This is a genomic window from Paraburkholderia sp. PAMB 6770 (assembly GCF_057748135.1).
This window is the reverse complement of sequence record NZ_CM173239.1, coordinates 171,707-228,508: the sequence shown is the minus strand read 5'-3', so window position 1 is coordinate 228,508 and position 56,802 is coordinate 171,707. Positions and strand designations below refer to the sequence as shown.

Below are 56,802 nucleotides of genomic sequence, written 5' to 3'. Positions count from 1 at the left end.
CTTCCGTCACTCGGCCGCTTCATGACAGGCTGTACGGCTCGCGCCGCCCTCACCGTCGCCGCCTGTGCGGCGGAAGTAGTCGAGGATTTCTTCCCGGCAGACGTTTCAGCGGTTCCGGCTGACCCTCTTTTGACGGAAGAAGCGGACTTCACCTCGGTGACCTTGCCGGTCGGCTCCACGGAGCCCATGCCAGTCGCTTTCTTTCCGCCTGTAGTCTTTGCCATTGCAATCGCCTTTCGCCCTTGCCTGGAAAACAAACCGCTGAAAACCTTACATTATAGCACTTTGGCTCCCTCCCTCCCGGTCAGAGGCCGAGCTGACGCTTCATCTCGGCCCGCTGCTGGTTAAGCTGCGCCAGCTCCGCAAAATCTTCCGCGGAGTGCCTCGACTGCCTGGAAAGCTGCTCGAGCCGCTCGCAGCACGAGTCGTACTGCATCTTCAGGAGCGCTGCCTTCAACTCCTCGGCGACGATGCGTTCCTGCTCGCGCCGCTGCTCGATGACGGCCGGATCCGACGGATCCTTCAGCAACAAATCCCGAACGTTTTCATCATAGTCCAGAATTTTGCGAAAGATTTCCTCGAACGTCGGGGCGTTCTCACCATTTCGTAAGAGGTCCGACAGCAACTGGAATTCTGCCGCATCGCCGAGCGCCCGTGCATGCACCGTGACTTCCTCGAACAGCTCGCCGTGGCGGGCGATGGTCAGCAGCGCCTGCTCGGACGCCTCGTCGAGCGTGGCCGCGATGCGCGGATACATCACCAGGTTGCGCAGCGTCTTCTCCTCGATCCCGGTCACGCTGCGGCGATCCTTGCGGGCCGGCGCGGCCCGTGCCGCCGCGGCGATCCGCGCATCGACCTCGCACAGCGCGGCGACTTCGTCGAACGGCACGTCGAGCCGGTCCGCGAACATGTGCATGATCTGCGCGCGCAGCGCGTTGGCCGGCAGCGCCTGCAGCAGCGGCTTCGCGTCGAACAGCGCGCGCGCGCGGCCTTCGGGCTGATCCAGCTCCTTGCCGGCCAGCACCTCGTTCAGCATGAACTGCGACAGCGGCAGCGCACGCGCCACCTGTTCCCCAAATGCCTCGGCGCCGAATTCGCGCACGTAGCTGTCGGGATCGTGCTCCGGCGGCAGGAACAGGAAACGGATCGTCCGGTTGTCCGCCGCGTGCGGCAGGCACGCGTCCAGCGCGCGCCGGGCCGCGCGGCGACCGGCGCCGTCGCCGTCGAAGCTGAAAATGACCGTGTCGGTCTGGCGCAGCAGCTTCTGCACATGCACCGGCGTGCAGGCCGTGCCTAGCGTGGCCACCGCGTTGCGAAAGCCCAGTTGCGCGAGCGCGACCACATCCATGTAGCCTTCGACCACCAGCACGTAGCCCTGTTCGCGGATCGCGAGCCGCGCCTCGAACAGCCCGTACAGCTCGCTGCCCTTGTTAAATAGGGGTGTTTCGGGCGAATTCAAATACTTGGGCTCGCCGCCGTCCAGCACGCGGCCGCCGAAGCCGATCACCTGCCCCTTCACGTTGCGGATCGGGAACATGATCCGCTCGCGGAAGCGGTCGTAGCGGCGATTCTGACCTTGCGTATCAGCCTTTTCGCTGACGATCACCAGCCCCGCCTCGACCAGCGCGTCGTCCCGATAATTGGGGAACGCCGCTTCGAGGTTCTGCCAGCCGTCCGGCGCATAGCCCATCCCGAAGTGGGCGGCGACCGGTCCGGTCAGGCCGCGCTTCTTCAGGTAGGCAATTGCGTCGGGCGCGCCGCGCAGCGCCTTGCGGTAAAAGTCGCAGGCGGTCTGCATCACGTCGGACAACGCGGTGGTCACCGCCCGGGACGCCGCCTGCGGATAACCGCCGCCCGCGCCGCCCGGCAGATGCGACGGCTCGTGCGGCACCGTCAGGCCCACCGATTGCGCGAGTTCGTTGACGGCCTCCGGAAACGTGAGGCCGGCATGCTCCATCAGAAAACCGATGGCGGTGCCATGCGCGCCGCAGCCGAAGCAGTGATAGAACTGCTTAGTCGGACTAACCGTGAACGAAGGGCTCTTTTCGTTGTGAAACGGACAGAGCCCCATGAAATTCGCGCCGCCCTTTTTCAGCTGCACGTATCGCCCCACCACGTCGACGATATCGACGCGGTTCAGCAGATCCTGCAGGAACGCATGCGGAATCACGATCGGCGGCGCAACGATGGAAGCGGGGAATCCGCGCGGCCCGCCCGCAGGCGGCCCGCGCGCCGGAAAGCGCTGCGCCTAGCGGGCAAGGGCGGCCTTCACGAGCGCCGACACCGCCGTCATGTCCGCGCGGCCGGCCAGCTTCGGCTTGAGCACGGCCATCACCTTGCCCATGTCCTGCGGGCCGGCGGCGCCGGTCTGCGCGACCGCGGCAGCCACCTCGGCCGCCAGTTCGGCTTGCGTGAGCGGCTCCGGCATATACGCGGCCAGCACCTTGAGTTCGGCATTCTCCTGGTCGACCAGATCGGTACGCCCGGCTGCCTCGAACTGGCTGATGGAGTCCTTGCGCTGCTTGATCATCTTGTCGATGACCGCCGTCACGGCAGCGTCGTCGAGCGTCACGCGCTCGTCGACTTCACGCTGCTTGATTGCCGCCAGCAGCAGGCGCACGGTAGCGAGCCGGCCGGTATCGCGCGCGCGCATCGCAGCCTTCATGTCGTCGTTGATCTGGTCTTTGAGACTCATTGCACACCTGATTGCATGGAAAGGTAAAAATGCCCGATCAGACGTACCACGGCAACGCAAAAACCCGCTTGGGACTGGATCCACAAGCGGGTCGGCGCGGGTTCTCGGCCTGGGTGCGGCCTGACCGGGGAGGCCTTGTGCGGCGAGAATGTCCGCGGGATGCGGCGGACAGACGCCACCGGCCACGCGCCGCCGCTTTGGCCCACACCGCCGCGGCGCCGGGATTCAGTACAGTTTTTTGGGCAGCATCTGGCTGCGCAGACGTTTGAAGTGGCGCTTGACCGCCGATGCCTTCTTGCGCTTGCGCTCCGCCGTCGGTTTCTCGTAAAACTCACGCGCGCGAAGTTCGGTCAGCAGGCCGTTCTTCTCGATCGTGCGCTTGAAGCGGCGCATCGCGACTTCAAAGGGCTCGTTTTCTTTTACGCGGATGATCGTCATTTTGCAATAACGGAGCTTTGTAAAGGTTGGGCAGTATAGCAGAGCTTTCTCACAACGACACGGCCACGTCAAGCCCCCCGGACGTACTCCGCACAAGCCTCGCCGGCCGCGACGCCCGAGGCCCACGCCCACTGGAAATTATAGCCGCCGAGCCAGCCGGTCACGTCGAGCGCCTCGCCGATGAAATAGAGCCCCGGCACGCGCGCGCTCATCATCGACGCCGACGACAGCTCGCGGGTATCGACGCCGCCGCGCGTCACTTCGGCCTTGCGGTAGCCCTCGGTGCCGGTCGGCGTGATGGTCCAGCCGGACAGCGCTTCGCCGACCTGGCGCAGCAGCCGGTCCGGCAGATCGGCGACGCGGGCGTCGGCCGGAATCCGGTGCGTGTCCAGCCAGGCGTGCGCGAGCCGCGCCGGCACCCAGTCGGCCAGCAGGTTGGCGATCTGGCGCTTCGACCCCGCTTTGGCTTCGAGCAGCCCGCCGGCCGCGTCGCGCTGCGGCAGAAGGTCGATGCGCACCGCCTCGCCGGGCTGCCAGTAGCTCGAAATCTGCAGCACGCCCGGCCCCGAGAGTCCGCGGTGCGTGAACAGCAGGTCTTCGTCGAAATGCGCGCCGCGCTTGCGCTCGCCGGTCGCGATGCCGACTTCCAGCGACACGCCCGAGAGCGCGGCAAACGGCGCCCAGTCGGCCGCGGCGAACGTGAGCGGCACGAGTGCCGGCCGCGTGTCGATCAGCCTGTGGCCGAACTGCTTCGCGAGCCGGTACGCGAAGTCCGTTGCGCCGATTTTCGGAATCGACAGGCCGCCGGTCGCGACGACCAGTGCGTTCGCACCGATCGCTCCGGCGCCGGTGTCGAGCATGAAGCCGGCCGCGCCGTGCCGCACCTGCGCGACGTCCAGCGGGCGACGCCACGCGACGCCGCCCGCGTCGCATTCGCGCTTCAGCACGTCGATGATCGCATCGCTCGACTGGTCGCAGAACAGCTGCCCCTTGTGCTTCTCGTGCCACGTCACGCGATGTGCGCGCAGCAGCGCGAGAAAGTCGCGCGGCGTGTAGCGCGCAAGCGCCGAGCGGCAGAAATGCGGGTTTGCCGACAGATAGTTGGCGGGTCCGGCGTTCAGATTCGTGAAGTTGCAACGTCCGCCGCCGGAGATGCGGATTTTTTCGGCGAGGCGGGCCGCGTGATCGATCAGCACGACGCGCCGGCCCTTGCGGGCGGCCACCGCCGCGCACATCATGCCGGCCGCGCCTGCGCCGATCACCGCGATATCGAAGGATTCCATGGCGCGCATTGTACCTGCGGCCCTGGTCCGCGCTGCTATACTTGAAAGCTTGCTTCCCCGGTCTGATCGGCCTGATGCGGCGCGCCCCGGCCGCATCAGGCACACATCCGAAGCCCCGAATCCGAAGCCCCGGATCGGGCGCCCCAACCCGGAACCGAACCCGCCCGCACCCGAACCATGCTTGTACTCGGCCTCGAAAGCTCCTGCGACGAAACCGGCCTCGCGCTCTACGACACGGAGCGCGGCCTGCTCGCGCACGCACTGCATTCGCAGATCGCGATGCACCGGGAGTACGGCGGGGTCGTGCCGGAGCTGGCGTCGCGCGACCACATCCGGCGCACGCTGCCGCTGCTCGAAGAAGTGCTCGCACAAAGCGGCGCCGCGCGCCGCGACATCGACGCGCTCGCCTACACGCAAGGCCCGGGCCTCGCCGGCGCGCTGCTGGTGGGCGCAAGCATCGCAAACGCGCTGGCGATGGCGTGGGACAAGCCCACCATCGGCATCCATCATCTCGAAGGGCATTTGCTGTCGCCGCTGCTGGTCGACGCGCCGCCGCCGTTTCCGTTCGTCGCGCTGCTCGTGTCGGGCGGCCACACGCAACTGATGCGCGTGACGGACGTCGGCGAATACGAAACGCTCGGCGAGACGCTCGACGACGCTGCCGGCGAAGCCTTCGACAAAACGGCAAAACTGCTCGGCCTCGGCTATCCGGGCGGCCCGGAGGTATCGCGGCTCGCGGAGTTCGGCATCCCTGGCGCGGTCGAACTGCCGCGGCCGATGCTGCATTCGGGCGACCTCGATTTCAGCTTCAGCGGTCTGAAAACGGCGGTGCTCACGCAGGTCAAGCGCGTGGGCACGAACCTCTGCGAGCAGGGCAAGGCGGACATTGCGCGCGGCTTCGTCGACGCAGCCGTCGACGTACTGGCCGCGAAGTCGCTCGCCGCGCTCAAACGCACGAAGCTCAGGCGCCTCGTGGTCGCGGGCGGCGTCGGCGCGAACCGTCAGTTGCGCGAAACGCTGTCGGCGGCCGCCCGCAAGCGCGGCTTCGACGTCCACTATCCCGACCTGTCGCTGTGCACGGACAATGGCGCGATGATCGCGCTCGCCGGCGCACTGCGCCTCGCGCGCTGGCCGCAGCAGGCCACGCGCGATTACGCGTTCACGGTCAAGCCGCGCTGGGATCTCGCCACGCTCGCGCGCTGAGACGCCACGCGCACATCATGCGATCACGCGCTCGTTGAGCGCGCAACAAAAAGCCGCCCCGCAGGACGGCTTTCAGCCAGCACGTGACCTGCACCGCGCCTGCACCGCACGCGCGGCCGCGATCAACCGTGCAGGCGCTTGTCGTGCTCGATCAGCGCGTAGGCGCTGTGATTGTGAATCGATTCGAAGTTCTCGGCTTCGAGCACATACGCGACGACGCGCTCATCCGCATTCAGCCGCTGCGCGACGTCGCGCACCAGGTCCTCGACGAACTTCGGGTTCTCGTACGCGCGCTCCGTGACGAACTTCTCGTCCGGCCGCTTCAGCAGTCCCCACAGCTCGCACGACGCCTCTTCCTCCGCGATGCGGATCAGCGCCTCGACGGGCACGTCTGCCGCGAGCTCCGCCCGGATCGTCACGTGCGAACGCTGGTTGTGCGCGCCGTACTGCGAGATCTTCTTCGAGCACGGACACAGGCTCGTGACCGGCACCAGCACGGTCAGGAACGTGCGCGCGACGCCGTCGCGAATCTCCCCGGCCAGCGTCACCTCGTAGTCGAGCAGGCTCTGCACGCCCGACACCGGCGCCGTCTTGTTCACGAAGTACGGAAACGACACCTCGATGCGCCCCGCGTCGGCTTCGAGCTTCTCCAGCATCGCGACGAGCATCGTGCGAAAGCTCGCCGGATCGAGCGGCGTATCGCGCTCTTCGAGCAGCGCGACGAAGCGCGACATGTGCGTGCCCTTCTGGTCGGCCGGCAGGCGCACGTCGAGATTCCACGTGCCGATCGTCGGCTGCGCGCCGCCGTCTTCCGTGCGCACCGTCAGCGGATGGCGCACGCCCTTCACGCCGACCCGCTGGATCGGAATCTGGCGCGTGTCGACGGTGCTCTGCACATCCGGCATCACGAAGGCCGGGTTCATCTGGTTCATGTTCTTGTCCTCACTGGCCGCGCGAAACAGCACGCGCAACGACAAACGCCGGCGTCGGCCGGCGTTGCATGACGGGCCATCGCCCGCCGTTTCAATCTGGAAATGGCATCGGCCGCGAGCGCACCGCCCAATCCGCGGCGCGCGCCGCTCAGGCGACGCGCTTGACGGACTTCCCGGCTGCGCCGCTCGCGTGATCGAGGAAACGTTCGCGGATCGATCGGGCAATACCCGCGCTGTCCAGGCCGCATTCGGCGAGCAACCTGGCCGGATCCCCATGATCGATGAAGCGATCGGGGAGGCCCAATTGTAGTACGGGTCGCATAACCCCACTGGCGAGCAGGGCTTCGACGCAGGCGGAGCCCGCGCCGCCCATCACGCAGCCCTCTTCGACCGTGACGAGATAGTCGTGCGTCTGCGCGAGTTCGCGCACCAGCTCGACGTCGAGCGGCTTCACGAAGCGCATGTTCGCGACCGTCGCATCCAGTTGCTCGGCGGCGGCGAGCGACGGCGCGACCATCGTGCCGAACGCGAGAATCGCGATGCGCTTGCCCGCGGGCTGCGCGCTTTCGCGACGGATTTCGCCCTTGCCGAGCGGCAGCGCGGCCATCTGCTTGACGGTCGCCACCCCGGTGCCCGCGCCGCGCGGATAACGCACCGCGGTCGGGTTCGGCTGCTGCAGCGCCGTGTAGAGCATCTGACGGCACTCGTTTTCGTCCGATGCCGCCATCACCGTCATGTTCGGAATGCAGCGCAGGAACGCGAGATCGTATGCGCCCGCGTGCGTCGCGCCGTCCGCGCCGACGAGACCCGCGCGGTCGATCGCGAACACCACCGGCAGGTTCTGCAGCGCGACGTCGTGGATCAGCTGGTCGTATGCGCGCTGCAGGAAGGTCGAATAGATCGCCACGACCGGCTTCAGTCCTTCGGTCGCGAGGCCCGCGGCGAACGTCACCGCGTGCTGCTCGGCGATGCCGACGTCGAAATAGCGGTCGGGGAAGCGCTTCTCGAACTCGACGAGCCCCGAGCCCTCGCGCATCGCCGGCGTGACGCCGATCACGCGCGCATCCAGCTCCGCCGCGTCGCACAGCCACTCGCCGAACACCTGCGTGTAGGTCTTCTTGCCCGGCGCGCTCGACGGCTTGATGCCCTCGGCCGGATTGAACTTGCCGGGACCGTGGTACAGCACGGGATCGGCCTCGGCAAGCTTGTAGCCTTGTCCCTTCTTCGTCACGACGTGCAGGAACTGCGGACCGCGCAGCTCCTTGATGTTCTGCAGCGTCGGGATCAGCGAATCGAGATCGTGGCCGTCGATCGGGCCGATGTAGTTGAAGCCGAACTCCTCGAACAGCGTGGCCGGCACGATCATGCCCTTCGCGTGCTCTTCGAGCTTGCGGGCGAGATCGAGCACCGGCGGCGCGACGCGCAGCACGCGCTCGACGCCCGCGCGCGCAGCCGCGTAAAAGCGGCCCGACATCAGGCGCGCCAGATGCCGGTTTAGCGCGCCCACCGGCGGCGAGATCGACATGTCGTTGTCGTTCAGGATCACGAGCAACGGCACGTCTTCCTCGACGCCCGCATTGTTCATCGCCTCGAACGCCATGCCGGCGGTCATCGCGCCGTCGCCGATCACCGCGATCGCCATGCGGTTGCCGCCCTGCTGCTTCGCGGCGACCGCCATGCCGAGCGCGGCGGAGATCGAGGTGCTCGAATGCGCGGTGCCGAACGTGTCGTACTCCGATTCGTCGCGGCGCGGAAAGCCCGAGATGCCGCCGAACTGGCGCAGCGTGTGCATCTGGTCGCGGCGGCCGGTCAGGATCTTGTGCGGATAGGTCTGATGGCCGACGTCCCAGACGATCCGGTCGCGCGGCGTATCGAACACGTAGTGCAGCGCGATCGTCAACTCGACCGTGCCGAGATTGGACGACAGGTGCCCGCCCGTCTGCGACACGCTGTCGAGCACGAACGCGCGCAGCTCGTCTGCGAGCGGCTGCAGTTGACGGCGATCGAGGCGGCGCAGGTCGGCCGGGTCGTCGATGGTTTTCAGCAAGTCGTACATCGTCGTTCCATTGTAGGAAAACTTACGCGCCCACACTTCTTTCACCCATCCGTATGACGGATGGGCGCTGGCGGGCTGTCGCGTTCAGCTGACCCGGTTGACTACCAGGTCGGCCAGTTCTGCCAGACGCCGGGCGCGGGCGCCAAACGGCGCAAGGGCAGCGTGCGCGTCGGCGCGCAGCTGCGCCGCGAGCGCGCGCGACGCGTCGAGACCGATTATCGACACATAGGTCGGCTTGCCGTCTTTCGCGTCCTTGCCCGCGGTTTTGCCGAGGGTGGCGGAGTCGGTCGTCACGTCGAGGATGTCGTCGACGACCTGGAACGCGAGGCCCACCGCGGCGGCGTACGCGTCGAGCGCGCCCATCGCCTGCGCGCTGGGCGCCTCGCCGGCCAGCGCGCCCATGCGCACGGCCGCGCGCAGCAGCGCGCCGGTCTTCATCCGGTGCATCGTCTCCAGCTGCGGGCGCGTCAGCGTGTGGCCGACGCTCGCCAGATCGATCGCCTGACCGCCTGCCATGCCGACCGAGCCGCTCGCCACCGCCAGTTCGCGCGTGAGCGCGGCCTGTTGCGCGGGCGCGAGCACCGCGTCCGTCAGCGTGATGAAAGCCTGCGACTGCAGCGCGTCGCCGACCAGCAGCGCGGTGGGTTCATCATACTTGACGTGCACCGTGGGCTTGCCGCGCCGCAGCGCGTCGTCGTCCATGCACGGCATGTCGTCGTGCACGAGCGAGTACACGTGGATCATTTCGAGCGCCGCCGCGGCGGCGTCGAGGCATTCGGCCCGCGCGCCCGTCAGTTCGCCCGCCGCGTGGCACAGCAGCGGCCGAACCCGCTTGCCGCCGCCGAGCACCGCATAGCGCATCGCCTCGTGCAGGGCGGCCGGCTCGACGGCCGGGCCCGGCAGATAGTGTTCCAGCGCCGTTTCGACGCGCTCGGCCACCGAGCGCGTCCATTGTTCGAAAGTCATAGATCGTCCCCGCTATCGGCAGCGGCTGAGGCCGCGCCACCCATCGACAACGGCTTGAGCGTTTCGCCGTCGAGCACCCGCACCTGCTGCTCGACCTTTTCGAGCTGCTGCTGGCAGAACGCCACGAGCGCCGCGCCGCGCCGGTAAGCCGACAGCGACGCCTCCAGATTCAGGCTGCCGGCCTCCATCCGCTCGACGAGCCCTTCGAGCTCGGCCAGCGCCGCTTCGTAGTTCTCGGGCAGCGGCGCGCCTTCGGCGTCCTGTGCCGGCGGTGCAGCGGGGTCCCTGGATGCGGTCTTCGCCATGGGTGGTCGCAAAATTAAAACAAGTCGGACATTCTACGGCAAAAGCGACAAGTTCGATTCGGTACGCGCCTTGCACACGGCCTTCTTTCCTTACCTCCGATCGAAGCCTGACAGAAAGAAAAATGCCCGATAAGGCGCCAAAACAACGGAATCCACGAATATTTTTGACACAAATCAGACACTTAAGCGCCCCAAGGGTGGGGAAAGGGGTATAATCGCCGGCTCCCTAAATCGAATCTTCGATGGTTGGGTTGTTCACTGCTTTCACGTCTTCATCGGGAGTGGGAATGTCCAATCTGAGCAATGCATTGCAGCTGCGGTCGATCCACAGCCAGCTGCCAGTCACGGCTTACTTTGACGAAGCGCTCTTGCAGCGCGAACTCGAAACCCTTTTCAAGAAAGGTCCACGCTACATCGGGCACGAACTGATGGTGCCCGAAGCGGGGAATTACTTTGCGTTGCCGAGCGAACGCGAGGGCCGCGTGCTCGTACGCAACCAGCAGTCGCAGGTCGAACTGCTGTCGAACGTCTGCCGCCACCGCCAGGCCATCATGCTGAACGGCCGCGGGCAGACGCAGAACATCGTCTGCCCGCTGCACCGCTGGACCTACGACCTGAACGGCCAGCTGCTCGGCGCGCCGCACTTCGCGGACAACCCGTGCCTGAACCTCGGCGCCACGCCGCTGCAGAACTGGCAGGGCATGCTGTTCGAGGCGGGCGGGCGCGACATCGCGCGCGACCTGGGCCAGCTCGGCGTGCGCCAGCACTTCGACTTCTCGGGCTACGTGTACGATCACGTCGAGGTCCACGAGTGCAACTACAACTGGAAGACCTTCATCGAGGTCTATCTGGAGGATTACCACGTCGTGCCGTTCCATCCGGGGCTCGGCAATTTCGTCGACTGCGAGCAGCTCGCATGGGAATTCGGCGACTGGTACAGCGTGCAGACGGTCGGCGTGCACAAGGCGCTCGCGCAGCCCGGCAGCCCGACCTACCGCCGCTGGCACGACGCGGTGCTGCGCTTTCGCGGCGGCCGGGAGCCGGAGTTCGGCGCGATCTGGATGGTGTACTACCCGAACGTCATGATCGAGTGGTATCCGCATGTGCTCATCGTGTCCTGGCTCATTCCGCGCGGGCCGCAAAAAACCACCAACGTGGTCGAGTTCTACTACCCTGAGGAAATCGCGCTGTTCGAGCGCGAATTCGTCGAGGCGGAGCGCGCCGCCTATATGGAAACGGCGCGCGAGGACGACGAAATCGCCGAACGCATGGATGCCGGCCGCCGCGTGCTGATGGAGCGCGGCGAATCGCAGGTCGGCCCCTACCAGAGCCCGATGGAAGACGGCATGCAGCACTTCCACGAGTTCCTGCGCCGCGAACTCGGCGCGGTCTGATCGGCCGGCCGCACTGGCCGGCGGCATAACAGGAAGACGGGCTTGCGCCCGTCTTTTTTGTTTAGACTAACAACATCGATTCATCGAGTCGCGTTGCACGAGGAGCTGTCATGCCGCACACCCACTACACCACGCTGATCTCCGCCGCGAACCTCGCCGGGCGGCTCGCCGCCGCGCCCGGCAGCGTGTTCGTGATCGACTGCCGGTTCGACCTCGCCGACACCGGAGCCGGCGAAAAAGCCTATGCGGCAGGGCATCTGCCCGGCGCGCATTATCTGCATCTGGACCGCGATCTGTCGGGCGCGAAAACCGGCTCGAACGGCCGCCACCCGCTTCCCGAGCGTGCCGCGCTGGTCGCGGCGCTGGCCGCGCGCGGCCTGAAACAGGGGCAGCAGGTCGTCGCGTACGACGCCCAGGGCGGCATGTACGCGGCGCGCGTCTGGTGGCTGCTGCGCTGGCTCGGCCACGACTCCGTCGCGCTGCTCGACGGCGGCCTGCAGGCCTGGGAAACCGCCGGCGAGGCGTTGACGCAGACCGTGCCGGCATCCGCGCCCGGCGACTTCAAGGCCGCGGCGCCGCTCGTCGCCACCGTCGACACGCAAGCCGTCGCGCGCAACCTCGCCACCGGCGAGCGGATCGTCGTGGACGCGCGCGCCGCCGACCGCTACCGCGGCGAGAACGAAACGCTGGACCGCGTCGGCGGGCACATCCCCGGCGCGCTGAACCGCTGGTTCAAGGACAACCTCGGCGCGGACGGCCGCTTCAAGCCGGCCCACACGCTGCGCGACGAATTTGCCGCGCTGCTCGGCCACACCGCCCCGGAGCACGTGGTGCTGCAATGCGGCTCGGGCGTCACCGCATGCGTGAACGCACTCGCGATGGAAGTCGCCGGACTGCACGGCGCGGTGCTCTATCCGGGATCGTGGAGCGAGTGGAGTGCGGACTCCGCGCGACCGGTTGCCACGGGCCCGAACCCGTGACGTATCGCTCGCGGCACCGCCCGGTCATTCGACGCCGTGCGCCCTGAACCACGCGAGCGCGCGGCGCCAGCCGTCCTGCGCGTCGGCCTTGCGGTAGCTCGGCCGATAATCGGCGAAGAACGCATGGCCCGCGTCGTCGTAGACCACGAATTGCGAGCCGCGCGCGATCTGCGGCCCGCCCGCGACCGCCTGTTTCATCGCAGCAAGCGTGTCCTGCGGAATGCTCTTGTCCTGCAGCCCGTATAGCCCGAGCACCGGCGCGTGCAGGTCGGCGACCCGGTCGATCGGGTTGGCCGGCATCAACGGCGTATGCGCGCCCTCCACCCGGCCGTACCACGCGACCACCGCCTTCAGACGCGGATTGTGCTCTGCATACAGCCATGCAATCCGCCCGCCCCAGCAGAAGCCGTTGACGCCGAGCCGGTTCAGGTCGCCGCCGTGGGCGCCCGCCCATGCCACCGTGGCGTCGAGGTCCGCCATCACCTGCTCGTCCGGCACCTTGCTCGCAATCTGATCGTTGATCTGCTGGATCGTCGGATACACGGACGGGTCGCCTTCGCGCACGAACAGGTCAGGCGCGATCGCGAGGTAGCCGAGTTTCGCGAAGCGCCGGCACACGTCGGCAATATGCTCGTGCACGCCAAAAATCTCATGCACGACGATGATCACCGGCAAATGCGTCTTGCCGAGCGGCTGCGCGCGATAGGCCGGCACCAGTGTCCCGCCGGAATGCACGGCGATCTCGCCGGCTTCGAGCCCCTCGCTGTCGGTGTGAATGGTTTGCGCGGACACCGGCAGCACCGCGGCCGCGAACCCGCTGCCGAGCGCCGCCTTGATGAACGTGCGCCGGTCGAAAGGAACGTGCGGAACAAGACTGTCCACTTCAGGCTTGAGCATGCGGGACTCCTTGACGAAAGGCAGCCGGGCGGCGACGCGCCGCACGCGTTGCGCGAAGCGACAGCATACGCCGACTGGCCGGACTCAGTGGAGCTTCACGCGCGGCAGCGTGGTGCGCCGCAGCCAGTGCGCGAAGGTGTCGAGCACCATTCTCGCGTAGCCGTGCAGCGCGGCGATATGCAGCCGGTACAGCGACATGTACATGAAGCGGGCGAAGAGTCCGTCGATCAGCATGTTGCCGCCGATCACCCCGCCCATCAGGTTGCCGACCGCGCTGAAATGGCCCAGCGACACGAGCGAGCCGAAATCGCGATAGGTGAACACCGGCAACGCCCGGTTTTCGAGTCGCGCGCCCAGGGCCTTGAGCAGAAAGCTCGCCTGCTGATGAGCGGCTTGCGCGCGCGGCGGCACATTGCGTTCGGTGCCCGGCCACGCGCAGGCCGCGCAGTCGCCCAGCGCAAAGACGTTGTCGTCGATTTCGGTCTGTAGCGTCGGGCGCACGACCAGTTGCCCCAGCCGGTTCACCGGCAAGCCATCGAGCCCGGCCAGCACCGCCGGCGCCTTGATGCCCGCCGCCCACACCGTCAGATCCGCCCGCAGCGTCTTGCCGCTCGCGGTCCGCACGATGCCGGGTTCGACCTGCGCGACGGTTTCGCCCGTCATCACGTTCACGCCGAGCTTGACGAGCAGCTCAGCGGTCGCGGTCGACACGCGCTCCTGCAGCGCAGGCAGGATGCGCGGCCCGGCCTCGATCAGCACGATGCCGACGTCGTGGCGCGGATCGAGCTTGTGCAGCCCGTAAGCGGACAACACCTGCGCGGTGTTGCGCAGTTCCGCCGACAGCTCGACCCCCGTCGCGCCGCCGCCGACGATGGCCACCTGGACGCGCGGCCCGGTCGCACCGGCCGCGCTCGCCGCGCCGTCCGCCGGCACCGGCGCGTGATACTCCGCGCGCATGCAGGCGGCGATCAGACGCTTGCGAAAGCGCTCGGCCTGCGCAACCGTGTCGAGCGCAATCGAATGTTCCTGCGCACCCGGTACGCCAAAAAAATGTGTCGTACTGCCAATCGCTATGACGAGCGTGTCGTATTCGAGCGTGCGCGCCGGAATCAGCTCCGCGCCGTCGTCGTCGATCACCGGGCCTAGCGTGACGCGCCGCGCCGCCCGGTCGAGCGCGATGAGCTCGCCCTGCTGAAACTCGAAGCCGTGCCAGCGCGCCTGGGCCGCGTACGGCAACTCCTGCGTGAACGGGTCCATGCTGCCCGCGGCGACTTCATGAAGCAGCGGCTTCCAGATATGCGTCGGATTACGGTCGACGAGCGTGACCTGTGCCCGCACGCCGCCGCGACGTCTCTTCGGACCATAGCGGTCGCCCAGACGCGACGCCAGCTCCAGTCCTCCCGCACCTCCCCCCACGACGATAAAACGATGCATCGCTGTTCTCCGTATGTGCCGATCGGTTGCGCGTCGCGACAGCAGGCGCAGCGCGTGCGCGTGCTGTCCGATGAAGATTGTCCGCGAGGTATGCCGGTTCACACAAGCCGGCGCCGCGCATACGCGGCATACGCGGCATCCGCGCGGCGCGAGGGCCGGCGCCGGGGTGTCGTCGTCAGTGGGCCTCCTCCCAGTTCGCGCCGGCGCCGACCTCGGCGACGAGCGGCACCTTCAGCGCCGCGACGCCGCACATCAGCTCCGGCAGGCGCTTGCGCACGTCGGACAACTCGCTGTCCGGCACTTCGAGAATCAGTTCGTCGTGCACCTGCATGATCATCCGGGTGCCGGTTTGCGACGTATCGAGCCAGTTCTGCACCGCGATCATCGACAGCTTGATCAGGTCGGCCGCGGTGCCCTGCATCGGCGCGTTGATCGCCGCGCGCTCGGCGGCCTGGCGGCGCGGACCGTTGCCGCCGTTGATCTCCGGCAGCCACAGGCGGCGGCCGAACACCGTCTCGACGTAGCCCTTTTCCTTGGCGCGCGCACGGGTCGACTCCATGTAGTCGGCCACGCCCGGATAGCGCGCGAAGTACCGGTCGATATACAGCTTTGCGGCATCGCGCGTGATGCCGAGGTTCGACGCGAGGCCGAACGCGCTCATTCCGTAGATCAGCCCGAAGTTGATGACCTTCGCGACGCGCCGCTGGTCGCTCGTCACTTCGAGCGGCGTCACGCCGAAGATCTCCGCCGCGGTCGCGCGGTGAATGTCCTCGCCCTGCGCGAACGCGCGCAGCAGCGACGCATCGCCCGAGATGTGCGCCATGATGCGCAGTTCGATCTGCGAGTAATCCGCCGACACCAGCTTGTGCCCCGGCGGCGCGATGAACGCCTCGCGGATGCGGCGGCCTTCCGGCGTGCGCACCGGAATGTTCTGCAGGTTCGGATCGTTCGACGCGAGCCGGCCCGTCACCGCGACGGCCTGCGCATAGTTCGTGTGCACGCGGCCGGTCTGCGGATTGACCATGCGCGGCAGCTTGTCGGTGTACGTGGACTTCAGCTTCGACAGGCCGCGGTGTTCGAGCAGCAGCTTCGGCAGCGGGTAGTCTTCGGCGAGCTTCTGCAGCACCTCTTCGTCGGTCGACGGCGCACCGCTCGGCGTCTTCTTGACGACCGGCAGTTGCAGCTTCTCGAAGAAGATCTGTCCAATCTGCTTCGGCGAGCCGAGATTGAATTCGCCGCCGGCCAGTTCGTATGCGCCGCGCTCCAGCTCGACGAGCCGCGTGGCGATCTCGCTGCTTTGACGGCGCAGCCTCTCGGCGTCGATCAGCACGCCCACGCGCTCCATCTTGCGCAGCACGCGCGAGGTCGGCATCTCGATCTCGCCGTAGACGTACTTCAGGCCCGCTTCGGCCTCGATCTGCGGATAGAGCGCATGATGCAGCCGCAGCGTGATGTCCGCGTCTTCGGCCGAGTATTCGGCAGCCTGTTCGAGCGCCACCTCGTCGAATCCGATCTGCGCGGCGCCCTTGCCGGCCACCTCCTCGTACTTGATCGTCTTCACGCCGAGATGACGCAGCGCGAGGCTGTCCATGTCGTGCGTACGGTGCGATTCGAGCACGTACGACTGCAGCATCGTGTCGTGCGCAATCCCGTCCATCTCGATGCCGTAGTTCGCCAGCACCTGCGCGTCGTACTTCATGTGCTGCCCGACTTTCCTGTGATCGCGGCTTTCGAGCCAGGGCTTCAGCTTCGCGAGCACTTCGTCGAGCGGCAGTTGCTGCGGATGGTCCGGTCCGCGGTGGCCGACCGGAATGTAGGCCGCCGCGTTCGGCTCCACTGCGAGCGAAATGCCGACCAGTTGCGCGCTCATCGGATCGAGCGACGTGGTTTCCGTATCGAACGCGGTCAGCGGCGCCGCGTGGATACGCTCGAGCCACGCGTCGAACGCCTCCCAGCTCTGCACCGTGTCGTAATGGCGCTCGCCGTCGATCACCGGCGCGACGCGCTCGCCGCCCTGGGCGGGCTCGGCGGCGTCGGCCGTCTCGATCTCGCGCAGCCAGGTCTTGAAGCCGTGGCGCGCGAAGATGTCGCGCAGCTCGTCGCGCGCCTCGGGACGCGTGGCGAGCGTATCGGCCACCGACGCGACGTGCGGCGCGAGGTCGAGTCCGGTTTCGACGGTGACGAGCTTGCGCGCCATCGGCAGAAAGTCGAGTGCGCGGCGCAGGTTGTCGCCCACCGCGCCCTTGATCTGCGCCGCATGCTCGACGACGCCGTCGAGCGAGCCGTATTGCGCGAGCCACTTGAGCGCCGTTTTCGGGCCGCATTTCTCGACGCCCGGCACGTTGTCGACGGTATCGCCGATCAGCGACAGATAGTCGACGATGCGCTCCGGCGGCACGCCGAACTTCGCCAGCACGCCGTCGCGATCGAGCGTTTCGTTGGTCATCGTGTTGATGAGGGTCACGCGGTCGGTGACCAGTTGCGCGAGATCCTTGTCGCCGGTCGACACGATGACGTTCATGCCCTGCTGCGCGGCGCTGCGGCACAGCGTGCCGATCACGTCGTCGGCCTCGACGCCTTCGATCATCAGCAGCGGCCAGCCGAGCGCGCGCACCGCGACGTGGATCGGCTCGATCTGCCGCGCGAGATCCTCCGGCATCGACGGACGATGGGCCTTATAGTCGGGATACCAGTCGTCGCGAAACGTTTTGCCCCTGGCGTCGAATACGCACGCGCTATACTCTGCGGTGACTTCCTTGCGCATGCGCCGCAGCATGTTGATGATCCCATACAGCGCACCCGTCGGGCCGCCGTCGGGGCCGCGCAGATCGGGCATCGCATGGTAGGCCCGGTACAGGTAACTCGAACCGTCGACCAGCAGCAGGGTCTTACCTTCCGGCCCAGTCCCCAGGATTCGTTCTTCAGGCATTATGAACAAGAGAAAAGTGATTCCGAGTCTGCGTTCGCTCGCAGATCAAGAGCGCGCGACGGCCAAGAAAGCCCGCGCATCGTGGCAGATGTTCACGATTATGGCAGAGTTTATTGAGGCGACCGAGTACCTGTCGGAGATCCGGCCGGCGGTCAGCATCTACGGCTCGGCACGCCTGAAACCGAGCTCGCCGTACTACAAGCTCGCCACGCAGATCGCCCGCAAACTGTCCGATGCCGGCTTCGCCGTGATCTCCGGCGGCGGCCCGGGCATCATGGAAGCGGCGAACAAGGGCGCGCACGCGGGCAAGGCGCCGTCGGTCGGGCTGAACATCGAGCTGCCGCACGAGCAGTCGGGCAACCAGTGGCAGGACATCTCGCTGCGCTTTCGCCACTTCTTCACGCGCAAGGTCACGTTCGTGAAGAACTCGGACGCGGTGATCGTGATGCCCGGCGGCTTCGGCACGCTCGACGAACTCGCCGAAGTGCTCACGCTGATCCAGACGAAGAAGTCGCGCCATGTGCCGATCATTCTCGTCGGCGGCGAATTCTGGAAGGGGCTGCTCGGCTGGTTCCAGGACCAGCTGGTGCCGATGGGCCTGATCAACCCGGAAGACATGAACCTGATGCAGGTGATCGACGAGCCCGACCTCGTGCTCGAAGCGGTGCTGAAGTTCTACGAAGACCGCGGCGAGGCCGAACCGCACCCGGTCAAGTCGGAAGAAGACCGGATGTTCTATCTGTAATCTGCCGCCGCCGCGCCGCCCGTCGCGGCGGCGCGGCCGCCTGTCCGCGGTGCTTTTCGCGGCGCCGCCGGCCCATTTGCGCTAACCTCCGCAAAATAGCGAACAATACGGAGAATCAGATGCCTCCCGAACCCGACACCGAGGCCGACCTCGCGCCGACACCGACGGTCGGCGAGATTTTCACGGGCTTTCTGAGGCTGGGACTGAGTTCGTTCGGCGGCGCGCTGCCGCTCGCACGCCGCGCGCTCGTCGAGCAGCGCCGCTGGCTGTCGGCCGCGGAGTTCACCGATCTGCTTGGGCTGTGCCAGTTCCTGCCCGGCGGCAACGTGATCAATCTGTCGGTCGCGCTCGGCATGCGCTTTCGCGGCGTGCCCGGCGCGCTCGCGGGACTGCTCGGGCTGATCGCGGGGCCGTCGCTGGTCGTGATCGGACTCGGCGTGCTGTACGAGCACACGCAGGACGACCCGCGCGTGCGCCATCTGTTCGCGGGGCTCGCGGCGGCCGCCGCTGGCCTGCTGATCTCGATGGCCGCGAAGATCGTCATGCCGCTGCGGCACAGGCCGGCAGGCGCGGCGATCGCGCTGCTCTGCTTCGTGGCGATCGCGTTGCTGCGCGCGCCGCTGCTGCCGACCATGCTGGTGCTCACGCCCATCAGCATTTACCTCGCTGCGAGGGCTGCGCGATGAACGCGACGCTCACGGCACTCGCGCTGATCTTCAGCCAGCTTTCGCTGCTCGCGTTCGGCGGGGGCAACACGATCCTGCCGGAAATGCAGCGCCAGGTGGTCGATGTGCATCACTGGATGACGGCACGCGAGTTCAGCTCGCTGTTCGCGCTCGCGCAGGCCGCGCCGGGGCCGAACCTGATGGTAGTCACGCTGGTCGGCTGGCACGTGGCGGGCTGGGCGGGCATGCTGGTGACGTCGGTGGCCAAGTTCGGGCCGTCGTCGGTTGTGACGGTGGTCGCGCTGCACGCATGGGACCGCTTCAAGGACCGTCCGTGGCGCCGCTATGCGCAGGCCGGGCTGGTGCCGGTGACCGCCGGCCTCGTCGCGGCGAGTGCCGCACTGATCGCGCACGCGTCCGATACGGCGCCGGTTGCCTACGCGATCACCGCGGCCTGTGCGGTCATTGCGATCCGTACGCGCGTGCATCCGTTATGGCTGCTGGCCGCGGGCAGCCTGATCGGCCTGACGGGCATCGGGCAGTTCTAGCGCGCGAGACCGATCGCGCACGACGCCGGTCGCTGCGCAGCCCGAGACGCCGACCAGAGGATCTGCGATGAGTACCCGCCCCCCCGCGACGGCCATCGGCCGGTTCGACGAACCGCTTCCGGAACACTATCTGATCACGCCGGAACCCGGCGCCGACGTCGCGGCATTTCTCGCCCGCCTGAACGCCGCGCTCGCCGCCGGCATCCGGCTCGTCCAGCTGCGCACGAAGTCGCTCGATGCCGCCGCTTGCGCGACGCTCGCGCGTGACGCGGCGGGTATCTGTCACGCGCACGGCGCCCGTCTGATCCTGAATGGCCCGCTGACCGACCCGGATGCGGTCGGCGCAGACGGGGTGCACCTGGGCAGCACGCGGCTTCTCGCGTCGACCACGCGCCCGCTTGCCACGACGAAGCTTGTATCGGCCGCGTGCCATACGGCTCGCGAACTTGCGCACGCCGAATCGATCGGGGTGGACTTCGTGACCCTGTCGCCCGTATCCACCACGGCGACTCACCCCGATGCCGTCCCGCTCGGATGGGACCGGTTTGCGGAGTTGGCGGCATCGGTCCGCACGCCCGTCTACGCACTCGGCGGGATGACGAAGCGCGACGTTGCGCGAGCGCGATCGCATGGCGCGTGCGGAATTGCGGCGATTCGCGATCTCTGGTGAAGCGGGGCGGAGTGGGGCCGCAACGCACCGGGCACAGCAGCGCCCTTCGGGCAACGCGCCGCGCCTCGGGATGCGACACGGCACACGCATAAGAAAACCTTAAGCTGCGCACCTCATGATAGGCACGACCTCTCCCGCCTGGTAGCCGGTCGTAGCGGCAAGCCCGGCGCGAGGGGTCATTCCTCACTTTATAAAAGGTGCACAATGACCATTTCGTCAATTGGCAACAATCCGGCCACGCTATCGATGCAGTTTGCGGGCCACGCCGCCTCGGGGAGTGAAGCGCACGAAGTCGGACCCGACATCGATGGCGATGCGGACGACAGCGGCGCAAAAGCGGTCTCCGCCGCCGCACGGCCGCCCGCGGTCAACTCCAGCGGTCAGACGGTCGGGACGCTGATCCACGTCACGGCGTGAGCGAGCACGGCCGCTCGGCTCCACCGTCGACGTCGATGCCGTCGTAACCCGCATCACCGGTCTCCTCGTGAGGCCGGCGTGCGTCGGGCGCCTTGCGGGCCGCCATGCATTGATCCGCCGGTCATGTGCGCCCGCGCGACATGACGCAATACGCCCCGCGCCCTGCAAGCAACGACGCCTTAAGCAGCTGTTAACCCCGCGTCGCTTAATCTCGCGAAACCGTAAGCCTCCCGGTGACCCTCCATGCTCAAGCTGATTGCACGCCCGCGCCTGTATGCACTGATCCTGCTTCCGGTCCTGCTTGCTAACGCGCCGCTCGCGCACGCGAGCGAGATCAAGGCGCTGATGAAAGACATGAAGCGCGCGATGCAAGGCGCCATGGCCAGCACGACGATGCCGGAGCTGCGCGGCTACGTGGCCCGGCTGGAAAGCGATGCCGGGCAGGCGAGCCATCAGGTCTATCGCAGCGACCAGGCGACCTACGACGAAGGCATGCGAACGCTGCAGCAGGAACTGGCGAGCGTGGACCGCGCCGTTCGCGCGAACGATATGGCCGCCGCGCGGCAAGCGTTGCGCAAGATCAACGATACGAGAAAGCATTATCACGATCTGCTGAGCTGACGAACACGCGCGTCCCGGCGCCTCGAAGGACTATCCGATGAAATACGCTCCCCGCCGCACCCGATCGGGCACGTACCGATCCGTGATTCAGATATCGCGCTATCCGCTTTCGATAAGCGTGCTCCACTGGCTGCTCGCCATCGCGCTGATCGCCAATCTGGTGATCGGGTGGCAGCTCGACGACAACGAGGAACTGGTCACGCTGCACAAGTCGATCGGCATCATTATTCTCGTACTGGTGCTGATCCGCATTGCGAACCGGCTGCGCATGAGGCGGCATTTGCCGCCTTCGATCAATGCCGTCGGCTCGCTTCCCCATCGCGCCGAGCAGGCGGTACATCGCCTGCTCTACGTGCTGATGCTCGTCATCCCGATCCTGGGGTGGCTGAAGACCAACGCGGCAGGTCACGCCGCGAACTGCTTCGGCATCCTGTCGCTGCCTGCACTGGTGCCGCAGAGCCACGCGCTATCGCGCGTGTTCGGCGAACTCCATGCGTTGTGCGCCTATGGACTGGCCGTGGTGGCCGGTCTCCATGTTCTGGGCGCACTGGCGCACTGGATCGTCAAGTCGGAGAATCTTCTGCCGCGCATCCTTCCGCGCATCGTTCCGGTGTCCGGGCGCCTGAGCGCCAGGGACAGGGCGAACGAACGCGCCTGACTCGGGTCGTCGTGCGTGGGGGCCGTGCCTGGAAGGCGCGTGGGCGAAAGGTCATCCGGTTACTGAAATGCCAGTCCCCGTGTGCGCGGCCAGACGGCTATGCGGCATCCTGCATAAGCCGACGCCATTGAGGCCCCTTCAGGATTCGGCGGATATTGCACGCTAACGACAACAATACCTTCGATACAGGGTTCCTGGAGCAATGGAGCCTCTCCGCAGAGCGCAATCGTTGTACGCACACGAATCGTTGTACGCACACGATTAGAAGAAGACTGCGTCTATCGCCGGAAAGCGACCTTAAAGTATTTTGCGAGATTACCCCCGGCTTAGACTAATGTATTTGCCGGAGACGCTTATATCTCATAGTGGTTCGTTTGCAGCCGATTTCGCAAATAGTCGAGCTGAGCCCTCCAGCCTTGGCCGATGTGCTCGTTACGTGGGGCGTGCTGACGAATCGGGCGGAATATCACTCGAGCACACGGCGCACGCCAAAGACATGGGAAAGGCATTGCTCGCCGCGGGCTTTCGCGAGACTACGTGAGTGCCACAAACAGGTGACGTCGTGGTAATCCAGCCCGCCCCGGGTCATCCTGACGTGCACGCGGCGATCTATGATGGCCAGTACTGGATTTCAGACTTCAAGCAACGACATGGTCTATACCCCGGCCCGGCCTACCGTGCATCCCGCCCCCATACAAGATCTATCGCCACAATTGACCCATGAAACGTCTGCTCTCAACGATATTGCTCCTGCTGACGCTGGCCACGGCGGGAACAGCCGCAGCCCGTGGCAACAGCGACACACCCGAAGCGCGTGCCGGCGCATTTTATTCGTGGTTTATCCAGCACGACACGGATCGTGTCTTATCCGTTGCAGCTCCCTGCAATTAACCAGTACGTTGCAAAAGACATGGTTATCCGGCTTGGGGATGACTATGCCCATTCGGGTCCGCCCGGTGGCGTGGACTACTTCCTGAAGGTCCAGGACTATGACAGCAATGATTGGCTGGCGCATACGGCAACGCATCCGGCAATCATACCAGGCGGAGTGGCTGTGGTGCCTATCACGTTCGGCTCGAAAGAGCCAACAAGCGTACTGGTGTTCATGCGCCAAATCGATGGCATGTGGAAGATCACAAAAATTTCCGACACCTGGGATTATCGCTGACCAGGCGATGCCGGCCAGACAACCCACCGCCCGGCGCATCCCCAAAACGCGCGCCGGGCGACCGTTTGCTACTGAAACGCCACCTCCGCAAAGCTGCGCAGTTTCCGGCTATGCAACTTGTGCAGCCCGTTCGTGCGCAGCAGTTCCATCGCTTTCACGCCGATCTGCAGGTGCTGGTCCACCTGCGCGCGATAGAACTGGTCCGCCATGCCTGGCAGCTTCAGTTCGCCGTGCAGCGGCTTGTCCGATACGCAGAGCAAGGTTCCGTAAGGCACGCGGAACCGGAAGCCGTTCGCGGCAATCGTCGCGCTTTCCATGTCGAGCGCGATCGCGCGGCTTTGCGACAGACGCTGCACCGGTTCCCGATGCTCGCGCAGTTCCCAGTTGCGGTTGTCGACGCTCGCCACGGTGCCGGTGCGCATGACGCGCTTGAGCTCCACGCCGTCGAGCTGCGTGACCTGCGCGACCGCCCGCTCGAGCGCCACCTGCACCTCCGCGAGCGCCGGGATCGGCACCCAGAGCGGCAGGTCGTCGTCGAGCACGTGATCCTCGCGCACGTACCCGTGCGCGAGCACGTAGTCGCCCAGCCGCTGCGTGTTGCGCAGCCCCGCGCAGTGGCCGAGCATGATCCACGCATGCGGGCGCAGCACCGCCACGTGATCCGTAATCGTCTTCGCGTTCGACGGCCCGACGCCGATGTTGATCATCGTGATGCCGCTGCCGTCCGCGCGCTTCAGGTGGTACGCAGGCATCTGCGGTTGACGCGGCGGCGGCGCGCCCTCGTCGCCCTGCTCGTCGAGGTTCGCGTTGTACGTGACGACGTCGCCCGGCTCGACGAATGCCGAATACTCGCTGCGGTACGCACGCAGCTCGGGGTCGTCGGTATGCGCCATCATCGTGCGGCCGAGCTTGATGAACTCGTCGATATAGAACTGGTAGTTCGTGTACAGCACGTAGTTCTGGCAGTGCGTCGGCGAGGTCGCCGTGTAATGCTTGAGCCGGTGCAGCGAAAAATCCACCCGCGCCGCGGTGAACAGCGCGAGCGGATACGGCTCGCCCGGCTCCGGCTCGTACGTGCCGTTGACGATGCGGTCGTCGAGAAAGCGCAGGTCCGGCGTATCGAACACGTCGCGCATGCCGAACAGGCGCTCGCGGTCGAGGTCGCCCTCCAGGTGGATCCCCTCCGCGAACGCGAAATGGATCGGAATCGGCTGCTCCGACACGCCCACCTCGATCTTCACATGATGGTTCTTCGTCAGCAGCCGCAGTTGCTCGCGATAGTAGTTGCCGAACAGATCGGGCCGCGTGACCGTGGTCTCGAACGTACCGGGTCCGGCAACGAATCCGTACGAGCGGCGCGAATCGATGTGCGTGTTGACTTCGGTGCGCACCCTGACGAAAGGATAACAGGCCCGCACCCGGCGCTCGAACGGCTCGTTGCGGCGATAGCGCGCGAACGCGTCGCGCAGGAAAGACGTGTTGGCTTCGTAGATGGCGGACAGGTAGGCGACGGCCTCGACGGCATCGTCGAACGCTTCGGCCGGAAATTCGCTCGCAGGCACCTGCACCGCGCGGGAAGGGAGGTTGTTGTTCATCGTCGTTCGCCTCGGTTGATGCAACGACATTACCACGGAACCTCGCCCCGTTGAGCCGGGCCGCGCGGCGCGCCGGACTGCCGGCGTGCGCCGCGAAAGCGGCGCAGAATAAGGGTATTGCGCCCGTGGGCAAAGCGGGATTTGCTAAAATCGGGCCATCCATCCGGAGAATCCACATGAAGCCGCTCCTCCCCGTTGTCGTCGCGCTGGCCCTCGCTGCCAGCCACCCGGCGATGGCCCAACAGGCCAGCCCCCCGGCGCACGCCGAAAAGCCGATGTCCGCGAACGAGCGCGCCGGCCTGCCGGACCTGGACAAGATCAACCGGCCGGCCGCCGAGGTCAGCTCGAAGGTCGAGATCAACCCGCCGCGCGTGCCGAGCTTCTACGAAAAAACGCCGAACGGCACTGAAATCACCGAATACCGCGACAAGGGCAAGCCGGTGGAAATCGACGTCCGCTCGAATTTCGGCACCCACTACCAGATGAGCGCGCCGGCCGACCCGTCGCCGTCGATGCCCGAAAACGGCCATACGAGCCAACGTCTGCCGTCCCTGAGCCTGAGCTACTGACGAACCGGGCGCGCGCGGCCGTGCGCTGCGCGCGCCGCCACCGCGCCCGAAGCCGGCGCCGTCCGCGCGCCCCCTCCGGCCGCACCGGCCGCCGTGCGCGCCAGCCCAACCACCTGACCCGACGTCTCACGCATGGCTGTCTTCACCGCTGTTTCCGAATCCCAACTTGCGCACTGGATGCGCCGCTACGATCTCGGCGAGGTCGTCGCGTTGCGTGGCATCGCCTCCGGCATCGAGAACAGCAACTTCTTTCTCACGACCACGCGCGGCGAATACGTGCTGACCGTCTTCGAGAAGCTCACGGCCGCGCAACTGCCGTTCTACCTCGAACTGATGCAGCATCTGGCCGCCCACCGCGTCCCCGTGCCGGACCCGATGCCGCGCGACGACGGCGCGCTGTTCGGCCTGCTGCACGGCAAGCCCGCCACGATCGTCACGAAGCTCGACGGCGCGCCGCAACTCGCGCCGGGTGTCGAGCACTGCGTCGAAGTGGGCCAGATGCTCGCGCGCATGCACCTTGCCGGGCGCGATTTCACGCGCCATCAGCCGAACCTGCGCAGCCTGCCATGGTGGCAGGAGACGGTGCCGGCCGTGCTGCCCTACCTGGACGGCGCGCAGCGCGAGCTGCTCACGTCGGAACTCGCCCACCAGCAGGCATTCTTCGCATCGGCGGATTACGCGGCGCTGCCTGGCGGCCCGTGCCATTGCGACCTGTTCCGCGACAACGTGCTGTTCGCGCATGCGGAGCCGGGCAGCGGCCATGAAGTGCGCCTCGGCGGCTTCTTCGATTTCTATTTCGCCGGGTGCGACAAGTGGCTGTTCGACGTCGCGGTCACCGTCAACGACTGGTGCGTCGATCTCGCTACCGGCCGGCTCGACGATGCGCGCGTCGACGCGATGCTGCGCGCGTACCAGACCGTGCGTCCGTTCACGCCGGCCGAGCGCCGCCACTGGGGCGACATGCTGCGCGCGGGCGCGTACCGCTTCTGGGTCTCGCGCCTGTATGATTTTCATCTTCCACGTGAGGCCGAGCTGCTCAAGCCTCACGATCCTGGCCATTTCGAACGCATTCTGCGCGCGCGCCTCGCCGGTGCCGCGCCTCCTGGCGTCCCTACTCATGCAACTGATTGAAGTCCCCGCAAAGACCGGTTATGTGTGGTTCCGCCAGGGCATCTGGCTGTTCCGCAAAAATGCGCTCGCATTCCTGACGCTGTTCATCGCCTACGTGCTGGTCATGACGCTGATCGCGCAGATCCCGCTGATCGGCGGCATCCTGCCGCTCGCGTTCATTCCGGGTGTCGCGGTCGGTTTCATGGCGGCGTGCCGCGACACCGTCGCCGGCAAGCCGGTGCTGCCGACCCTCCTGGTCGACGGCTTCCGCTCCTATGGCCCGGTGGTCGCGAAACGCCTGGCCGTGCTCGGCATCCTGTACGTGATCGCCATGGGGCTCGTGCTGGCCGGCTCGGCGATCGCCGACGGCGGCGTGCTGCTGCGCGTGATGCTCGGCACCGCGTCGCTCGATCCGGACACGATCGAGAACAGCAACATCCTGCTCGCGGTGCTCGCGGCGATGGTGTTCTATATCCCGGTCGCGATGCTGTTCTGGTTCTCGCCGGTGCTCGCCGCGTGGCACGACGTGCCGCCGGTGAAAGCGATGTTCTTCAGCCTCGTGAGTTGCTGGCGCAATCGCGGCGCATTCGTCGTTTTCGCGCTGCTGTGGTTCGCGGTGGCGAGCGTCGTGTCGTTCGGCCTGTCCGCCTTGGCGCAGGCGCTCGGTGCGGGCAATTTCGCCTTTGCCGTGCTGATGCCCGCGACGATCATCATTACGACCATGGTCTATTGTTCGTTTTACGCGACTTACCGCGGCTGCTTCGGCATCCAGGACCAGCAGGCTTCCGACCGGACCGACCCATGAAGCAGCGCACTGCGATTCCGCTCACCCTCGACGAACAGCTCTGCTTCGCGCTCTACTCGACGTCGCTCGCGATGACGAAAGTGTACAAGCCGATGCTGGAGAAGCTCGGCCTGACCTACCCGCAATACCTCGCCATGCTGGTGCTGTGGGAAGGCCACGACCTGACGGTGAAGGACATCGCGACGCGTCTGAATCTCGACCCCGCCACCGTTACGCCGTTGCTCAAGCGTCTCGAAACGCAAGGTTACGTCGCGCGCGTACGCGGCACCGAGGACGAGCGCCTCGTGTACGTCCGGCTGACCCAGGCTGGCGCCTCGCTCAAGCGCGCGGCGCGCGACATTCCCGCCGACATCCTCTGTGCGACCGGGCAAAGGCCCGAATTCCTGATCCGGCTGCGCGACGATCTGACGCGGCTGCGCGCCACGCTCAACGACGCCATCGAACCCTGAGGCACGCATCAGTGGGCGTGCAGGTCTTTCGTGATCATTTAATTTGCACACTAATTATTTGTGTAGTATATTTATGCCTATGCCGATGCGCAGCCAGAATCAGGCATCCCTCCCCTGACGAACAAGGAGCAGCAAAAATGAACGTGCTTTACAAGGCAACCGCAACCAGCACCGGCGGCCGCGACGGCCGCGCCGTCTCCTCGGACGAGGCGCTCGACGTTAAACTCGCCGCCCCGCGCGAACTGGGCGGCAACGGCGCAGCCGGCACGAACCCCGAACAGCTTTTCGCGGCCGGCTATTCGGCATGCTTTCTGAGCGCGATGAAGTTCGTCGCGGGTCAACGCAAGCAGGCGCTGCCCGCCGACACCACCGTCACCGCGGACGTCGGCGTCGGTCCGAACGATGCGGGCGGCTTCGCACTCGACATCGAATTGCGGGTCGCACTGCCCGGCCTCGCACCGGAAGCGGCGCGCGAGCTGGTCGATACCGCGCATCAGGTCTGCCCGTACTCGAACGCGACGCGCAACAACGTCGACGTGCGCGTCCGGGTAGCGTGACGGCGGGCGCATCCTGCAAGACCGCGGGGCGCCTCGCGCCGCCGCGCCGCCGCGCCGCCGCGTCGCCGCGCCGATGAGCGGCCGATGAGCGGCCAGAATCGGCAACGGCGTGCGCGAGGCCCTCACCTCGCGCCAATGTAACGGGTTTGCATCGCTAAACGTTGCACGGTGCGCCTCTATCAGGACGGGCAGAGTGGTATCGTCGAACCCCGGCGCCGTGCGATGTACGGAACGGCGCCGCCGATACCCTTCATTGATCCTCGCCCATGACCCGTCCCCGACGCCTGTCTACCGATTTCGATTCCGGCCTCGTCTGGTTTCGCCGCGATCTGCGCCACACCGATCAGGCGGCGCTCTATTACGCTCTTAAGCACTGCCAACGAGTCTGGTGCGTGTTTGTCTTCGACACGACGATCCTGCAGCCGCTCGTGGACGACTGGCGCGCGCGCGACGCCGAGCGCGCGCCTGAAGACCGGCGCGTCGACTTCATCGTCGCAGCCGCGCGCGAACTCGATGACGCATTGCGCGCGAAAGGCGGGGGTCTGGTGATGCTGCACGGCGATCCGCGCGAGGCCATGCCCGCGCTCGCGCGCCGGCTCGGTGTCGATGCGGTCTTCGCCAATCACGACTACGAGCCGGTAGCGCTCGCGCGCGACGAAGCCGTCGCCGGCGCGTTGAGCGCCGATGGCCGCGCGCTGATCACGTTCAAGGACCAGGTGATCTTCGAGCGCGACGAAATCCTGACGGGACAGGGCAAGCCGTTCACCGTGTTCACGCCCTACAAGAACGCATGGCTGAAGGCACTGGGCGCATTCGACCTGAAGCCCTACCCGGTCGAATCGTACGACGCGCACCTGGCCGCGCCACCGGCGGATCTCGCGCAGACGTCGCCCACGCTGAAGCAGTTGGGCTTCGCGCCGAGCAATCTGACCGCGCTGAAGCTGCCGACCGGCATGAGCGGCGCGCAACATCTGCTGGAAGATTTCGCGAGCCGTATCGACGGCTATGCGGAGCGCCGCGACTTCCCGGCCATCAAGGGCCCAAGCTACCTGTCGATGCATCTGCGCTTCGGCACGGTGTCGATCCGCACGCTTGCCCGGCTGGCACACGAACTGTCGCTGCAGCCGGATGGCCAGGGCGCCGCGACATGGCTGTCCGAGCTGATCTGGCGGGACTTTTACTTCATGATCCTCGCGCACCATCCGCGACTCGCGGACGGCGCGTCGTTCAAGCCGGAATACGATGCACTGCGCTGGGAAACGGGCGCCGCGGCCGATGCGCTATTTGCAGCGTGGTGCGACGGGCGCACGGGCTACCCGCTCGTCGATGCGGCGATGCTGCAGCTGAATCAGACCGGCTACATGCACAACCGGCTGCGGATGGTCACCGCCAGCTTTCTGGTGAAGGATCTGGGGATCGACTGGCGCCGCGGCGAACGCTATTTCGCGACGCATCTGAACGACTTCGACTTCTCGGCGAACAACGGCGGATGGCAATGGGCGGCATCGACCGGCTGCGATGCGCAGCCCTACTTCCGAATTTTCAATCCGGTCACGCAGTCGGAAAAGTTCGACCCGGAAGGACGCTTCATCAAGCGCTACCTGCCGCAGCTGGCGAACGTGCCGCCGCGCTGGATCCACGCGCCGTGGCTTGCCGGCGCAGACCGGCTAATGGACTGCGGGGTAACGCTCGGCCAGCACTACCCGGCCCCGATCGTCGATCACGCCGACGCGAGGCAGCGCACCCTGGCGCGCTTCGGCAAACAATAATGGGCACTCACATACGCACCCGCCGGCGTCGCCGGTGGTGCGCAACCGCGCAGGCTCAGTATTGCGACAGCCAGGCCGGATGGCGGCGCGTGGCAGCCTCGCGATCCAGCTTGCGCATGCGGAATTCCAGATCGTACAGATCGGTCGCTTCGGCCAGGTAGGCGTCGCCACGCTCTTTTGCGCGCTCGTCAGCGGACTTCGTCAGGAACAGGAACAGGCGGCTCAGCAGGTACATGATCAACCTCGACAAGAAACTAAGGGTTTTCACTTAGTGTGTAACCCGTATTTTAGGGAAAACCCTAGGTCTTGCCAAGCGATCTTTTCCGAATCGTTGCTCTAACCGCACAGCCGGCCATCAGGCCCGCCCGAGCAGGGCGTCGATCAGTCCTGCGCTCTCCGCGCGCGGCGCGGCACGGCGCTGTTGCCGGAAAAAATCCCAGATCATCGCGCTCGCGTCAGGGCCTCGGGACGAATGAAACGGCACCGCGTCGTCGCCGCCGCTCCACGCATGGCCGAGCGCCTGCACGCGGCACAGACGCACGATCCGGCGGGCGCCGCGCAGGGCGTCGTGCGTCACGACGCCTGCCTTGCGCTCCTCGCGCACCTCGCCGCCGCACCGCTCGCCGTGCGCATCGAGCAGGCCGTTCAGGCGCTGGAACTGCATGTCGAGCTGCTCCGCGTTGACCGGCGACACCACGGGGTCCGCGTCGCCGTGGATGATGATCGCGGGCATGCCGGGATACGCCGCGACGTCCACAGCGGCGTCGACGAGCGCGACCGGATCATGGCGCGCGCCGCGCCGCATCACGTCCATCGCGACAATCCCCGAATGCGCCTCGCCGAACGCCGGCCCGGAGTGCAGCGCGACCGCCGCGAAACGGTCCGGATAATGCGTGGCGAGCAGGCTTGCGAGCCCCGCGCCCGCCGACAGCCCGGCCACATAGACCCGCTGCGCGTCAAAGCCATGCTCCGCGACGAGCGCGTCGACCAGCGACACCACCGCACGCGCCTCCGCGCCGCCGGCCGCTTCGCTCGCGTCATACCAGTGCCAGCAGCGGTGCGGATGCGCATGCTTCGACTGTTCCGGATACACGACGGCAAAGCCGAAGCGATCGGCAAGCAGATTCATCCGCGTGCCCTCGGCAAACTCGTCGATCGACTGCTTGCAGCCGTGCAGCATGACGAGCAGCGGCCGCGGTTGCGGGGCATCGCCCGGCGGGACGTACAGGCCGTATTGCAGATGATTCACCAGCCGGCCGGGTGCGGCGGGCGCGGAATGAAACGAGCGCGTCCACGCGCCGCCCGCCCAGGCGGCGGCGCGGGGCCGCACACGCGATTCGCGGGCGCCGGGCCGCGGCGCTTCGCGCTTGGGCGTCGAGCGGATCTTTGTGGATACCTTGGCTGGCTTGAGCTTCGCCGACACCTTCGTGGCCGGTCGCAGCGGCCGCGTCGCCGGGCGGCGCAGCGTATCGCGCGCGTGCTGCGACTGGATCGCAATCAGACGTTTCAGTCCGCCCAGCCAGATTTTCGTCAGACTTTTTGTCATCGGATGCTGACCTCGTGGAAAAAGGGGGAGCGATTCGGCGGTGCCGAATCGCGCAGTTGTGCATTGCACAATAACATCAATCCGTCCACGCCGCTTCGACCCGCCATGACCTGCCGTGATCCGCCGTGCCCCCACGCGCTGCCCCTGCGCCGCTGCGCGGACAGGGCCGCGACGCCACGTCGCAGTGCGCGCGGCGAGGCGGGATGTCGGACTTTGCGGCCTGCTCCCGACTATACTTGCAGAAGGTGCTATCCCGCGCGCGCGTCCGGCCGCGCGCAGCCGCTGCGCCGCCAACCCGCGTCATCTGGCAGGTTGGCGCGTTCTCAACTGCTTCACTTTCAGGCGGCGTTGCCGCCCACGCTGAGCCATGCCCGAGTTGTCCCTGCATTCCTGGTATTCGATCACGAGCTTCGGCGGCGCGGGCTTGACGCTGCCGCTCGCGTTCGCCATCGCATTGTGGCTGGCGCTCGGCTACACGTGGCGGATGGCCGCGGGCTGGCTGCTGCTGCTCGGCGCCGCGATCGGCGTGGTGGCGGTCACGAAGATGGCGTTTCTCGGCTGGGGCGTGGGCGTGCGGGCATACGACTTCACCGGCTTGAGCGGACACGCGATGTTGTCGACGGCGGTCTATCCGGTCGCGCTGTTCCTGATGCTGCTGCCGGCGCGCCCGCCGATCCGCCTGCTCGGCGTCGTCGCCGGACTGGCCACCGGGATCGCGGTCGGGCTCTCGCGCGTGGTGCTCGACGCCCATTCGCCGTCGGAGGCGATCACCGGGTGCCTCGTCGGCGCAGTCACCGGACTGCTGTTCATCCGCTGCTCGTGGGATGCGGCGCCGGGCCGGCTCTCCGCGGTCCCGGTCGCGGTCAGCCTGATGATGCTGACCGTCGGACTGCACGACGTGCATCTGCCGACGCAGCGCTGGGTCACGCACATCGCCCTGAAGGTGTCGGGCCACGAGCGGCCGTATATCCGCGCACGCTGGAAAGCGGGCCGTTACGATCATCCGAAGGCTGCGCCGCTGTCGCAATCGCGAAACACCCCGGCGCCGCTCGTGAAGCCGGCCTCGGACAGCGTCTAGAAGCGGGCACCCCTGCGGTGCCACGGTGCCACGGCGCCACAGCGCGCAAGCGCCCCGGACGCGCCGAACGGATCGGCCGCTCCGCCGCTGCGCCGCTTACGCTGCGCGACTGCTCGCGCTGCGCGGGCGCCAGCCGCGCTCAGCCGCCCACGCCAAGAATCACGCTCGATGCCTTGAAGACCGCCAGCGCCGGTTTGCCCGGCGCGAGTTCGAGCGCGTGCGCGCTATCGTTCGTGATGATCGCCGTCACGAGCGCGCCGCCTTCGAGCATCAGCGGGACCTCCGTGTTGACCGCCCCGCGCCTGACCGCCTGCACGATTCCGCGCAACTGGTTGCGCGCGGACAGCCTGGGCGGCGCGCCGCCGTCGTCGGCAACCAGCACGACCCACGACGCCTTGATCAGCGCAATCGCATCGGCCCCCTCGGCAAGCCCGAGCGTTTCGGTACTCTCGGACGTCAGCACGGACACGATCGTCTGTCCGCCGGGCAGCGCGAGCGTCACTTCGTCGTTGACCGCGCCTCGCGTGATCGACACCACCTTCCCGTAGAGCTGGTTGCGCGCGCTCGTCTTGACGCTCATGCGGCCGATCAGCGCCCAGTCGCTGGCGAAGCCGTCGATCGCCGCGCCCGCGCGTTCGAGAAAACGGCGATGTTCGCGCTCGACGGCGGCATATGTGTCGATGAGCCGCAACGCGCGCGGCGTGAGCGTCGTGCCGCCGCCGCCCTTGCCGCCGGTGGTGCGCTCGACGAGCGCCTCGCCCGCGAGGTTGTTCATCGCGTCGACCGCGTCCCATGCGCCCTTGTAGCTCATGCCGACCGCTTTCGCCGCGCGGGTGATCGAGCCGGTATCGCGGATTGCCGCGAGCAGCGCCATGCGCGACGCGCCGCCGAGCGTCTGCTCGCCGGTCTGGAACCAGACGGAACCGCCGAATCCGAACGACACGCGGGGAGGCGCAACAGGTTTTGAGCACATGATGACGAACGGCAACCGATATGCGTCATTCTAGCTGTGACCCGTGCTCGCCCTGTGCTCGGCCTGCGTTGGCCCTGCGTTCGATCCGCACTCGCCCTGCGTTCAACCTGTGCTCGGCCTAAACTCGATCCGCAATCGCCCTGCGTTCAACCTGCGCTCGACCTAAACTCGGCCTGCGCTCGGCCTGCGCTCGCCCTGCGTTCAACCTGTGCTCGACCTCAACTCAACCGGCTCTCGCCCTGCGTTCAACCTGCGTTCAACCCGCGCTCGGCCTAAACTCGACCGGCACTCGCCCTGCCTCCGCCCTGGGTTCCACCTTGCCCCCGCCCGACCCTCCACCCGCGTGCTACCCTGCGTCCCCCTGCCTTCAACCCGCGCCCGCACAGGTCAGGCGCGCCCGCCATCGCCGGCGGCGATGCGCGGCTTGCGCACCGTGCGCAGCAGGCGCTCGCCTTCCTGGGTCGTATAACGCTGGGTAGCCTGACACCAGCCGCGCGCAAAGCCGGCCTGATACGGGTCGACATCGAGCAGCACGAGATAGCGCAGCGCCACCGCGGCATCGTTGCCGTCGCCGAGCACGCTCTGCACGCGGCTTACGGTCTTCGCGCAGTCGTTGCGGGTTGCCGGCGTCGTAATGGACGCGAAGAATTCGAGCGCATAGCGCACGTACTTCGCGTGGATGCGCTCCTTGTGACGCGCAGCGTCGTCGAGCGCCGTCAGACTGGGCGCCGCGACGAGCCGCTTGTACGACTTGCGCAGGCGCTTTTTCGCATATGCGCGCAGGGACACGTTCTCGTACCGCGCCGGCGGCGCGCGACCGGACAGCGCGTGCAGCCAGGCAAGCCACGCGAGCGCCAGTTGCGCATACCGCGCGTCGCCCAGCGCGGCCTGTGCGGCCGCACGCGCTTCGAGGCGGCGCGCGTGCGCCGCCTCGCGCGTCGCCTGCCAGCGCGACGGGTCAGCGTCTGCGGCGATGAGACCCGGCAGCGTCGCGTCGACGAACACGTCCCAGTCGCGCGCCGCACCGAGCACCCCGCCCAGCCATTCGAGCCCGGGCGCGATGCGCGCGCGCCAGCCGGCGTCGATCCAGCCGCTAAAGAGGCGCATCGCGGTACGCAGGCGGCGCTGCGCCACCCGCATCTGATGGATGAACTCGGTTCCGGCGTCCGCGCGCACGCCGGCGTCGTTGCCGAACCAGTGCCGCGCAAGCTCCCCGCCGATCGCGACGAGCGCCGCATGTGGCGACGCCGTGCGCGTCAGGTCGAGCGGCGCGGCGCGCACGGGCTGCACCGCGCCTGTGCAATCGGCAGACGCGGCGGACGCGGCGGATGCGGCGGATGCGGCGGACGCGGCGCCATCGACGCGCTCCAGCGCGCTCGCCAGAACCGGAAACGCCGGCAGCGCCGCGACGATGTCGTCGGCCGCCGCAAAGAGCGCCGGCACGTCGTCGATGCCGGGCGTCGACAGGCGGATCTCGCGCAATCCCGGACCGGGCGCGGCGTCGCGCGCGTCCGGATAGTCGAAGACGATCTCGACGGGTACGCCAGCCTCCGTCCGCCGCGGCAGCACAACACGTTCGACTGCGTACCGCGCGAGCCTCCCGAGCGCGTCCGTGCCCACCGCCATGTCCGGCAGCGGCACGGCGCTGTCGATCAGCGCGGCGACCGGCAGCGCGGCGCACCCATCGGGCCACGCGCACGGCGCGTCGTAGAGCGTATCGATCGCCGCGATGCCGGGCGACACCCCCGCCCGCCGCGACACCACGAGCCGCGTCCCCTGCGCGCCGGGCTCGAAGCGCACCTGCAGACCGTGCGCGGCGAGCGCGCCGCCGCTGTCGAAACGGCCGAGCACCCCATGCCACGCATTACCCGCATGCGCGCGCGCTTCGTCGTTGGCGCGCGCTTCGCGATGCGTGCGAGCGCCGCCGCGCGACACCGCCCTGACTTCGCCGCCGGCAGACCGTGCCCTGCGACGCGCCGAACCCGCTGCAGCCTCAACGGCTTTCGTCGCGACCATGCCCGCTTGCGTGCCCAGCGGCAGACTCGCCAGCACCGCCGCGAGCGCGGCGTCGCACGAGTCGCCCGAATCGCCGGCGCGCGCGCGATGGCCGCGTCCCTGCTGCACGAACCACGCATCCGCAGCCTGCTGTGGCACTTCCAGCACGATTTCGAAGACGCGCAAATTGCCCCCGGCTCATGAAAGACAGGCCGCGCATCGGACGATGCGCGGCTGTCTTTCATGGTACATGCGCGCGGCGGAACAGGAACAGCAGAGATACGCCCACGAGTGCGCGGGCGCGCCATGCGCGCCCGCGTGCGTCAGGCGGCGGCGTCAGCCCGCATACTGCGCGATCCCGTGGCCGAACGACCAGTTCTCCTTCGCCACGTCGACGAGATTGACGAACACATCTTCAGGACGCACGCCCGGATGCGCCGCGAGATGGCCGGCGATGCGCCGGTATAGCGCCTGTTTCTGTTCGGATGTCCGCGTGTTGCTGACAGCGATCTGGATCATCACCAGATCGTCGCTGCGCGCGATGTCCAGGTAGTGCTTGCCGTAGAAGAAGTTGTCCGCGTCGTGCTCGGTCACGACCATGAACATGTCGTCGTCGGGCACGTTGAACGTCTCCATCAGCGAACGGTGCACGCCCTCGACGAGCGCCTTCCGGTAAGCGGCCGGCTTGCCGGCACGTACTGCGATGCGGGTGAACGGCATGATGAACCTCCCTGTGGATGAACGTATGCCGTCAGATTAGTGCGCCCCATCCATAATGAACAGATATCATCGGATATTTCATTTATATTGATTCGAAATGAAAGTTCTGGACCTCGACGCGGTCCGCGCCTTCGTGCGGGTAGCCGACCTGCACAGCTTCACGCGCGCAGCGGACGCTCTCGATACGACGCAATCGGCGATCAGCCTGAAGCTCAAGCGGCTCGAAGCGCATCTCGGCAAGCGGCTGATCGAGCGCACGCCGCGCCTCGTCCGGCTGTCCGCGGACGGGCAGGTGTTTCTCGGCGCCGCGCGCGAACTCCTGAGCGCGCATGAGCGGGCGCTCGGCTCGCTTGACGGCAAGCGCCGCCGGCTGGCGCTCGGCCTGAGCGAGCACGTCGCCGGGCCGGGGCTGCCCGCGCTGCTGGCGCGGCTCAATGCGGACGATCCGGGGCTCGTGATCGAGCTGCAGCTTGGCTTGTCGGCGGCGCTGCTCGCGCAATTCGACGCGCGCCGGCTCGATGCCGCGATCATCCGTCAGGAAGCCGACGAGCCGGTCCGCGACGACGCCCTCACGCTGTTCGGCGAGGCGCTGCCGCTCGCGCTGCTCGCCGCGCCATGCCATGTGCGCGCGCTTGCGCTGCGTTCGCTCGACGACGCGGGCGTCGCGTGGCGGGAAGCCTTTGTCGGAGGCGGGGTGACGGCGGTCGGCGCAGCCGTCGCGGCCGGGCTCGCGGTGTCGGCGCTGGCGCCGCGGGTCGCGCCGCGCGGTCTGGCGGACGTCGGCGCGCGGCTCGGGCTGCCGGCGTTGCCGGACTCGCGTGCCACGCTCTATTCCCGCGTGCGCGACCCGCGCACACGCGAGACGCTGCGCCTGCTGGCAGGCGCGCTCGCGCGCAACGGCTGACGCACGGAGCCCGTCGCGCGGAAATGAAACCCGCTCAACGCGCGCTACGACACATTTACGATCCGATCAATGCAGGATCGGCGGCAGATTGCGGCTGTTGTTGCCGGCAGCCTGCATCGGCGTGGCCGCCGGCGCAGGCTGCGACATGGATTGAGGTCCGGGCGGAGGCGCGGGCCGCACGGGGGCTGCGGCGCTAGCATGACCCGCCTGCGGCTGCGCCGACCCGCGATGCTCGGGCTTGCGCTGCGCCGTATGTGCCGTATGTGCCGTATGTGCCGTATGTGCCGTATGTGCCGTATGTGCCGTATGTGCCGTATGTGCCGTATGTGCCGTATGTGCCGTATGTGCCGTATGTGCCGTGTGCGCCGTATGCGCCGTATGCGCCGTATGCGCCGTATGCGCCGTATGCGCCGTATGCGCCGTATGCGCCGTATGCGCCGTATGCGCCGTATGCGCCGTATGCGCCGTATGCGCCGTATGCGCCGTATGCGCCGAAGCATGCGGCTTCGTATCTGCCGCCGGATGCCGGCCGCCGTTGCGCGGCATGGCGGCCGTGCCGTGCTTGCGCGCGTGCGGGTTGGCCGCTTCGTGCCGCTTCGCCGGCTTGTCGTGCGTGCGGCCCGCATGCGAAGGATGCGGCGCTGCCCGCATCGCCTCAGGCGGATTCCATGTTTCGGTGTACTTCGCCGCCTGCGCACTCGTCAGGCAGCATGCCGCCGCCAGGGCGACCGCCACGTCCCGCACCCCCTTCACCCGCATCGTCCGATCCTCGTTTCGCCTCGTTTCGCCTGATTGGCCGCGCGATTATAGCAACAGACTTGCATTCGTCCCAAACTGGACTATTATTCAAAATACGTACAGATTAGGACTTCGATCATGTCGCATGCTGCCCGCGCCTCCCGTGGCGAGCCGCCGCTGCGCCGGCCCGGCGCGGCGCCGTCGCTGGCCGAGATGTCGGCTGCGGGCTTGCGCGCGTTCTTCGGCATTGCCCGCGACTGGGACCTGAGCGTGGACGAGCAGCTCGTCCTGCTCGGCTCGCCGGGCCGCTCCACGTTCTTCAAATGGAAAGCGCAGCCGCACAGCGCGCGCCTGACGCGCGATACGCTCGAACGCCTGTCGCTGCTGCTCGGCATCTACAAGGCGCTGCAGATCCTGCTGCCGCAGCCGGCCGCGGCGGACGGCTGGATCAAGCGCCCGAACAGCGCACCGCCGTTCGGCGGCCGCCGCGCGCTCGACCGCATGCTCGCGGGCAACATCAGCGACCTCGTCGCCGTGCGTCAGTATCTCGATGCGATGCGGGGCGGCTGGGCGTGACCGACATTCACTGGCAAGACCGCTGGCGCACGGCATCACTCGACTGGTCGCCCGCTTACCGGGTCATTCCGACGCGGTTTCCGGCGGTGAACCTGTTCGATCGCGTCGCGTCGCCCGAAGACTTCGACGCGCTGTACGCGCTCGAAGCGATGACCAACGACCGCCTGCGCACCGAACTGGGCGAACTCGACCTGGTGCCGCGCGAGGAGCGCCGCTTCGGCCCCGGCTTCGGGCCGATCATGGCGGCGTTCACGCATCTGAACCCGCTCGGCAGCCGCTTCTCGGACGGCCGGTTTGGCGTCTTCTATTGCGCGCGTTCGCGCGCCACCGCGATCGCGGAGACGCGCTATCACGCCGGCCTGTTTCTCGCCGCCACCGGCGAGGCGCCGATGCGCCAGCAGATGCGTCTCTACACGGTCGTCGCGCACGGCGAGGTGGTCGATCTGCGCGACGACGCATCGCTCGACCCCGCGGTGCTCGCGCCGCACGCGTATGCGGCCGGTCAGGCGCTCGGGCGCGCGGTGCGCGAGGCCGGGGCGCCGGGCATCGCGTATCCGTCGGTGCGCGACGCCGGCGGCGAATGCCTCGCGGCGTTCCGCACCGCGCTGCTGCGCGATTGCCATCACGCCGCGTATCTGGAATACAACTGGAACGGCCGCACCGTCGACATGGTGTTCGAGCTGAATCAGGTCGGCTGAGCGGCGGCCCGCCGGGCGCTCAGGGCAGCGCGAGCGCGGCCGCCCCGTCGGCGCGCGCGTCCTCGACCGTCACCGACCAGCGGTTCGCCTTGCGCGCCTCCACCATGGTCAGCCTGCCGCCCGGGCCGAACGCGCCGGTATCGATGAACACCTGCGCGCCGATCTGCACGATGCCGCGCATCGGCGTATGTCCGCAGTACGTGAGCGACAAGCCGCGCTGGCTGCCCGGATCGCCGTCGCCGGTCGCGAGCTGGCGGCCCCACAGCAGTTGCTGGCGTTCGTCGGCGGAAAAATCGCCCGCGTCGAGCGCGGCGTCGGTGCCGAAAAACTCCGCGTGCAGCACGTTGAAGCGCTCGCTGCCGCTGCCCACCACCCGCACGAGCGGCAGGCGCGCCAGCCGCTGCGCGTAAGCGAGCAGCGCGTCATCGGACAGTTGCGCGGCCCAGCCGCCGCCGATCCCGTACCAGTACTGCGGGCGCAGCCGCCCTTCGACAACCGCGCACAGCGCGTCTTCGTGATTGCCGAGCACGGCGTGAAACCACGGCTTGTCGAGCAGCGCGAGCGCCGCTTCGGACTGCGCGCCGCGGTCGATCAGGTCGCCGACCGAGAACAGCCGGTCGCGCGCCGGGTCGAAGCCGACCTCGCGCAGCAGATAGCGCAGCGCATCGACACAGCCGTGCAGATCGCCGACGACGAAGTCGCGGCCCGCCCGATTGACGGGATGATGGGTGACAGCAGGAGCAAGAAGAGAAGCCATACGCTGATGATAGGCCGCCAACGCAAAGCGCGTATGCGCGGTGTCTCGCTTTTCTCGGCCGGTCGGCGCGCGCGTGGCCGGCGCGCCGCCGGCCGGTCATTGCGGTTCGGCGCGCAGCTTCGCGACCTCGTCCGCGGTGAGCGTCGCGTGCGGATCGCCGAAGTGCCCGGTCACATAGTTCGCGATCGCGGCGATCTGCGGGTCGCTCAGATGCGCGGCGAATGCAGGCATCAGCACGTCGGCTTCGGCCGTCTTGCGGCTCACGCCGCGCAGGATCACCAACGCGAGGTTGTCCGGATCGCGCGCGCCGACCGTCGTGTTGTGGATCAGCGACGGATACGCCCCCGGCGCGCTCGCGCCGACGCCCGCCCCGCTCCAGCCGTGACAGGACGCGCAGTTCGCGATGAACAGTTGCGCGCCGTCGATGCCGCTCACCTTCACGCCGCGCAGCGCCGCGACGTCGTCGGCCGGCTGCCCCCACGCGTCGCGCGCGCGCGTCTCGCCGCCGGCCACCGGCGGCAGCGCGCGCAGATACGCGACGATCGAGTTCAGGTCCTCATGGGTCAGATACTGCGTGCTGTGCGCGACCACCTCGGCCATCGGTCCGGCCGCATTCGCGCGCCCCGGCACCGCGCCGGTCGCGAGGTAGCCGATCAGTTGCGCGTCGCTCCAGGTGCCGATGCCGCTTGTCTTGTCCGGCGTGATGTTGAATGCGTGCCAGCCGTTTTGCGTCGCCCCCGAGAAGCGCTCGCCTGTTTTCAGGCCCTGCATGAAGTTGCGCGGCGTATGACATTCCTCGCAATGCGCGAGCCCTTCGACCAGATAGGCTCCCCGGTTGTGCTCGGGGCTCTGGTTCGGATCCGGCACGAAGCGCCCCTCGGTGAAGTTGAACAGATTCCAGAACACCATCAGCCAGCGCTGGTTGAACGGAAAGTTCAGCGCATTGCGCGGCGGCGTGTAGTGGATCGGCTTCAGCGTGTTCAGGTAGGCGCGGATCGCCATCACGTCCTCGCTCGTGACCCGCGTGTACTCGACGTACGGAAACGCCGGATACAGATGCTCGCCGCCCTTGCCGATGCCCTCGTGCATCGCGCGCAGAAAGTCGGTGTCGCTCCATTGGCCGATGCCGGTATCGGGATCCGGCGTGATGTTCGGCGTGTAGATCGTGCCGAACGGCGTGCCGATCGGCACGCCGCCCGCGAACGGACGGTTCGGGTCGGCCGTATGGCAGGCCGCGCAGTCGCCGATGCGCGTCAGATAGGCGCCGCGCCGCACCAGTCCGGGGTCGCCCTGCGCGTCGCCCGGCTGCGCGCTGTCGTCGGCCAGCGCCTGCCGGATCGGCAGTTCGTCCGGGTGCAGCGGCGGCAGGTCGCGCGCGGCCTGCCACGCGACATACAGCGCGGCGCACGCGAAAGCCGCCGCCAGCAAGCCCGCGCGCACCGGCGCGCGGCGCGTGGAGGGCGCGCGCCGGGGGGACGGCGGGCGAGGCGTCGGGTTCGTCATGAGGGCTCTCCGTCGGGGTCTCGCGTCAGATCTCGCGCTTGAGCTTGCCGGCAAGCCGCAGCGCCAGCGCGGCAACGGTCAGCGTGCAGTTCACGGACCCGGCGCTCGGCATCACGCCGCTGCTGGCGACGAACAGGTTCAGGTGGTCGTGCGTGCGGCAGTCGGCATCGACGACGGAATTCGCCGCGTCGCTGCCCATGATCGTCGTGCCCATGATGTGATTGTTCGGTGCGAAAGCGTCGTCGAACGCGACCTCGGTGGCGCCGAGCAGCGCGGCGATGCGCGCGTACTGCGCGTGCGTATCCGCGGCGCTTTTCCGGACATAGTCGTTGATCGAATAGGTGATCTCGGGCTGCGGGATGCCGAGAGCATCCTTGTGATCCGCGGACGGCACGATCCGGTTCTGCGGCTCCGGCAGGTGTTCGTGAAAGCTGTTGATCGTGAGCGTGCGCGCCGCGCGATCGTAGATCTCCCGGTCCAGTTCGGCGCCGGTCAGCCCCTTGTCGAGCAGCGCGGCGGTGACGGCCGGCGTCTGCACCGCATTCGAGAGATGCAGCTTCTTTGCCGCATAGTCCGCGCGAAACGCGCCGTCGCGGAAATTGACAATCGAGGTCATCTCCATCGGACCGCGGCCGGGCCACAGCCGCTCGCTCGCGCGAAACGTGACGCCCGTGCCGGGGTGATCCATCAGGTTGCGGCCGACCTGGTCCGACCGGTTGCCGATGCCGTGCGGGAACCGGCTGGACGTCGACATCAGCATCAGCTTGGGCGTCTCGATGCCGTTCGCGGCCAGCACGAACAGCTTGCCGCTCACGCGCGTGCTGTGCCCTTGCGGATCCCGGTAATGCACCGCCGTGACGAGGCCGCTGTCGTCGGCCTCGATGCGGTACACGACCGCCTGCGCAATCAGCCGCGCGCCGGCCTGCTCGGCCTTCTCGACATGCATGATGCCGTTGTACATGGCCCCGATCGGACAGATCGGCATGCAGTTGTTGTTGCCGCAGCAGGTGGGCCGCGCGTCGTAGGGACGGCTGTTGCGCGCAACGGGCTCGGGCACGACCTGAAAGCCCTGCGCGTTGAGCACGTCGGAAAAACGCTGATCCATGTACGACAGCGGCAGTTGCGCCATCGGGTAAGGATGCGCGCGCGGCGAGCCGAGGTCGACCGGCGACGCCGGGCCCGACACGCCCAGCGCGACTTCGGCGGCATCGTACCAGGGCGCGAGCGTCGCGTACGGGAACGGCCAGTCGCGGCCCACGCCGTACAGCGCATGCAGCTGGAAATCGGATGGCAGCAGCCGCCACGCGGCGGCCGCCCAGTGCCAGGTGGTGCCGCCCACCATACGCAGATATTGCGAGTTGTACGGATAATCGCCCTTCTGGATCATGTAATGATTCGGCGGCGAGTACTCCGGATGCGGCGCAAACGGCGCGCTCGGATACGGCGTCGCGAAATCGCCCTTGGCCGGCGAGTTGCGAAAATTCTCGACGATCTGCCAGCGCGGAATCCGCGGCCCCGCTTCGAGCAGGATCACCGACGCGCCCGCGAGCGCCATCTGGTGCGCCACCAGACTGCCCGCGACGCCCGAGCCGACGACCACCACATCGGCTGAATCTGCATTTGCCATCGCTTTCCTCTTCTGCTGGCCTGTCGTTGCCTGCCGGTGCGCGGCACGCAGCGCGGGACTCAGGCGGCGGTGGGCTGGCTGGCCCAGTAGAACGGCACGTCGCGGCAATACGACGGAATCGTCAGCACGTCCCGGACGGGATCGAACATCAGCGCGCGCTCGTACGCGACGACCTGCACGTTCGGCATCTCGCCGACGAGCCCGAGATACCAGGCGCGCATCACCGCGCGCACCGTCTTCGCCAGCGCGGGGGAGTCCGCTTCCAGCGCCTGCGTCACGGTATCGGACGGCACGCCGCCGTGGTCGTTCAGCCAGGTGTCCAGCGCGGCGACATTCTGCACGAACTGGCTGTCGGCCTCGGCGAGCGCGCCGTAGACCCGCTTGCCGAGCACCGGATCGAAGCGGCTGCGCCCGGTCAGACGCCGCGACAGCGCGAGAAAGGCATCGAGGTCCGCGCCCGCGGCCGGCTCGGCCAGCGCCGACGCCACGCCGAACGGCGCCCCGAGCCGCGCCGCACCCGCGAACGCGAGCAGCGCCGCGGCGGCACATGCGCGGCGCAGCCAGCCGCGCCGGCTCGCCGACTGCGGACCGACGCGACCGGCCGTGCCGTGAACGTTCTCTTGCAGATCTGTCATCGCGGCTCCGTCGAAATCGACACCCTGCTCAAGGCGGTTGCGACAGACTATAGCTGGCACGCGTCGATTCGACAAATGCCGGCCGGCGCGCGCCGGTCCGCGTGCAGGTTAGAATCGGCCACGCCCTCGCCGCTTACCGTCTCCGCCATGGCCATGAATCTCTATCCGCAGGTGCTTCGTCATCGTCCGCGCATGGTCGCGGGACTCGTGGTCGGCATCGCCGCCGCACTGGCCGTTCCGGCGCACCTGCGGCCGATGGTGCGGGTGCTGGCGGGGTGGGACATCGCGGTCTGGACGTACCTCGTGCTGATCTGGGCGCACATGGCCGGCGCGCACGAAAGCCGCGTGCGCGAGACCGCCATGCGCGACGACGAGAACGCCGGCGTCGTCCTGTTCGTGATCTGCCTCGCGACGGTCGCGAGCATCGCGGCGATCGTGCTGGAACTCGCCACCGCGAAGAACCTCGGCGCCGGCTCGACGCTCGCCCATTACCTGATGACCGGGCTCACGCTGATCGGCGCGTGGTTCCTGATTCCCACCATCTTCACGCTGCATTACGCGCGGCTTTACTACGGCTCCGATCCGCACGACACCGCGCTGAAGTTTCCCGACAAGGTGCTGCAGCCGGATTACTGGGACTTTCTGTACTTCTCGTTCACGATCGCGGTCGCCTCGCAGACGTCCGACGTCGTGCTGTGCTCGCGCCAGATTCGCCGCGCGACGCTCGCGCAATCGATCCTGTCGTTCTACTTCAACGTCGCGGTGCTCGGACTGTGCATCAACATCGCGGCCGGCCTGATGGGCTCCTGAGAGACGGGCGCATGACACGGCGCATGACGGGCGCGTGACCCGCACTGCGCATTTCGCGATGCGGCGCCACCAGGCCGCGCGTGCGGCTCGCCGCATCGGCCGCGTGTAAAGCGCACGCGCCGCGCGCCTGAATTACACGGCCCGCCCCCGTCTGCACGGCTCTCCCCCGTCTCCCGCACCACGACGGCGCGTCCCGGCTCGCCCGCTGCACGCCGTTGCCGCGCCGTTACCGCGCCGTTGCCCGCATTGCGTCTGCCGCACCTCTGCCGCACCTCTGCCGCACCTCTGGCACACCGCTTGCTGCCCCACTGGCTGCCCCGCTGGCCCCCCGACCGTACCGGTTGGCGTCCGCGCGGCTCGCAAGCGGCCTTGCGCGTTCATTACAGCCGGGCGCAGCGCCGATCTTTGCACTACATTGACCAGTAGGCGCGCCGTGTGCACGCGGCATGCAACACCGGCTCTGGACCCCAACGAGCGATGCGATCGCACCCTGATGCATCCGCATCGCGGCAGGACGAATCTGGAAACCACCGATGGAACCTTCGGCAAGGTATGCACCGCGGATCTATTTCCTTCACTCTGTTCTCGTCGGACCGCTCGACGCGTGGCCAGCGCGGTTTGCGTACGCCGCTTCGCTCGGTTTCGACCACGTGCTGATCGGCGCGCTGTTCCAGCCCGGCCGCGCCGGACACGCGCAGATCGTCGCCGACCACGACCGCCTTCATCCGGTCTTCGATACGCCGCAGCGCGCGCACGATGCGCTGCGCGGCCTCGCCGACGCAGCGCGCGCGCAGGGCATCGGCCTGCTGGCCGATCTCGTGATCGACCGCTTCGCCGCCGACGGCGCGCTGCACGGCGCGCATCCCGACTGGTTCCACCCGTTCGAATCCGAAGAGGCGCGGCTCGACCCGCGCCACCTGCATCGCGAGGACAACGTCGCGTATGTGGACTTCGCGAGCGAAGGCAACACCGCCGCGCTGCTCGACTGGTGGACCCGCACGTTGCTCGGCCTCGCCGCGGCGGGCATCGCGGGCTTTCGCCTCGATTCGCCGCATCGCGTGCCGCGCGCGTTCTGGCAGCGGCTTGGTGCAGCCGTGCGCGCGCAGTACCCTGACGTGCGCTTTCTCGCCGCGACGCCGGGCATCGCGCGCGCCGATCTGATGCCGCTCGAAGACGCGGGTTTCGACAGCGTGTTCTCGTCGGTGCGCTGGTGGGATTTCCGCGCGAGCTGGCTGATCGACGAGTACGCCGCGCTGCTGCGCATCGGTGCGCCCATCGCGTTTCCCGAAGCGCCGTATGACCGGCGTCTCGCCGACGACATCGCCAATACGCAGGACATCGGCATCATCGAGCGCGCGTACCGGCGCGCGCTGGTCGCGGCGGCCGGCACCGGCGCCGGCTGGCTCGTGCCGATGGGCTTCGAATACGGCATCGCGCAGCCGATGTCCTACACGCGCGGCCACGCCGACGAATTCGACGCGCTTTGCCGCGCGGCCCGCTTCGATCTGCGCGCCGATCTCGCGCGCGTGAACGCGCTGCTGCGCGATCACGCCGCGCTGCAGGCATGCGGCGAACTGCGCGCACTGAGCGGACCGGATGCGCCGGTCGCGGTGCTGTTGCGCGGCGACCAGCCCGATCTGCGCGACAGCGCGGCGGCAACGCTCGTTGTCGCGAACCCCGCGCTCGATACGCCGGTGCGCGTCGATCCCGCGCGTTTTCTCGCGGGCGTGCCCGGCAGCTTCACCGCGTTCGCGCCGCTCGATCGGACCGGCGGCGACGCGCCGGCCCCACTCGCACCGTTCACGCTCGCGGCCGGCGAATGCCGGCTGTTCGCGGGGCTCGCCGATCCGCCGGTACTGCTCGCGCCACCGCACGACAAAGGCCGCTACGCCCGCAGCGCGCGCGCCGCCGTGATGGACGCGATCGCCGCGCCGCGCGTGGCGATCGAGAACGTGATGCCGAGCATCGACGACGGACGCTTCGTCGTCAGGCGCACGGTCGGCGAGCGTGTCGAGGTCACGGCAGCGATCTTTGCCGAAGGCCACGACCGGATCGCCGCCGCACTCGTCTGGCGCGCCGCCGACGAAACCGCGTGGCACGAAACGCCGATGCTGCCGGCCGAGCCCGCCGGCATGGATCAGTGGCGTGCGTTCATGCCGCTCATGCGCGTCGGCCGGCATGAATTCACCGTAATCGCGTGGCGCGACGACTTCGCGTCGCTCGTCGAACACGTGCAGAAAAAGCTGAAGGCCGGCCAGAGCGTCGAGACCGAAATCGAAGAAGCCCGCCACCTGTTCGCGCTCGTGCTGGCGGAAGCCGGGACAGCGGACGACGCGCCGCATGCGCCGCTCGCGGCACTGGCCGAGACCTTCGCGAAAGCGGATCCCGAGGCGCGCCTCGCGCTGCTGCTCGCGCCCGCGACTGCGCAGGCGATGGCCGACGCGCGCCACCGCCCGTTCCTCGCGCGCGATCCGCTGGTCTACCGGGTCGACGCCGAGCGCACCGCGGCGAGCTTCGCGAGCTGGTACGAGCTGTTTCCGCGCTCGATGAGCGACGACGAAGACCGCCACGGCACCTTCGCGGATGTCGTGCGCCAGTTGCCGCGCATTCGCGAAATGGGCTTCGACGTGCTGTATTTCCCGCCGATCCATCCGATCGGGCAAACGAACCGCAAAGGCCGCAACAACGCGCTCGCCGCGCAACCGGGCGACGTCGGCAGCCCCTATGCGATCGGCGCGGACGAAGGCGGCCATACCGCCGTGCACCCGGCGCTCGGCTCGCTCGACGACTTCCGGCAGATGCTCGCCGCCGCGCATCGGCATGGCCTCGAAATCGCGCTCGACTTCGCCATCCAGTGTTCACCCGATCATCCGTGGCTGAAGGCGCATCCGACGTGGTTCGCGTGGCGCCCCGACGGCACGCTGCGCTACGCGGAAAATCCGCCGAAGAAGTATCAGGACATCGTCAACCCGGACTTCTATGCGCACGATGCAAAGCCCAATCTGTGGCTTGCGCTGCGCGACGTGATCCTGTTCTGGATCGACGCCGGGGTCCACATCTTCCGCGTCGACAACCCGCACACGAAGCCGCTGCCGTTCTGGGAATGGCTGATCGCCGACGTGCGCGCGCGCCATCCGCACACGATCTTCTTCGCCGAAGCGTTCACGCGGCCGCGCATGATGTACCGGCTCGGCAAGATCGGCTTCTCGCAGTCGTACACGTACTTCACGTGGCGCGAATCGAAGCGCGACTTCATCGCGTATCTGGGCGAGCTCACGCAAAGCCCGGTGCGCGAGTATTACCGGCCGAACTTCTTCGTCAACACGCCGGACATCAATCCGCGCCATCTGCAGTCCTCCGGGCGCGCCGGCTTTCTGATCCGCGCGGCGCTCGCGGCGACGCTGTCGGGGCTGTGGGGCATCTATAGCGGCTTCGAGCTGTGCGAATCGGCCGCACTGCCGGACAGCGAAGAATATCTGGACTCCGAAAAATATCAGCTGCGTGCGTGGGACTGGCACCGGCCCGGTCACATCGCCGCCGAAATCGGCGCGCTGAACCGGATCCGCCGCGCGAATCCGGCGCTGCACACGCATCTGGGCATCACCTTCCTCACCGCGCACAACGACCAGATCCTGTGCTTCGAAAAAGCAACGCCCGCGCGCGACAACGTCGTCGTCGTCGCGATCAGCCTCGATCCGTTCAACGATCAGGGCGCCGATTTCGAGCTGTCGTGGGAGACGTTCGCGCGCTGGCGGCTGCAGGACAACGCCGCGCTCGACGTCGTCGACCAGATGAGCGGTGCGCGCTTCGAATGGTACGGACGCGCGCAGCACGTGCACCTCGGCCCGGGCGGGCTGCCGTTCGCGATCTGGCGCATCGCGCCGGCGGGCGGCCTGCCGGCGGAGGTGCCTGACAGCAATCACGGGCACGTCCCTCACCCGTCTCCGACCGAAGGTGCGTAATGAAACGCGACGACCCCACCGAGAGCCCCCCGCCCACGCGTGCCGCCACAGCCGCGGCGCACGCCGCGCATGCGCGCACGGCGCGGCGCGGCAAACCGTCGGCGCTGTCCGACGATCCGCTGTGGTACAAGGACGCGATCATCTATCAGGTGCACATCAAGTCGTTCTTCGATGCGAACAACGACGGCGTCGGCGACTTCCCCGGCCTGATCGCGAAGCTCGACTACATCGCCGAGCTTGGCGTCGACGCGATCTGGCTGCTGCCGTTCTACCCGTCGCCGCGCCGCGACGACGGGTACGACATCGCCGACTACCGCAACGTGCACCCCGACTACGGGCAGCTCGCCGATGTGAAGCACTTCATCCAGGAAGCGCACGCACGCGGCATCCGCGTGATCACCGAACTCGTGATCAACCACACGTCGGATCAGCATCCGTGGTTTCAGCGCGCGCGCCGCGCGAAACCCGGCTCGAACCATCGCAACTACTACGTGTGGTCCGATACGGACCAGAAGTACACCGGCACGCGCATCATCTTCATCGACAGCGAACCGTCCAACTGGACGCACGACCCGGTCGCGGGCGCCTATTTCTGGCACCGCTTCTATTCGCACCAGCCCGACCTGAATTTCGACAATCCGGCGGTGCTGCGCGAAGTACTGCAGGTGATGCGCTTCTGGCTCGACATGGGCATCGACGGACTGCGGCTCGACGCGGTGCCCTACCTCGTCGAGCGCGAGGGCACCAATAACGAGAACCTGCCGGAAACGCACGCGATCCTGAAGAAGATCCGCGCGACGATCGACGCCGAGTATCCGAACCGGATGCTGCTCGCCGAAGCGAACCAGTGGCCCGAGGACGTGCAGGAGTATTTCGGCGCCGAGGACGAATGCCACATGGCGTTCCACTTTCCGCTGATGCCGCGCATCTACATGGCGATCGCGAGCGAAGACCGCTTCCCGATCACCGACATCATGAAGCAGACGCCGGACGTGCCGACGTCGTGCCAGTGGGCGATTTTCCTGCGCAATCACGACGAACTCACGCTCGAAATGGTCACCGACTCCGAGCGCGACTACCTGTGGAATACCTACGCGAGCGACCGCCGCGCGCGGCTGAACCTCGGCATCCGCCGCCGGCTCGCGCCGCTGATGGAGCGCGACCGCCGCCGCATCGAGCTGATCAACTCGCTGCTGCTGTCGATGCCCGGCACGCCGGTGATCTACTACGGCGACGAACTCGGCATGGGCGACAACATCCACCTCGGCGACCGCGACGGCGTGCGCACGCCGATGCAGTGGTCGTCGGACCGCAACGGCGGCTTCTCGCGCGCGGACCCGGAGCAACTCGTGCTGCCGCCGGTGATGGGCACGCTTTACGGCTTCGACGCGATCAACGTCGAGGCGCAGAGCCGCGATCCGCACTCGCTGCTCAACTGGACCCGGCGCATGCTGGCGACGCGGCGCGCGCGCCGCGCGTTCGGGCGCGGCACGATCCGTTTCCTGAAACCGAACAACCGCAAGATTCTCGCGTACCTGCGCGAGATGCCGGACGAGCCGCCGATCCTGTGCGTCGCGAATCTGTCGCGCGCGCCGCAGGCGGTCGAGCTGGACCTGTCGGAGTTCGCCGGCACCGTGCCGATCGAGATGACCGCCGATTCGGTGTTTCCGGCGATCGGCCAGCTCACCTATCTGCTGACGTTTCCGCCATACGGCTTCCTGTGGTTCCTGCTGTGTCCGGGCAACCAGCGGCCGACGTGGGCGCAGGCGCCCTCCGAGCCGCTGCCGGAATTCGCGACGATCGTGATCCGCGAGGGGCAGACCGGCCCCACGCCCGAGAACGTGCGGCTGCTCGAATCCGAGGTGCTGCCGTCGTGGCTGAGCCGGCGGCGCTGGTTCGCATCGAAGGACCAGACGATGCACGCAGTGCGCCTCGCCGCACTGACGACCATTCCGAACGCGGGCTTCGCGTTCACCGAAATCGAAGCGGACGTCGGCGCGCACACCGAACGCTACGTGCTGCCCATCGCGATCAGCTGGGGCACCGATACGACCTCGCCGCTGTTCATCCAGCTCGCGCTCGCACGCGTGCGGCGCAACCGCAACATCGGGCACCTGACCGACGCGTTCTCGCTGCCGCTGTTCGCGCACGGCGTGCTGCACAAGCTGCGCGAACGCGCAGTCGTGCCCACCGTGCAAAAGAGCGAGATCTGCTTCGTGCCGACCGGGCGCTTCGACGAACTCAATCTCGGCGAGCGGCCCGAAATCCGCTGGCTCGCCGCCGAGCAGAGCAACAGCTCGCTCGTGATCGAAGACGTGGCGGTGCTGAAGCTCGTGCGGCGTTTGCTGAACGGCGTCCATCCGGAAGCGGAGATGAGCCGCTACCTGACCCGCGTCGGCTACGCGAACACCGCGCCGCTCTATGGCGAGGTCGTGCGCGTCGATCCGGCCGGCGTGCCGCATACGCTGTGCATCCTGCAAGGCTTCATCGACAACCAGGGCGACGCGTGGAACTGGGCGCTCGACTACCTGCGCCGGGCGATCGACGAGCTCGCGCTCACCGCCGACGCCGGCGAGGCCACCCCCGATCGCGACAACGAAGCGGAGGCGATCGACGGCTACGGCACGCTTGCCGGCGTGATCGGCAAGCGGCTCGGCGAGCTGCACGTCGCACTCGCGTCGCCGACCGACGATCCCGCGTTCGCGCCGGAACCGGCCACGCCGGCGCACGTGCAGGCGTGGACCGACGGCGCGCAAGCGATGCTCGCGGCCGCGCTCGACGTGCTCGCCGCGCACCTCGACGCGCTCGACGACGACACGCGAACCATCGCGCACGGGCTGCTCGAACGGCGCCAGGCGCTCGCGGGGCGCATCGCGCATCGGGTGGCCCCGAATGCGGGCGCGCTGCGCATCCGCATCCACGGCGACTTTCATCTGGGCCAGGTGCTGGTCGCACAGGGCGACGCATTCCTGATCGACTTCGAAGGCGAACCCGCGCGCCCGCTCGACGAACGCCGCCAGAAATCGAGCCCGCTGCGCGACGTGGCGGGACTGCTGCGCTCGCTGTCGTACGCGAGCGCAGCCGCGCAGTCGACCACCGAGAACGCGCCGCACCTGATCGCCGAGCGCAAGCGCACGCTGTTCGAGCGCTTTCGCGAGTATGCGGCCGAACGCTTCATCGAGCAGTACCGGATTGCGATCGCACACGCGCCGCAACCGCTCGTCGCGCCCGAGGCCGAGCAGGCGCTGCTCGACCTGTTCCTGATCGAGAAGGCCGCCTACGAAATCCGCTATGAGGCCGCCAACCGGCCGGCCTGGCTCGGCCTGCCGGTGCGTGGTCTCGCCGCGCTCGCAAACCGGCTGCTGGAGGACGAGACGCCGGGCGAGCCGGCGGCCGGCCGCCTCGCCGGCAACGCACCGCCGTCTCCGGCCGAGGGCGACTATGAGTGAACACGATCCGGCTATCGGCCTTCATCCGCTCGACCGGGACGCGCTCGCCGAGGCGCGCCATCCCGATCCGTTCTCGCTGCTCGGCCTGCACCAGACCGAAGCGGGCCCCGTGGTGCGCGCGATGCTGCCGAACGCCGCGCGCGTCGCCGTCATCGCGCGCGCCGACGGGGCGCTGCTCGGCGAGCTGACGCGCCTTGACGCGCGCGGCCTGTTCGCGGGACAGGTCAGCGCCGCGGTGCCGTACCGGTTGCGCATCGACTGGCACGGAACGCAACAGGATATAGAGGATACCTATTCATTCGGCCCGGTCCTCGGCGACGAGCCGCTGCAACGCCTCGCGCATGGCGACCCGTATGCGGTGCTCGAATGCCTCGGCGCACGTCCCGTCGAATTCGACGGCGTGCCCGGCGTGCGCTTCGCGGTGTGGGCGCCGAATGCGCGGCGCGTGTCGGTGGTCGGCGACTTCAACACGTGGGACGGACGCCGGCATCCGATGCGGCTGCGTCATCAGGCGGGCGTATGGGAGCTGTTCGTGCCGCGGCTCGCGGCGGGTGCGCGCTACAAGTACGAGCTGCTCGGACGCGACGGCCACCCGCTGCCGCTCAAGGCAGACCCGTGTGCGATGCAGACCGAGGCGCCGCCGGCCACTGCCTCGATCGTCGCGCACGTCGAGGCGATCGAACAGTTCCCGTGGAGCGACCACGCGTGGCTGCACGCGCGCGCCGCCCATCAGACGCCGCGCTCGCCGCTCGCGATCTACGAAGTGCATGCGTCGTCGTGGCTGCGCATCGCCGAAGAAGGCCAGCGCGGGCTTGACTGGGACGAGCTGGCCGAGCGCCTGATTCCGTACGCGCAGGAGATGGGCTTCACGCACATCGAATTCCTGCCGGTCGCCGAGCACCCGTTCGGCGGCTCGTGGGGCTATCAGCCGCTCGCGCAGTTCGCGCCGTCCGCGCGCTTCGGCCGGCCCGAGCAGTTCGCGCGCTTCGTCGATCGCGCGCATGCGGCCGGCCTCGGCGTGATCCTCGACTGGGTGCCCGCGCATTTCCCGAACGATGCGCACGGCCTCGTGCAGTTCGACGGCACGCCGCTCTACGAGCACGCGGATCCGCGCGAGGGCTACCACCAGGACTGGAACACGATGATCTACAACCTCGGCCGTCACGAGGTCAGCGCGTTCCTGATCGCGTCCGCGCTCGCGTGGCTCGCGCGCTACCACGTCGACGGACTGCGCGTCGACGCGGTCGCCTCGATGCTGTACCGCGACTATTCCCGCGCGCCCGGCGAGTGGGTGCCGAATGTCCACGGCGGCCGCGAAAATCTGGAGTCGATCGCATTCCTGAAGCGGCTCAATCACGAAGTCGGCTACGTGCCGGGGGTGCCGGGCGCGATCACGATCGCCGAGGAATCGACCGCGTGGCCCGGCGTGACCGCGCGCGTCGAGGACGGCGGGCTCGGCTTCGACTTCAAGTGGAACATGGGCTGGATGCACGACACGCTCCACTACATGCGCGAAGACCCGCTTTATCGCCGCTATCACCATCACAACCTGACCTTCGGCATGGTCTACGCGTACTCCGAATGCTTCGTGCTGCCGCTGTCGCACGACGAGGTGGTGCACGGCAAGGGCTCGCTGCTCGGCAAGATGCCCGGCGACCGCTGGCAGCGCTTCGCGAACCTGCGCGCGTACTTCGGCTTCATGTGGACGCATCCGGGCAAGAAGCTGCTGTTCATGGGCGGCGAGTTCGGGCAGCTCGCCGAGTTCGATCACGACGGCTCGCCGCACTGGCATCTGCTCGACGACCCGCTGCATCACGGCGTGCAGAGGCTGGTGCGCGACCTGAACCGGCTCTACGGCGACGAACCCGCGCTCCATACGCTCGATTGCGAAGCGGGCGGCTTCGACTGGCTGGTCGGCGACGACGCCGACAACAGCGTGATCGCCTACCGGCGTACCGACGGCGCGGGACGCGAGCTCGTCGCGGTTTGCAACTTCACGCCGGTGCCGCATCACGGCTATCGCGTCGGCGTGCCGCTCGCCGGCCGATGGAGCGAGGTCCTGAACACCGATGCGAGCCTCTACGGCGGCTCGAACGTCGGCAATGCCGGGCTCGTTCACACCGAGGACGTGGCGAGCCACGGCCGGCCGCAGTCGGTGTCGCTGATCCTGCCGCCGCTGGCGACGATCGTGCTGCGCGCGGACACCTGAGATCGCACCGGCGAATCGTCGGCGCGGCAGGGCGGCGCGCCCGCAGAACACGCATAACGAGGACGGGAACCATGTCGCACGCCTTGCCGGACCAGTTGCTGCCCGGTTCGCCCTACCCGCTCGGCGCGAAGTGGGACGGACTGGGCGTCAATTTCGCGGTCTTTTCCGCGCACGCGCAGCGCATCGAGCTGTGCCTGTTCGATGCGGCCGGCCGCAAGGAACTGCGCCGCTATGCACTGCCCGAATGCACGGACGAGGTCTGGCACGGCTATCTGCCCAACGTGCATCCGGGCACCGCCTACGGGTTTCGCGCGTACGGTCCGTATCAGCCGCACGAAGGGCACCGCTTCAATCCTTACAAGCTGCTGCTCGACCCTTACGCGCGCAAGCTGACCGGACAGTTTCGCTGGTCCGACGCGCTGTTCGGCTACCGGGTGCATTCGAACCGGCTCGACCTGTCGATGGACCGGCGCGACTCGGCGCCCGCCATGCCGAAATGCGTGGTGATCGACGAAGCGTTCGACTGGTCGCACGACGTGCGCCCGGACGTGCCGTGGAGCCAGACGGTCATCTGCGAGATGCACGTGCGCGGCGCATCGATGCGGCGTGCCGCGCTGCGCGCGCACGAGCGCGGCACGTTCGCCGCGCTGGCGGCGCCCGAATTCATCGAGCACCTGCTGAAGCTCGGCGTCACCGCGGTCGAACTGATGCCGGTGCACGCGTTCCTGAACGACCGCTTTCTGGTCGAGCGCGGATTGCGCAATTACTGGGGCTACAACACCGCCGCGTATTTCGCACCGGAACCGTCGTACCTGAGCACGCACCGGCTCGACGAAATGCGCATCGCGATTCGCCGGCTGCACGCGGCGGGAATCGAGGTGCTTCTCGACGTCGTCTACAACCACACGTGCGAGGGCGATGAGACGGGGCCGACCGTCTCGTGGCGCGGCCTCGACAACGCGAGCTACTACCGCCTCATACCCGGCGACGAACGGCATCATATCAACGACACCGGCTGCGGCAACACGGTGAACCTCGCGCATCCGCGCGTGCTGCAGATGGTGACGGATTCGCTGCGCTACTGGGCGACGTCGTTCAACATCGACGGCTTTCGCTTCGACCTCGGCGTCACGCTCGGCCGCGAGCACAGCGGCTTCGATCCGGGCTCCGGCTTTTTCGACGCGCTGCGGCAAGATCCGGTGCTGGCGCAGCGCAAGCTGATTTCGGAGCCGTGGGACATCGGCCCCGGCGGCTATCAGCTCGGCAACCATCCGCCCGGCTTCGCCGAGTGGAACGACCGCTTTCGCGACACCGTGCGCCGCTTCTGGCGCGGCGACGCGGGACTGCGGCCCGATCTCGCCGCGCGCCTCACCGGCTCGGCCGACCTGTTCAACCGGCGCCGGCGCCGGCCGTGGGCCTCGATCAACTATGCGGCGTCGCACGACGGCTTCACGCTCGCCGATCTCGTGTCGTACGAGCACAAGCACAACGACGCGAACGGCGAGGAAAACCGCGACGGCCACAACGAGAACTGCAGCGCGAACTGGGGCGTCGAGGGCCCGAGCGACGACCCGTCGATCGGCGACACCCGCGCGCGCATCATGCGCTCGCTGATCGCGACGGTATTCGTCTCGCTCGGCACGCCGATGCTGCTCGCCGGCGACGAAGCGCATCGCACCCAGCAAGGCAACAACAACGCGTACTGCCAGGACAACGAAATTTCATGGCTCGACTGGGAACGCGCCGGGTCCGCCGACGGTCGCACCATGACAGCGTTCGTCGCGCGCGCGATCGCGCTGCGCAGGCAGCATCCGTTGCTGCGCGAGCCGCGCTTCCTGTTCGGCGACCGCGAAGTGCTGCCGGGCGTGCACGACATCGGCTGGTTCGACGAACGCGGCGAGCCGCTCACGCCCGAGGCCTGGCAGGACCCGGAGGGACGCGCGCTGACGCTGCGGCGCGCCGGCGAGGGCGCCGACGGGCAAACCGAGGTTCTGTTGATGATGCTGAACGCGTCGGCCCAGACGCTGTCGTTCGCCCCGCCCGCGCCGCAGCTGGAATGGCACGTGCTGCTCGATACCGCACAGCCGGCAGCGTCTTCGCGGGCGCTCGCGGCGCCCGCGCTGGAGGTCGCCGCGCACGCGCTCGTGCTGCTCGCCGCGTGGCCCGGCCGCGCAGACGCCCGGGCCGCCGGCGCGCCGGATGGGCCGAATGGACCGCACGACGCGCAACCGCGCGCGGAGAAAACAGCACAAGCGGCACACGCGGAAGCACCCGGCCCGGGCGGGGCCGGTCATCGCGCGCCGCCTGCGTGAGCCGCCCCGCGTCGGCGCTTGCCGGCGCGCTCAACCGAAGGGTGACGAATCATGTCCGAAAGTCCGCTGGATCCTCACGCACCGCATCACGCGCACTGTCTGCCGTTCGGCGCGCATCTGCTCGGCGCACAGGGCGCGCAGCCGCGCACGCGCTTTCGCTTCTGGGCGCCGTCGTGCGCTGCGGTGCGCGTCGAAATCGACGGGCCGGACAAGCCCTTCGCCCTCGACATGACGCCGTCCGGCGCCGGCTGGTTCGAGGCCGACGCGCCCTGCGGCGCGGGCGCGCTGTATCGTTACCGGCTCGACACCGGGCTCGCGGTGCCCGATCCGGTGTCGCGCTTTCAGCCGCAGGGCGTGCACGGCCCGAGCGAAGTGATCGACCCGCGCGCCTACACGTGGCGGCAGACGGACTGGCACGGCCGCCCATGGGAGGAAACCGTGCTGTACGAGCT

50 protein-coding genes (2 of these 50 only partly in view) are annotated in these 56,802 nt (G+C 67.8%); 28 read left to right on the top strand and 22 right to left on the bottom strand.

Going from position 1 to position 56,802, the window contains the following annotated elements; translation table 11 throughout:
* From rpoD to AC3AP7_RS18545, 5 genes are all read right to left on the bottom strand, one after another.
* Positions 1 to 224, bottom strand: partial view of an RNA polymerase sigma factor RpoD gene (rpoD, locus tag AC3AP7_RS18565; protein WP_487364055.1) — the 5' portion only. The gene continues 2,170 nt to the left of window position 1, outside the view; 224 of the gene's 2,394 nt are visible here — the first part of the coding sequence; the start codon lies at positions 222 to 224; its stop codon lies beyond the left edge, outside the window.
* Between the two features lie 80 nt (positions 225 to 304).
* Positions 305 to 2,170 (bottom strand): DNA primase, encoded by a 1,866-nt coding sequence (gene dnaG, locus AC3AP7_RS18560; protein WP_487364054.1) that lies wholly within the window; start codon positions 2,168 to 2,170, stop codon positions 305 to 307.
* 78 nt (positions 2,171 to 2,248) lie between these two features.
* Positions 2,249 to 2,695, bottom strand: coding sequence for a GatB/YqeY domain-containing protein (locus tag AC3AP7_RS18555; protein ID WP_487364053.1), 447 nt, complete (start codon positions 2,693 to 2,695; stop codon positions 2,249 to 2,251).
* 225 nt (positions 2,696 to 2,920) lie between these two features.
* Entirely contained in the window at positions 2,921 to 3,133 is a 213-nt protein-coding gene (gene rpsU / locus AC3AP7_RS18550) for a 30S ribosomal protein S21 (RefSeq protein WP_487364052.1), read from the bottom strand.
* A gap of 68 nt (positions 3,134 to 3,201) precedes the next feature.
* A complete protein-coding gene (locus AC3AP7_RS18545) occupies positions 3,202 to 4,416 on the bottom strand; it encodes a BaiN/RdsA family NAD(P)/FAD-dependent oxidoreductase (RefSeq protein WP_487364051.1) in 1,215 nt (404 codons plus the stop codon).
* Positions 4,417 to 4,593: 177 nt separating this feature from the next.
* Between AC3AP7_RS18545 and tsaD the strand changes: the two genes are divergently transcribed.
* A complete protein-coding gene (gene tsaD, locus AC3AP7_RS18540) occupies positions 4,594 to 5,619 on the top strand; it encodes a tRNA (adenosine(37)-N6)-threonylcarbamoyltransferase complex transferase subunit TsaD (protein ID WP_487364050.1) in 1,026 nt (341 codons plus the stop codon).
* A gap of 122 nt (positions 5,620 to 5,741) precedes the next feature.
* On the opposite strand, the gene folE2 is transcribed toward tsaD, so the two are convergent.
* The 4 genes from folE2 to AC3AP7_RS18520 all read right to left on the bottom strand — a co-directional run bounded on the left by folE2 (position 5,742) and on the right by AC3AP7_RS18520 (position 9,878).
* On the bottom strand, positions 5,742 to 6,551 hold the full coding sequence (gene folE2 / locus AC3AP7_RS18535; protein ID WP_487364049.1) for a GTP cyclohydrolase FolE2: 810 nt from the start codon (positions 6,549 to 6,551) through the stop codon (positions 5,742 to 5,744).
* A gap of 148 nt (positions 6,552 to 6,699) precedes the next feature.
* Positions 6,700 to 8,607, bottom strand: coding sequence for a 1-deoxy-D-xylulose-5-phosphate synthase (dxs, locus tag AC3AP7_RS18530; RefSeq protein WP_487364048.1), 1,908 nt, complete (start codon positions 8,605 to 8,607; stop codon positions 6,700 to 6,702).
* Positions 8,608 to 8,691: 84 nt separating this feature from the next.
* A complete protein-coding gene (locus AC3AP7_RS18525; RefSeq protein WP_487364047.1) occupies positions 8,692 to 9,573 on the bottom strand; it encodes a polyprenyl synthetase family protein in 882 nt (293 codons plus the stop codon).
* Positions 9,570 to 9,878, bottom strand: coding sequence for an exodeoxyribonuclease VII small subunit (locus tag AC3AP7_RS18520; protein ID WP_487364046.1), 309 nt, complete (start codon positions 9,876 to 9,878; stop codon positions 9,570 to 9,572). Before AC3AP7_RS18520 ends, AC3AP7_RS18525 begins: the two co-directional genes overlap by 4 nt.
* A gap of 287 nt (positions 9,879 to 10,165) precedes the next feature.
* On the opposite strand from AC3AP7_RS18520, the gene AC3AP7_RS18515 reads away from it, so the two are divergent.
* Complete coding sequence (locus tag AC3AP7_RS18515; protein ID WP_487364045.1) at positions 10,166 to 11,272, top strand: aromatic ring-hydroxylating oxygenase subunit alpha; 1,107 nt, start codon at positions 10,166 to 10,168, stop codon at positions 11,270 to 11,272.
* Between the two features lie 110 nt (positions 11,273 to 11,382).
* Positions 11,383 to 12,252 carry a sulfurtransferase gene (locus tag AC3AP7_RS18510; protein WP_487364044.1) on the top strand — a complete coding sequence of 290 codons (870 nt, stop codon included), beginning with the start codon at positions 11,383 to 11,385 and terminating at the stop codon, positions 12,250 to 12,252.
* 24 nt (positions 12,253 to 12,276) lie between these two features.
* Here the strand turns inward: AC3AP7_RS18510 and AC3AP7_RS18505 are convergent, their stop codons facing one another.
* The 3 genes from AC3AP7_RS18505 to polA form a co-directional block, all read right to left on the bottom strand.
* Positions 12,277 to 13,149, bottom strand: coding sequence for a dienelactone hydrolase family protein (locus tag AC3AP7_RS18505; protein WP_487364043.1), 873 nt, complete (start codon positions 13,147 to 13,149; stop codon positions 12,277 to 12,279).
* Positions 13,150 to 13,233: 84 nt separating this feature from the next.
* Positions 13,234 to 14,583: an NAD(P)/FAD-dependent oxidoreductase gene (locus tag AC3AP7_RS18500; RefSeq protein WP_487364042.1), complete on the bottom strand. Its 1,350-nt coding sequence runs from the start codon at positions 14,581 to 14,583 to the stop codon at positions 13,234 to 13,236.
* A gap of 175 nt (positions 14,584 to 14,758) precedes the next feature.
* The gene (gene polA / locus AC3AP7_RS18495; protein WP_487364041.1) at positions 14,759 to 17,512 is read right to left on the bottom strand and encodes a DNA polymerase I; all 2,754 of its coding nucleotides are present in this window, start codon (positions 17,510 to 17,512) and stop codon (positions 14,759 to 14,761) included.
* Between the two features lies 1 nt (position 17,513).
* Between polA and AC3AP7_RS18490 the strand changes: the two genes are divergently transcribed.
* From AC3AP7_RS18490 to AC3AP7_RS18450, 9 genes are all read left to right on the top strand, one after another.
* Entirely contained in the window at positions 17,514 to 18,257 is a 744-nt protein-coding gene (locus AC3AP7_RS18490; protein ID WP_487364040.1) for an LOG family protein, read from the top strand.
* Positions 18,258 to 18,376: 119 nt separating this feature from the next.
* Positions 18,377 to 18,943, top strand: coding sequence for a chromate transporter (locus tag AC3AP7_RS18485; protein WP_487364039.1), 567 nt, complete (start codon positions 18,377 to 18,379; stop codon positions 18,941 to 18,943).
* Positions 18,940 to 19,470 (top strand): chromate transporter, encoded by a 531-nt coding sequence (locus tag AC3AP7_RS18480; RefSeq protein WP_487364038.1) that lies wholly within the window; start codon positions 18,940 to 18,942, stop codon positions 19,468 to 19,470. Before AC3AP7_RS18485 ends, AC3AP7_RS18480 begins: the two co-directional genes overlap by 4 nt.
* 67 nt (positions 19,471 to 19,537) lie before the next feature.
* Entirely contained in the window at positions 19,538 to 20,140 is a 603-nt protein-coding gene (locus AC3AP7_RS18475; RefSeq protein ID WP_487364037.1) for a thiamine phosphate synthase, read from the top strand.
* Positions 20,141 to 20,344: 204 nt separating this feature from the next.
* The gene (locus AC3AP7_RS18470; RefSeq protein WP_487364036.1) at positions 20,345 to 20,557 is read left to right on the top strand and encodes a hypothetical protein; all 213 of its coding nucleotides are present in this window, start codon (positions 20,345 to 20,347) and stop codon (positions 20,555 to 20,557) included.
* A 243-nt stretch (positions 20,558 to 20,800) separates the two neighbouring features.
* Positions 20,801 to 21,178: a cytochrome b562 gene (locus tag AC3AP7_RS18465; protein ID WP_487364035.1), complete on the top strand. Its 378-nt coding sequence runs from the start codon at positions 20,801 to 20,803 to the stop codon at positions 21,176 to 21,178.
* Positions 21,179 to 21,215: 37 nt separating this feature from the next.
* Positions 21,216 to 21,836, top strand: coding sequence for a cytochrome b (locus AC3AP7_RS18460; RefSeq protein WP_487364034.1), 621 nt, complete (start codon positions 21,216 to 21,218; stop codon positions 21,834 to 21,836).
* A gap of 720 nt (positions 21,837 to 22,556) precedes the next feature.
* Complete coding sequence (locus AC3AP7_RS18455) at positions 22,557 to 22,727, top strand: hypothetical protein (RefSeq protein WP_488324848.1); 171 nt, start codon at positions 22,557 to 22,559, stop codon at positions 22,725 to 22,727.
* Positions 22,696 to 23,004, top strand: a complete 309-nt coding sequence (locus AC3AP7_RS18450) for a DUF3828 domain-containing protein (RefSeq protein ID WP_487364033.1) — start codon at positions 22,696 to 22,698, stop codon at positions 23,002 to 23,004. The genes AC3AP7_RS18455 and AC3AP7_RS18450 overlap by 32 nt, the downstream gene beginning before the upstream one ends.
* Positions 23,005 to 23,072: 68 nt before the next feature.
* Here AC3AP7_RS18450 and AC3AP7_RS18445 read toward each other — a convergent pair whose 3' ends face one another.
* Positions 23,073 to 24,599: an AMP nucleosidase gene (locus AC3AP7_RS18445; protein WP_487364032.1), complete on the bottom strand. Its 1,527-nt coding sequence runs from the start codon at positions 24,597 to 24,599 to the stop codon at positions 23,073 to 23,075.
* 176 nt (positions 24,600 to 24,775) lie between these two features.
* Here AC3AP7_RS18445 and AC3AP7_RS18440 point away from each other — a divergent pair, with 176 nt between their 5' ends.
* The 6 genes from AC3AP7_RS18440 (at position 24,776) to AC3AP7_RS18415 (ending at position 29,858) form a co-directional block, all read left to right on the top strand.
* The gene (locus AC3AP7_RS18440; RefSeq protein WP_487364031.1) at positions 24,776 to 25,168 is read left to right on the top strand and encodes a hypothetical protein; all 393 of its coding nucleotides are present in this window, start codon (positions 24,776 to 24,778) and stop codon (positions 25,166 to 25,168) included.
* Positions 25,169 to 25,300: 132 nt separating this feature from the next.
* Complete coding sequence (locus AC3AP7_RS18435) at positions 25,301 to 26,299, top strand: homoserine kinase (protein WP_487364030.1); 999 nt, start codon at positions 25,301 to 25,303, stop codon at positions 26,297 to 26,299.
* Positions 26,286 to 27,083, top strand: a complete 798-nt coding sequence (locus AC3AP7_RS18430) for a BPSS1780 family membrane protein (protein WP_487364029.1) — start codon at positions 26,286 to 26,288, stop codon at positions 27,081 to 27,083. Before AC3AP7_RS18435 ends, AC3AP7_RS18430 begins: the two co-directional genes overlap by 14 nt.
* Positions 27,080 to 27,532: a MarR family winged helix-turn-helix transcriptional regulator gene (locus AC3AP7_RS18425; RefSeq protein ID WP_487364028.1), complete on the top strand. Its 453-nt coding sequence runs from the start codon at positions 27,080 to 27,082 to the stop codon at positions 27,530 to 27,532. Before AC3AP7_RS18430 ends, AC3AP7_RS18425 begins: the two co-directional genes overlap by 4 nt.
* Before the next feature lie 137 nt (positions 27,533 to 27,669).
* Entirely contained in the window at positions 27,670 to 28,089 is a 420-nt protein-coding gene (locus AC3AP7_RS18420; protein ID WP_487364027.1) for an organic hydroperoxide resistance protein, read from the top strand.
* 266 nt (positions 28,090 to 28,355) lie between these two features.
* The gene (locus tag AC3AP7_RS18415; protein WP_487364026.1) at positions 28,356 to 29,858 is read left to right on the top strand and encodes a cryptochrome/photolyase family protein; all 1,503 of its coding nucleotides are present in this window, start codon (positions 28,356 to 28,358) and stop codon (positions 29,856 to 29,858) included.
* 55 nt (positions 29,859 to 29,913) lie between these two features.
* Here the strand turns inward: AC3AP7_RS18415 and AC3AP7_RS18410 are convergent, their stop codons facing one another.
* Together AC3AP7_RS18410 and AC3AP7_RS18405 are read right to left on the bottom strand one after the other, a co-directional pair.
* Positions 29,914 to 30,093 (bottom strand): DUF3563 family protein, encoded by a 180-nt coding sequence (locus AC3AP7_RS18410; RefSeq protein ID WP_487364025.1) that lies wholly within the window; start codon positions 30,091 to 30,093, stop codon positions 29,914 to 29,916.
* Between the two features lie 120 nt (positions 30,094 to 30,213).
* Positions 30,214 to 31,404 carry an extracellular catalytic domain type 1 short-chain-length polyhydroxyalkanoate depolymerase gene (locus tag AC3AP7_RS18405; RefSeq protein ID WP_487364024.1) on the bottom strand — a complete coding sequence of 397 codons (1,191 nt, stop codon included), beginning with the start codon at positions 31,402 to 31,404 and terminating at the stop codon, positions 30,214 to 30,216.
* Between the two features lie 367 nt (positions 31,405 to 31,771).
* Between AC3AP7_RS18405 and AC3AP7_RS18400 the strand changes: the two genes are divergently transcribed.
* Positions 31,772 to 32,482 (top strand): phosphatase PAP2 family protein, encoded by a 711-nt coding sequence (locus AC3AP7_RS18400; protein ID WP_487364023.1) that lies wholly within the window; start codon positions 31,772 to 31,774, stop codon positions 32,480 to 32,482.
* Between the two features lie 139 nt (positions 32,483 to 32,621).
* On the opposite strand, the gene AC3AP7_RS18395 is transcribed toward AC3AP7_RS18400, so the two are convergent.
* The 3 genes from AC3AP7_RS18395 to AC3AP7_RS18385 form a co-directional block, all read right to left on the bottom strand.
* Positions 32,622 to 33,455 carry a TOBE domain-containing protein gene (locus AC3AP7_RS18395; RefSeq protein ID WP_487364022.1) on the bottom strand — a complete coding sequence of 278 codons (834 nt, stop codon included), beginning with the start codon at positions 33,453 to 33,455 and terminating at the stop codon, positions 32,622 to 32,624.
* Between the two features lie 387 nt (positions 33,456 to 33,842).
* Positions 33,843 to 35,636: a CHAD domain-containing protein gene (locus AC3AP7_RS18390; RefSeq protein ID WP_487364021.1), complete on the bottom strand. Its 1,794-nt coding sequence runs from the start codon at positions 35,634 to 35,636 to the stop codon at positions 33,843 to 33,845.
* A gap of 150 nt (positions 35,637 to 35,786) precedes the next feature.
* Entirely contained in the window at positions 35,787 to 36,170 is a 384-nt protein-coding gene (locus AC3AP7_RS18385) for a tautomerase family protein (RefSeq protein ID WP_487364020.1), read from the bottom strand.
* 97 nt (positions 36,171 to 36,267) lie between these two features.
* On the opposite strand from AC3AP7_RS18385, the gene AC3AP7_RS18380 reads away from it, so the two are divergent.
* The 3 genes from AC3AP7_RS18380 (at position 36,268) to AC3AP7_RS18370 (ending at position 39,086) form a co-directional block, all read left to right on the top strand.
* The gene (locus AC3AP7_RS18380) at positions 36,268 to 37,074 is read left to right on the top strand and encodes a LysR family transcriptional regulator (protein WP_487364019.1); all 807 of its coding nucleotides are present in this window, start codon (positions 36,268 to 36,270) and stop codon (positions 37,072 to 37,074) included.
* Between the two features lie 876 nt (positions 37,075 to 37,950).
* Positions 37,951 to 38,388: an MbcA/ParS/Xre antitoxin family protein gene (locus AC3AP7_RS18375; protein ID WP_487364018.1), complete on the top strand. Its 438-nt coding sequence runs from the start codon at positions 37,951 to 37,953 to the stop codon at positions 38,386 to 38,388.
* Positions 38,385 to 39,086 carry an RES family NAD+ phosphorylase gene (locus AC3AP7_RS18370; RefSeq protein WP_487364017.1) on the top strand — a complete coding sequence of 234 codons (702 nt, stop codon included), beginning with the start codon at positions 38,385 to 38,387 and terminating at the stop codon, positions 39,084 to 39,086. Before AC3AP7_RS18375 ends, AC3AP7_RS18370 begins: the two co-directional genes overlap by 4 nt.
* Before the next feature lie 19 nt (positions 39,087 to 39,105).
* On the opposite strand, the gene AC3AP7_RS18365 is transcribed toward AC3AP7_RS18370, so the two are convergent.
* From AC3AP7_RS18365 to AC3AP7_RS18350, 4 genes are all read right to left on the bottom strand, one after another.
* A complete protein-coding gene (locus tag AC3AP7_RS18365) occupies positions 39,106 to 39,843 on the bottom strand; it encodes a metallophosphoesterase (protein WP_487364016.1) in 738 nt (245 codons plus the stop codon).
* 96 nt (positions 39,844 to 39,939) lie between these two features.
* The gene (locus AC3AP7_RS18360) at positions 39,940 to 41,346 is read right to left on the bottom strand and encodes a c-type cytochrome (RefSeq protein ID WP_487364015.1); all 1,407 of its coding nucleotides are present in this window, start codon (positions 41,344 to 41,346) and stop codon (positions 39,940 to 39,942) included.
* Positions 41,347 to 41,371: 25 nt separating this feature from the next.
* Entirely contained in the window at positions 41,372 to 42,973 is a 1,602-nt protein-coding gene (locus AC3AP7_RS18355) for a GMC family oxidoreductase (protein WP_487364014.1), read from the bottom strand.
* A 59-nt stretch (positions 42,974 to 43,032) separates the two neighbouring features.
* A complete protein-coding gene (locus tag AC3AP7_RS18350) occupies positions 43,033 to 43,608 on the bottom strand; it encodes a sugar dehydrogenase complex small subunit (RefSeq protein WP_487364013.1) in 576 nt (191 codons plus the stop codon).
* 153 nt (positions 43,609 to 43,761) lie between these two features.
* Between AC3AP7_RS18350 and AC3AP7_RS18345 the strand changes: the two genes are divergently transcribed.
* The 6 genes from AC3AP7_RS18345 to treZ all read left to right on the top strand — a co-directional run.
* A complete protein-coding gene (locus AC3AP7_RS18345; RefSeq protein ID WP_487364929.1) occupies positions 43,762 to 44,418 on the top strand; it encodes a DUF1345 domain-containing protein in 657 nt (218 codons plus the stop codon).
* Positions 44,419 to 44,951: 533 nt separating this feature from the next.
* Positions 44,952 to 48,380, top strand: coding sequence for a maltotransferase domain-containing protein (locus AC3AP7_RS18340; RefSeq protein WP_487364012.1), 3,429 nt, complete (start codon positions 44,952 to 44,954; stop codon positions 48,378 to 48,380).
* On the top strand, positions 48,380 to 51,829 hold the full coding sequence (gene treS, locus AC3AP7_RS18335; RefSeq protein WP_487364011.1) for a maltose alpha-D-glucosyltransferase: 3,450 nt from the start codon (positions 48,380 to 48,382) through the stop codon (positions 51,827 to 51,829). The genes AC3AP7_RS18340 and treS overlap by 1 nt, the downstream gene beginning before the upstream one ends.
* Positions 51,822 to 54,038, top strand: a complete 2,217-nt coding sequence (glgB, locus tag AC3AP7_RS18330; protein WP_487364010.1) for a 1,4-alpha-glucan branching protein GlgB — start codon at positions 51,822 to 51,824, stop codon at positions 54,036 to 54,038. The genes treS and glgB overlap by 8 nt, the downstream gene beginning before the upstream one ends.
* Positions 54,039 to 54,109: 71 nt before the next feature.
* Entirely contained in the window at positions 54,110 to 56,350 is a 2,241-nt protein-coding gene (gene glgX, locus AC3AP7_RS18325) for a glycogen debranching protein GlgX (protein ID WP_487364009.1), read from the top strand.
* 51 nt (positions 56,351 to 56,401) lie between these two features.
* Positions 56,402 to 56,802 carry the beginning of a malto-oligosyltrehalose trehalohydrolase gene (treZ, locus tag AC3AP7_RS18320; protein WP_487364008.1) on the top strand. It continues 1,510 nt past the right edge of the window, so 401 of the gene's 1,911 nt are visible here — the first part of the coding sequence; the start codon lies at positions 56,402 to 56,404; its stop codon lies off the right edge, out of view.

Bases quoted from the DNA above. Each gene is read 5' to 3' on its own strand.
- AC3AP7_RS18345 (WP_487364929.1), top strand. From the start codon at position 43,762: ATGAATCTCTATCCGCAGGTGCTTCGTCATCGTCCGCGCATGGTCGCG.
- AC3AP7_RS18455 (WP_488324848.1), top strand. From the start codon at position 22,557: ATGAAACGTCTGCTCTCAACGATATTGCTCCTGCTGACGCTGGCCACG.
- AC3AP7_RS18415 (WP_487364026.1), top strand. From the start codon at position 28,356: ATGACCCGTCCCCGACGCCTGTCTACCGATTTCGATTCCGGCCTCGTC.
- glgX (WP_487364009.1), top strand. From the start codon at position 54,110: ATGTCGCACGCCTTGCCGGACCAGTTGCTGCCCGGTTCGCCCTACCCG.
- folE2 (WP_487364049.1), bottom strand. From the start codon at position 6,551: ATGAACCAGATGAACCCGGCCTTCGTGATGCCGGATGTGCAGAGCACC.
- AC3AP7_RS18525 (WP_487364047.1), bottom strand. From the start codon at position 9,573: ATGACTTTCGAACAATGGACGCGCTCGGTGGCCGAGCGCGTCGAAACG.
- AC3AP7_RS18355 (WP_487364014.1), bottom strand. From the start codon at position 42,973: ATGGCAAATGCAGATTCAGCCGATGTGGTGGTCGTCGGCTCGGGCGTC.
- AC3AP7_RS18445 (WP_487364032.1), bottom strand. From the start codon at position 24,599: ATGAACAACAACCTCCCTTCCCGCGCGGTGCAGGTGCCTGCGAGCGAA.
- AC3AP7_RS18410 (WP_487364025.1), bottom strand. From the start codon at position 30,093: ATGTACCTGCTGAGCCGCCTGTTCCTGTTCCTGACGAAGTCCGCTGAC.
- AC3AP7_RS18485 (WP_487364039.1), top strand. From the start codon at position 18,377: ATGCCTCCCGAACCCGACACCGAGGCCGACCTCGCGCCGACACCGACG.
- AC3AP7_RS18470 (WP_487364036.1), top strand. From the start codon at position 20,345: ATGACCATTTCGTCAATTGGCAACAATCCGGCCACGCTATCGATGCAG.
- AC3AP7_RS18360 (WP_487364015.1), bottom strand. From the start codon at position 41,346: ATGACGAACCCGACGCCTCGCCCGCCGTCCCCCCGGCGCGCGCCCTCC.
- AC3AP7_RS18460 (WP_487364034.1), top strand. From the start codon at position 21,216: ATGAAATACGCTCCCCGCCGCACCCGATCGGGCACGTACCGATCCGTG.
- AC3AP7_RS18475 (WP_487364037.1), top strand. From the start codon at position 19,538: ATGAGTACCCGCCCCCCCGCGACGGCCATCGGCCGGTTCGACGAACCG.
- AC3AP7_RS18340 (WP_487364012.1), top strand. From the start codon at position 44,952: ATGGAACCTTCGGCAAGGTATGCACCGCGGATCTATTTCCTTCACTCT.
- polA (WP_487364041.1), bottom strand. From the start codon at position 17,512: ATGCCTGAAGAACGAATCCTGGGGACTGGGCCGGAAGGTAAGACCCTG.
- dxs (WP_487364048.1), bottom strand. From the start codon at position 8,607: ATGTACGACTTGCTGAAAACCATCGACGACCCGGCCGACCTGCGCCGC.
- treS (WP_487364011.1), top strand. From the start codon at position 48,380: ATGAAACGCGACGACCCCACCGAGAGCCCCCCGCCCACGCGTGCCGCC.
- AC3AP7_RS18350 (WP_487364013.1), bottom strand. From the start codon at position 43,608: ATGACAGATCTGCAAGAGAACGTTCACGGCACGGCCGGTCGCGTCGGT.
- AC3AP7_RS18520 (WP_487364046.1), bottom strand. From the start codon at position 9,878: ATGGCGAAGACCGCATCCAGGGACCCCGCTGCACCGCCGGCACAGGAC.
- tsaD (WP_487364050.1), top strand. From the start codon at position 4,594: ATGCTTGTACTCGGCCTCGAAAGCTCCTGCGACGAAACCGGCCTCGCG.
- AC3AP7_RS18425 (WP_487364028.1), top strand. From the start codon at position 27,080: ATGAAGCAGCGCACTGCGATTCCGCTCACCCTCGACGAACAGCTCTGC.
- AC3AP7_RS18395 (WP_487364022.1), bottom strand. From the start codon at position 33,455: ATGTGCTCAAAACCTGTTGCGCCTCCCCGCGTGTCGTTCGGATTCGGC.
- AC3AP7_RS18385 (WP_487364020.1), bottom strand. From the start codon at position 36,170: ATGCCGTTCACCCGCATCGCAGTACGTGCCGGCAAGCCGGCCGCTTAC.
- AC3AP7_RS18480 (WP_487364038.1), top strand. From the start codon at position 18,940: ATGAACGCGACGCTCACGGCACTCGCGCTGATCTTCAGCCAGCTTTCG.
- AC3AP7_RS18430 (WP_487364029.1), top strand. From the start codon at position 26,286: ATGCAACTGATTGAAGTCCCCGCAAAGACCGGTTATGTGTGGTTCCGC.
- AC3AP7_RS18365 (WP_487364016.1), bottom strand. From the start codon at position 39,843: ATGGCTTCTCTTCTTGCTCCTGCTGTCACCCATCATCCCGTCAATCGG.
- AC3AP7_RS18505 (WP_487364043.1), bottom strand. From the start codon at position 13,149: ATGCTCAAGCCTGAAGTGGACAGTCTTGTTCCGCACGTTCCTTTCGAC.
- AC3AP7_RS18515 (WP_487364045.1), top strand. From the start codon at position 10,166: ATGTCCAATCTGAGCAATGCATTGCAGCTGCGGTCGATCCACAGCCAG.
- AC3AP7_RS18555 (WP_487364053.1), bottom strand. From the start codon at position 2,695: ATGAGTCTCAAAGACCAGATCAACGACGACATGAAGGCTGCGATGCGC.
- rpsU (WP_487364052.1), bottom strand. From the start codon at position 3,133: ATGACGATCATCCGCGTAAAAGAAAACGAGCCCTTTGAAGTCGCGATG.
- glgB (WP_487364010.1), top strand. From the start codon at position 51,822: ATGAGTGAACACGATCCGGCTATCGGCCTTCATCCGCTCGACCGGGAC.
- AC3AP7_RS18510 (WP_487364044.1), top strand. From the start codon at position 11,383: ATGCCGCACACCCACTACACCACGCTGATCTCCGCCGCGAACCTCGCC.
- AC3AP7_RS18380 (WP_487364019.1), top strand. From the start codon at position 36,268: ATGAAAGTTCTGGACCTCGACGCGGTCCGCGCCTTCGTGCGGGTAGCC.
- AC3AP7_RS18435 (WP_487364030.1), top strand. From the start codon at position 25,301: ATGGCTGTCTTCACCGCTGTTTCCGAATCCCAACTTGCGCACTGGATG.
- AC3AP7_RS18500 (WP_487364042.1), bottom strand. From the start codon at position 14,583: ATGCATCGTTTTATCGTCGTGGGGGGAGGTGCGGGAGGACTGGAGCTG.
- AC3AP7_RS18465 (WP_487364035.1), top strand. From the start codon at position 20,801: ATGCTCAAGCTGATTGCACGCCCGCGCCTGTATGCACTGATCCTGCTT.
- AC3AP7_RS18400 (WP_487364023.1), top strand. From the start codon at position 31,772: ATGCCCGAGTTGTCCCTGCATTCCTGGTATTCGATCACGAGCTTCGGC.
- AC3AP7_RS18490 (WP_487364040.1), top strand. From the start codon at position 17,514: ATGAACAAGAGAAAAGTGATTCCGAGTCTGCGTTCGCTCGCAGATCAA.
- AC3AP7_RS18375 (WP_487364018.1), top strand. From the start codon at position 37,951: ATGTCGCATGCTGCCCGCGCCTCCCGTGGCGAGCCGCCGCTGCGCCGG.
- AC3AP7_RS18545 (WP_487364051.1), bottom strand. From the start codon at position 4,416: ATGGAATCCTTCGATATCGCGGTGATCGGCGCAGGCGCGGCCGGCATG.
- AC3AP7_RS18440 (WP_487364031.1), top strand. From the start codon at position 24,776: ATGAAGCCGCTCCTCCCCGTTGTCGTCGCGCTGGCCCTCGCTGCCAGC.
- AC3AP7_RS18405 (WP_487364024.1), bottom strand. From the start codon at position 31,404: ATGACAAAAAGTCTGACGAAAATCTGGCTGGGCGGACTGAAACGTCTG.
- AC3AP7_RS18420 (WP_487364027.1), top strand. From the start codon at position 27,670: ATGAACGTGCTTTACAAGGCAACCGCAACCAGCACCGGCGGCCGCGAC.